The 50648-nt window shown below is 44.7% G+C and carries 46 protein-coding genes, 2 tRNA genes, 1 riboswitch and 1 other annotated feature; of the genes, 31 read left to right on the top strand and 17 right to left on the bottom strand.

Features of this window, described 5'->3' with window-relative positions:
* The first annotated feature begins 463 nt into the window (after window positions 1-463).
* The 6 genes from GX348_00685 to brnQ all read left to right on the top strand — a co-directional run bounded on the left by GX348_00685 (window position 464) and on the right by brnQ (window position 7127).
* Window positions 464-1219 (top strand): sulfite exporter TauE/SafE family protein, encoded by a 756-nt coding sequence (locus GX348_00685; GenBank protein ID NLP40713.1) that lies wholly within the window; start codon window positions 464-466, stop codon window positions 1217-1219.
* 127 nt (window positions 1220-1346) lie between these two features.
* A complete protein-coding gene (locus tag GX348_00680; protein ID NLP40712.1) occupies window positions 1347-2591 on the top strand; it encodes a TolC family protein in 1245 nt (414 codons plus the stop codon).
* A gap of 22 nt (window positions 2592-2613) precedes the next feature.
* Window positions 2614-3708 carry an efflux RND transporter periplasmic adaptor subunit gene (locus GX348_00675; GenBank protein NLP40711.1) on the top strand — a complete coding sequence of 365 codons (1095 nt, stop codon included), beginning with the start codon at window positions 2614-2616 and terminating at the stop codon, window positions 3706-3708.
* Between the two features lie 32 nt (window positions 3709-3740).
* Window positions 3741-4424 carry an ABC transporter ATP-binding protein gene (locus GX348_00670; GenBank protein ID NLP40710.1) on the top strand — a complete coding sequence of 228 codons (684 nt, stop codon included), beginning with the start codon at window positions 3741-3743 and terminating at the stop codon, window positions 4422-4424.
* Entirely contained in the window at window positions 4425-5639 is a 1215-nt protein-coding gene (locus tag GX348_00665; GenBank protein NLP40709.1) for an FtsX-like permease family protein, read from the top strand.
* Window positions 5640-5771: 132 nt separating this feature from the next.
* Complete coding sequence (brnQ, locus tag GX348_00660; GenBank protein ID NLP40708.1) at window positions 5772-7127, top strand: branched-chain amino acid transport system II carrier protein; 1356 nt, start codon at window positions 5772-5774, stop codon at window positions 7125-7127.
* A 52-nt stretch (window positions 7128-7179) separates the two neighbouring features.
* Here the strand turns inward: brnQ and GX348_00655 are convergent, their stop codons facing one another.
* Window positions 7180-7614 carry a hypothetical protein gene (locus GX348_00655; GenBank protein ID NLP40707.1) on the bottom strand — a complete coding sequence of 145 codons (435 nt, stop codon included), beginning with the start codon at window positions 7612-7614 and terminating at the stop codon, window positions 7180-7182.
* 64 nt (window positions 7615-7678) lie between these two features.
* Window positions 7679-8977, bottom strand: a complete 1299-nt coding sequence (gene thiC, locus GX348_00650; GenBank protein ID NLP40706.1) for a phosphomethylpyrimidine synthase ThiC — start codon at window positions 8975-8977, stop codon at window positions 7679-7681.
* Window positions 8978-9051: 74 nt separating this feature from the next.
* Window positions 9052-9148, bottom strand: a riboswitch (TPP riboswitch).
* Window positions 9149-9309: 161 nt separating this feature from the next.
* On the opposite strand from thiC, the gene GX348_00645 reads away from it, so the two are divergent.
* The 3 genes from GX348_00645 to rarD all read left to right on the top strand — a co-directional run bounded on the left by GX348_00645 (window position 9310) and on the right by rarD (window position 12906).
* Window positions 9310-10563, top strand: coding sequence for a metallophosphoesterase family protein (locus GX348_00645; GenBank protein ID NLP40705.1), 1254 nt, complete (start codon window positions 9310-9312; stop codon window positions 10561-10563).
* Window positions 10564-10687: 124 nt separating this feature from the next.
* On the top strand, window positions 10688-11842 hold the full coding sequence (locus GX348_00640) for a GGDEF domain-containing protein (GenBank protein ID NLP40704.1): 1155 nt from the start codon (window positions 10688-10690) through the stop codon (window positions 11840-11842).
* 107 nt (window positions 11843-11949) lie between these two features.
* The gene (gene rarD / locus GX348_00635; GenBank protein ID NLP40703.1) at window positions 11950-12906 is read left to right on the top strand and encodes an EamA family transporter RarD; all 957 of its coding nucleotides are present in this window, start codon (window positions 11950-11952) and stop codon (window positions 12904-12906) included.
* 447 nt (window positions 12907-13353) lie between these two features.
* Here the strand turns inward: rarD and GX348_00630 are convergent, their stop codons facing one another.
* The gene (locus GX348_00630) at window positions 13354-13953 is read right to left on the bottom strand and encodes a DUF3794 domain-containing protein (GenBank protein ID NLP40702.1); all 600 of its coding nucleotides are present in this window, start codon (window positions 13951-13953) and stop codon (window positions 13354-13356) included.
* Window positions 13954-14099: 146 nt separating this feature from the next.
* Between GX348_00630 and GX348_00625 the strand changes: the two genes are divergently transcribed.
* From GX348_00625 to GX348_00595, 7 genes are all read left to right on the top strand, one after another.
* Window positions 14100-14175 (top strand) — tRNA-Gln (locus GX348_00625).
* A 5-nt stretch (window positions 14176-14180) separates the two neighbouring features.
* Window positions 14181-14256 (top strand) — tRNA-Lys (locus GX348_00620).
* Window positions 14257-14521: 265 nt separating this feature from the next.
* Window positions 14522-16012 (top strand): DUF1538 domain-containing protein, encoded by a 1491-nt coding sequence (locus GX348_00615; GenBank protein ID NLP40701.1) that lies wholly within the window; start codon window positions 14522-14524, stop codon window positions 16010-16012.
* On the top strand, window positions 16002-16670 hold the full coding sequence (locus GX348_00610) for a P-II family nitrogen regulator (GenBank protein NLP40700.1): 669 nt from the start codon (window positions 16002-16004) through the stop codon (window positions 16668-16670). Before GX348_00615 ends, GX348_00610 begins: the two co-directional genes overlap by 11 nt.
* A 1099-nt stretch (window positions 16671-17769) precedes the next feature.
* A complete protein-coding gene (locus tag GX348_00605; protein NLP40699.1) occupies window positions 17770-18666 on the top strand; it encodes an HD domain-containing protein in 897 nt (298 codons plus the stop codon).
* A 93-nt stretch (window positions 18667-18759) separates the two neighbouring features.
* A complete protein-coding gene (locus GX348_00600) occupies window positions 18760-19500 on the top strand; it encodes a transposase (GenBank protein NLP40698.1) in 741 nt (246 codons plus the stop codon).
* 202 nt (window positions 19501-19702) lie between these two features.
* Window positions 19703-20053: a hypothetical protein gene (locus GX348_00595; GenBank protein ID NLP40697.1), complete on the top strand. Its 351-nt coding sequence runs from the start codon at window positions 19703-19705 to the stop codon at window positions 20051-20053.
* A gap of 253 nt (window positions 20054-20306) precedes the next feature.
* Here GX348_00595 and GX348_00590 read toward each other — a convergent pair whose 3' ends face one another.
* From GX348_00590 to GX348_00570, 5 genes are all read right to left on the bottom strand, one after another.
* A complete protein-coding gene (locus GX348_00590; protein ID NLP40696.1) occupies window positions 20307-20975 on the bottom strand; it encodes an energy-coupling factor transporter transmembrane protein EcfT in 669 nt (222 codons plus the stop codon).
* On the bottom strand, window positions 20950-21792 hold the full coding sequence (locus GX348_00585) for an ABC transporter ATP-binding protein (GenBank protein NLP40695.1): 843 nt from the start codon (window positions 21790-21792) through the stop codon (window positions 20950-20952). The genes GX348_00590 and GX348_00585 overlap by 26 nt, the downstream gene beginning before the upstream one ends.
* Window positions 21785-22648, bottom strand: coding sequence for an ABC transporter ATP-binding protein (locus GX348_00580; GenBank protein ID NLP40694.1), 864 nt, complete (start codon window positions 22646-22648; stop codon window positions 21785-21787). Before GX348_00580 ends, GX348_00585 begins: the two co-directional genes overlap by 8 nt.
* Window positions 22629-23216, bottom strand: a complete 588-nt coding sequence (locus tag GX348_00575) for an ABC transporter (protein NLP40693.1) — start codon at window positions 23214-23216, stop codon at window positions 22629-22631. Before GX348_00575 ends, GX348_00580 begins: the two co-directional genes overlap by 20 nt.
* Before the next feature lie 57 nt (window positions 23217-23273).
* Window positions 23274-23529: a binding site (T-box leader), on the bottom strand.
* A 62-nt stretch (window positions 23530-23591) separates the two neighbouring features.
* On the bottom strand, window positions 23592-24569 hold the full coding sequence (locus tag GX348_00570) for a diaminopimelate dehydrogenase (GenBank protein ID NLP40692.1): 978 nt from the start codon (window positions 24567-24569) through the stop codon (window positions 23592-23594).
* A 227-nt stretch (window positions 24570-24796) separates the two neighbouring features.
* Here GX348_00570 and GX348_00565 point away from each other — a divergent pair, with 227 nt between their 5' ends.
* The 13 genes from GX348_00565 (at window position 24797) to nuoB (ending at window position 41515) form a co-directional block, all read left to right on the top strand.
* On the top strand, window positions 24797-24946 hold the full coding sequence (locus tag GX348_00565; GenBank protein ID NLP40691.1) for a hypothetical protein: 150 nt from the start codon (window positions 24797-24799) through the stop codon (window positions 24944-24946).
* A gap of 115 nt (window positions 24947-25061) precedes the next feature.
* On the top strand, window positions 25062-26963 hold the full coding sequence (locus GX348_00560) for an ABC-F family ATP-binding cassette domain-containing protein (GenBank protein ID NLP40690.1): 1902 nt from the start codon (window positions 25062-25064) through the stop codon (window positions 26961-26963).
* Window positions 26964-26993: 30 nt separating this feature from the next.
* Entirely contained in the window at window positions 26994-27389 is a 396-nt protein-coding gene (locus GX348_00555) for a rhodanese-like domain-containing protein (protein ID NLP40689.1), read from the top strand.
* A 26-nt stretch (window positions 27390-27415) separates the two neighbouring features.
* Window positions 27416-29188 carry a DNA helicase RecQ gene (recQ, locus tag GX348_00550; GenBank protein ID NLP40688.1) on the top strand — a complete coding sequence of 591 codons (1773 nt, stop codon included), beginning with the start codon at window positions 27416-27418 and terminating at the stop codon, window positions 29186-29188.
* A 52-nt stretch (window positions 29189-29240) separates the two neighbouring features.
* Window positions 29241-29465, top strand: a complete 225-nt coding sequence (locus GX348_00545) for an alpha/beta-type small acid-soluble spore protein (protein ID NLP40687.1) — start codon at window positions 29241-29243, stop codon at window positions 29463-29465.
* A gap of 244 nt (window positions 29466-29709) precedes the next feature.
* A complete protein-coding gene (locus tag GX348_00540; protein ID NLP40686.1) occupies window positions 29710-32436 on the top strand; it encodes a response regulator in 2727 nt (908 codons plus the stop codon).
* A gap of 40 nt (window positions 32437-32476) precedes the next feature.
* Window positions 32477-34099 carry a response regulator gene (locus GX348_00535; GenBank protein NLP40685.1) on the top strand — a complete coding sequence of 541 codons (1623 nt, stop codon included), beginning with the start codon at window positions 32477-32479 and terminating at the stop codon, window positions 34097-34099.
* A gap of 142 nt (window positions 34100-34241) precedes the next feature.
* A complete protein-coding gene (locus tag GX348_00530) occupies window positions 34242-36260 on the top strand; it encodes a hydrogenase 4 subunit B (GenBank protein ID NLP40684.1) in 2019 nt (672 codons plus the stop codon).
* Between the two features lie 6 nt (window positions 36261-36266).
* Entirely contained in the window at window positions 36267-37160 is an 894-nt protein-coding gene (locus GX348_00525) for a formate hydrogenlyase (GenBank protein ID NLP40683.1), read from the top strand.
* Between the two features lie 12 nt (window positions 37161-37172).
* On the top strand, window positions 37173-37799 hold the full coding sequence (locus GX348_00520; GenBank protein ID NLP40682.1) for a hydrogenase: 627 nt from the start codon (window positions 37173-37175) through the stop codon (window positions 37797-37799).
* 4 nt (window positions 37800-37803) lie between these two features.
* Complete coding sequence (locus GX348_00515) at window positions 37804-39267, top strand: hydrogenase 4 subunit F (protein ID NLP40681.1); 1464 nt, start codon at window positions 37804-37806, stop codon at window positions 39265-39267.
* Window position 39268: 1 nt separating this feature from the next.
* Complete coding sequence (locus GX348_00510) at window positions 39269-40780, top strand: NADH-quinone oxidoreductase subunit F (GenBank protein ID NLP40680.1); 1512 nt, start codon at window positions 39269-39271, stop codon at window positions 40778-40780.
* Between the two features lie 12 nt (window positions 40781-40792).
* Window positions 40793-41515, top strand: a complete 723-nt coding sequence (nuoB, locus tag GX348_00505) for an NADH-quinone oxidoreductase subunit NuoB (protein NLP40679.1) — start codon at window positions 40793-40795, stop codon at window positions 41513-41515.
* Window positions 41516-41570: 55 nt separating this feature from the next.
* Here nuoB and GX348_00500 read toward each other — a convergent pair whose 3' ends face one another.
* Window positions 41571-42671 (bottom strand): hypothetical protein, encoded by a 1101-nt coding sequence (locus GX348_00500; protein ID NLP40678.1) that lies wholly within the window; start codon window positions 42669-42671, stop codon window positions 41571-41573.
* A gap of 201 nt (window positions 42672-42872) precedes the next feature.
* Between GX348_00500 and GX348_00495 the strand changes: the two genes are divergently transcribed.
* Window positions 42873-43328 (top strand): acyl-CoA thioesterase, encoded by a 456-nt coding sequence (locus GX348_00495; protein NLP40677.1) that lies wholly within the window; start codon window positions 42873-42875, stop codon window positions 43326-43328.
* Between the two features lie 52 nt (window positions 43329-43380).
* Window positions 43381-43746 carry a lactoylglutathione lyase gene (locus GX348_00490; GenBank protein NLP40676.1) on the top strand — a complete coding sequence of 122 codons (366 nt, stop codon included), beginning with the start codon at window positions 43381-43383 and terminating at the stop codon, window positions 43744-43746.
* 70 nt (window positions 43747-43816) lie between these two features.
* On the opposite strand, the gene GX348_00485 is transcribed toward GX348_00490, so the two are convergent.
* The 8 genes from GX348_00485 to GX348_00450 form a co-directional block, all read right to left on the bottom strand.
* Window positions 43817-44485 (bottom strand): energy transducer TonB, encoded by a 669-nt coding sequence (locus GX348_00485; protein ID NLP40675.1) that lies wholly within the window; start codon window positions 44483-44485, stop codon window positions 43817-43819.
* A 2-nt stretch (window positions 44486-44487) separates the two neighbouring features.
* Window positions 44488-44898, bottom strand: a complete 411-nt coding sequence (locus GX348_00480) for a biopolymer transporter ExbD (protein NLP40674.1) — start codon at window positions 44896-44898, stop codon at window positions 44488-44490.
* Entirely contained in the window at window positions 44895-45518 is a 624-nt protein-coding gene (locus GX348_00475) for a MotA/TolQ/ExbB proton channel family protein (protein NLP40673.1), read from the bottom strand. The genes GX348_00480 and GX348_00475 overlap by 4 nt, the downstream gene beginning before the upstream one ends.
* 1 nt (window position 45519) lies before the next feature.
* Window positions 45520-46503 carry an adenosylcobinamide amidohydrolase gene (locus GX348_00470; protein ID NLP40672.1) on the bottom strand — a complete coding sequence of 328 codons (984 nt, stop codon included), beginning with the start codon at window positions 46501-46503 and terminating at the stop codon, window positions 45520-45522.
* A gap of 15 nt (window positions 46504-46518) precedes the next feature.
* Window positions 46519-48345: a TonB-dependent receptor gene (locus tag GX348_00465; protein ID NLP40671.1), complete on the bottom strand. Its 1827-nt coding sequence runs from the start codon at window positions 48343-48345 to the stop codon at window positions 46519-46521.
* Between the two features lie 31 nt (window positions 48346-48376).
* Complete coding sequence (locus GX348_00460; protein ID NLP40670.1) at window positions 48377-49147, bottom strand: ABC transporter ATP-binding protein; 771 nt, start codon at window positions 49145-49147, stop codon at window positions 48377-48379.
* Window positions 49147-50163 carry an iron ABC transporter permease gene (locus GX348_00455; protein NLP40669.1) on the bottom strand — a complete coding sequence of 339 codons (1017 nt, stop codon included), beginning with the start codon at window positions 50161-50163 and terminating at the stop codon, window positions 49147-49149. The genes GX348_00460 and GX348_00455 overlap by 1 nt, the downstream gene beginning before the upstream one ends.
* A partial coding sequence (locus GX348_00450; GenBank protein NLP40668.1) for an ABC transporter substrate-binding protein occupies window positions 50160-50648 on the bottom strand: 489 nt, incomplete at its 5' end. The genes GX348_00455 and GX348_00450, both read right to left, overlap by 4 nt.

The following is a 50648-nucleotide window of genomic DNA, read 5'->3' as shown; positions in this document are numbered from 1 at the left end:
TTAAGATCCAAAAGTTTATTTACCCGGTATAAGAAAAACACGTATCCTGCGGCAAGTAATAAACAAATTGCCTTAAGACCGATATCAAGGATCTCTGTCATTGCTATCGCCTCCTTGTTTTCTAAATTATAATTTATATGTTTTTGAATTTAATTAGAATATCTTGATATTTTAACCACTTTTCACATAATTTTGCATGCCAAATAGGAAATATTTAACTGTATATTTACACCTTGAATAAATGATAAACTGTACTTGAGGTGAAAAATGTGAGAGCTCTAATGGGAATCTTAGTTGCAGCTGTCATAGTATCAAAAGTTGGCAATCGCGTAGTTTGTTATTTTTAAAATGTTATTACATATTAACTAAGCCCTTAGAGGGCTATTTTTTTTAGCAAAGAAGGTTTTGAAGCGAGTTTCGTAAATATATTAGTGAAATAATTTGCGTTTATAGGAGTGTATTCATGCAGGAAGGAATGCTGGCCGGTATTATCGTATTTTTTGCCTCGATGCTGCAGGCGATGACAGGTTTTGGCTTTGCAATTGTGGCAACGCCTTTATTGTTGATGGTTTACAACTCTCGGGATTGTATCCAAATCAGCATTCTAGTTTCACTTTTTATTGCCGCCTTGTTGGTGCCTAAAATAATTAAGCATTGTGACTATGACATGCTTCGCAGGTTTGCAGCAGGGAGCTTGCTAGGTGTGCCGGCGGGGCTGGTCTTTTTCTCGATGATAAGCATGACACTTCTTAAGACTACAGTAAGTATTGTGATTCTGGGGCTGGCGCTATTTTCATGTCTATGTTTATATCAAAACCGCCATTCTACAGGTTCATCAGTTGAAGACGCCAATAGGCCTCCCCGCAAGTTAACTGAATTGTTGGTAGGATTAGGGGCTGGTGCGCTTACAGCGGGCATCGGAATGCCCGGAGTGCCGTTAGCTGTGTATTTTAGCGTAGCTAATACGGCTAAAGCGGTAGTCAGGAGTACAACGCTGACTTTTTTTATCTTTGTATATATCGCCAGCATTCTGGCTCAACTGGCGACAGTGGGGATTGAGAGTAAGGTTGTGCTAAACTCGCTGCTATTGCTGCCATGCGCAGCAGCCGGAGTTGCCTTGGGGCATCGGCTGTTTTTTTGGATAAATCAGCAGCGGTTTGTGCTACTGACAAACGGAATTCTTATATATACGGCGCTGCACATGTTATTGCGTAATTGAACTGTAAAAACATAGTGCTTTGATAGAAACTGGGCGAAAATTGCTCAGTTTTAATTGTTCTAAAAAGAATCTAAAACTTTTCTCTCATAATTAAGCTATCAAAAGAAACTAGGGAGGCGGCTAAATAATGAAAAAGTTACGGGTTACAGCGGCTGCAATCAGCGCCGGGCTAATTCTGTTACAAAATACACTCTCCTTTGCAGCGCCGATGAGTTTATCTTTGCAGGAAAGCATTAACCTGGCTTTACAAAACAATCCGTCAATTCAAATAGTAGGCAAAGATAAAGAACAGTCAGAGTGGGGTGTTAGTGAGGCTAAGGCCGGCCGAATGCCGACAGTATCGCTGGGCAGCAACTACAATTTCCAAAATGGCGGCCAGAACAGCAATAGCCTGCGCATGAACTGGCAGGTTTATAGTGGGGGCCGAACGGACGCTAAGATTAACCAGGCTGAACTGGGGGTAGTCGGGGCTGATCTCGATCTTGAAAAAACTAAACAGCAGGTCATCCTTGATACAACAACTGATTACTATAACGTTCTAGAGGCTAAGAATATGGTGGAGGTTAATGAACAGACGGTTAACAATCTAACGGCTCATTTGAACATTGTTCAAGCAAAATATGATGCCGGGGTTGTTGCCAAGGTTGACCTCTTACGTTCGGAAGTAGAATTGGCTAACGCCAAGCAGAATCTAATAAAAGCCCAGAACCAATATGAACTAGCAGTAACTGAGCTGCTTAATACCATAAATATTGATGCTGATACAGAACTTAATCTGGATGGAGAACTGGCATATCAGGCCGATCAGAGAACGTTGGCCGACGCAATTGATCAAGCCAAGCAAAACCGGCCGGAAATTGCCAAGGCTAAAATTAGTATCGAAAGCGCTGAACAAGGAATCAAAGCTGCCAAAAGCGGCAAACTCCCGTCAATTTCGATGTCGGCCTCGACCGGATGGAACGACAGCTTGCTGCCCGATAGCAGCAATGACTGGTCAGTTGGATTATCGGCCAGCTGGAATGTGTTTGATGCTGGGGTGACAAAGGCGCAGACTAATCAAGCGAAGGCTTCGCTGGATAAAGTTAAACTTCAGGCGGAACAGACTCAAGACGTTGTTGAGCAGGAAGTCCGGGAAAGTTATCTCGGTATGAAGGAAGCTGAAAAACGCCTGGAGACAACAGAAGTTACAGTCAATAAGGCCAACGAAGATCTCTATATTGCCCAAGAAAGATATAAAGCCGGTGTCGGTACCAATTTAGACTTGATTGACGCGCAGCTTGCCTTAACGCAAGCCAAAACCAATCATATTCAGGCCCTATATGACTACAACGTAAATAAAGCTAAGCTTGATAAAGCGACCGGGGTAAAATAGTGAACGGCGGGAGGTTATTTCAATGAAAAGTTTATTGCTTAAACTAAATAGCAATAAAAAATTGCTGTTTGGGTTAGTTGGCTTGGTAGTGGTTGTTGGTGGCTTTTTCTACTATCAGAGTACTGGCAAAACCTCGTCAGAAGCGCCGCGGCAGGTGATTGCGGCAGAACGTCGCGATATTTCAGCAGTAGTTTCAGCGACCGGTACCATTGAGCCGGTAAATAATGTTGATATAAGCTCTAAGATAACGGCACAGATTAAAGAGGTTAAGGTTAAGGAGAATGAGCAGGTCGCAGCTGGCCAGGTATTGGTTATTTTAGAAGACAGTGGTTTACAGGCTCAAGTTACCCAAGCGAAAGAACGCCTGCAAAACGCGGCTGTAAAAAAAGAACGGACTGTTAGACTGAATAGAATTGGCGGGGCATCTGATGAGGAACTCGATAATGCCCGCATGGACTATAACATCGCTCAGGCAAACTACGATGAAGTGATGTCTAAATTGAATGAGACAGTTATTATTTCACCGATTGATGGCACTGTAATTGGCAAACCGCTCTCAGCGGGTGAGATGGTTGCCCAGGGCGTAAATAATCCTACAGTCATTTTGACAGTGGCCGACATGTCCAAAATGCAGATTAGTGCCAAAGTTGACCAAACTGATATTGGTAAAATTGCACTCGGACAACAAGTGAAATTTACTGTCGATGCATACCCTGGTAAGGAATTTACCGGTAAGGTAACAATTATTTCACGGAAACCGGTTGTTGAACAGAATGTTACTTATTATGAGGTAACAATAGATGTTGACAACGCTGAGAATAAGCTTAATCCCGGCATGGTTGCCCGGGTATCTATTACTATCAGTGAGCGTAAAGGTGCTTTAACAGTGCCGCTTGCGGCAGTACGAACCGATAAGACCGGTAAGTATGTCGTTGTGGAGGGTCAGAACGGCCAGACTAGAAATGTTCCGATTACTACCGGCATCACCGGAGAACAACGGGTCGAAATCACTAGCGGCCTAAATGACGGTGATAAGGTAGTTATAGCCCAAGTAAAGACCCAGACCCCAACAAGTAATCAGAGAGGCGGCGGTATGAGAACGCGCGGAATGTTCTAAACCGACAGTCATGGTTGAAAGGAGGTTATTAAATGACAATCGCATTATCTGACATAAAAAAAATCTATCAAATGGGAGATACGTCGGTTGCTGCTTTGGCCGGCGTCAGTCTTGATATTCGCGCCGGTGAATTTACTGCGATTATGGGTCCTTCCGGTTCGGGCAAATCAACCTTAATGAATATCCTAGGCTGCCTGGACCGCCCGACAAGCGGTTCCTATAAGCTTAATGGTCGTGAAGTGTCGGCGCTTACTGATGACGAATTGGCTATTACCCGCAATAAGCAGATTGGCTTTGTTTTTCAGAATTTTAATTTACTGCCGCGGCTTAGCGCCCTTGACAATGTAGCGCTGCCGCTTGTTTATGCCGGGGTTGATGCAAAGGAACGGAAAATACGGGCAGCCGAGGCATTAACGGCTGTTGGCCTGGCTAAACGGATGGAACATTTACCTAATGAATTGTCTGGCGGTCAGCGCCAAAGAGTAGCCATTGCCAGGGCACTAGTCAATGAGCCGACTATTTTGATGGCTGACGAACCTACCGGTGCGCTTGATACCAAGTCGGGTGATGAGGTTATGGAGATATTCGGTACTCTAAACTCCTATGGCCGGACAATCATTCTGGTTACCCACGAACCTGATATTGCCGCCCATGCAAAAAGAGTTATTCATGTCCGGGACGGACTTATTGTTCGGGATACAGAAGGGGATGATTAAGTGTTCTGGGAAAGTGTAAAAATAGCCTTGAATGCCTTAGTCTCCAACAAACTGCGGTCAATTCTTACCATGCTGGGGATCATTATCGGCGTTGCCGCTGTTATAGCTATGGTTTCAATTGGTATGGGGGTTCGGGACAAGGTCCAGACTTCAATTGCCAGTCTGGGCAGCAACTTGATTATCGTAACGCCGGGAGCAGCGTCTTCGTCTGGAGTACGACAGGCAGCTGGTACCAACACTACCTTGACGCTCAAGGATGCGCAAGCCATTGCTCGGGAAGTTTCCGGCGTCAGTGCTGTAGCGCCCAGTGTTGGTAAACAGTATCAAATTGTGGCCGGGAATATGAACTGGACCTCAAGTGTTCAAGGTACGACGCCTGAATATATGGAGGTCCGCAATCTAAGCGTTCAAAGCGGCGGTTTTATCAGTAATGAAGATGTGGACAGCAGAAACAGAGTAGCCGTAATTGGCGCAACCGTTGCCGCCAATTTATTTACTGATGAGAATCCGATAGGGAGAAGTGTGCGAATTAATAATGCCCCCTTTACGATTATTGGTGTGCTCGAGAGTAAGGGCCAATCGGCCGGAGGGCAGGATCAGGATGATATTATAATAGTTCCGCTCACCACGGCTCAAGAGCGAATGATGGGTATTACCCATGTGCAAACAATCAGCATACAAGCTGCAGATTCCGAGGTCATCAATCAAGTCCAAAATGATATAACCAACTTGCTGCGTTCCCGGCATCGCATTACTGCTGACAAGGAGGATGATTTTACCGTTAGAAATCTTGCCAGCGTAATGGAGACTGCGCAGGAAGCAACAGCCAGTATTACCATGCTGCTAGGCGCTATCGCAGGCATTTCGTTGCTTGTTGGCGGTATTGGCATAATGAATATTATGCTTGTGTCTGTAACCGAGCGAACGCGTGAGATTGGTATCCGTAAAGCATTAGGGGCGCGCTATGCTGATATTTTACTGCAATTTCTCATCGAGGCTGTTGTAATTGGGGTCATCGGCGGCGTTATGGGCATTGCTCTAGGCGTGGGCATTTCATTCGCAATTTCATCCTTCGCCGGCCTAAATACGGTGATTACTGCGATGCCAATTATTGTAGCGTTTGGATTTTCAGTCGGTATCGGCCTATTCTTCGGGCTCTATCCGGCGCGGAAAGCTGCGCTTTTAAACCCGATTGACGCCTTGCGGTATGAATAATCCGGAATAAATAACCTTGTGTAAAGCTGTAAATGCCTATTGCATTTTGGTGGACAACCATCTAAAATAAAAGGACAAGATATTTATATGAATGTAAATATGTAAATTTTGCACTACTAGGAGGGTTATCTAATGAGCTCAAAGCAAATATCTTTTAGAGATACTTTAGCAATAGGCTTAATGTTGTTCTCATTGTTCTTTGGAGCCGGCAACTTGATATTTCCGCCGGCATTAGGTCAAGATGCTGGTACAAATTTATGGCCGGCAATAACCGGCTTTTTGCTGACCGGAGTCGGCTTGCCGTTACTGGGTGTATTGGCAATCGGTTTTTCGGGCAGCAATGATTCTCAGGTATTGGCGAAAAAGGTGCATCCGTTATTTGCAGCCATTCTGACCATCAGCACTTACCTGACAATCGGCCCGTTGTTTGCGATTCCCCGTACAGGTGCAGTTTCTTACGAGGTAGGTATCAGACCGTTTCTTAGCGGTGATGTCGCTACTGGCGGTCTGGGTTTGTTTATCTACACAGCACTCTTTTTTGTGGCAACTTGCTGGTTAGCGCTCAATCCAAGCAAAATCGTTGACAGGGTTGGTAAGATTCTTACTCCGGCTCTGCTGATAGTACTGTTTCTGTTGGTAATAAAAGCCTTCACTAACCCGCTCGGCATGCTGCAGGCGCCGACTGGTGAATATGCTAACAGTGCGCTGTTAAAGGGCTTCCGTGAGGGATATCTTACAATGGATACTCTGGCCTCAATGGTTTTTGGCATTATCGTTATTAACTCAATAAAGGACAAGGGTGTAACCGACCCTAAGCGGATTACTAAAGTTTGCACTGTCGCTGGTCTGATTGCAGTCAGCTGTCTGGCTTTAATATATGTTTCGCTGGCGTATCTTGGCGCTACCGGCGTAGCGGCAATCGGTCAAGCTTCTAACGGCGGCGTGATATTATCTAAAGTAGCCAATGTTTATTACGGTTCGCTTGGCAATGTGGTGTTAGGCCTGTCGATTGTATTTGCCTGCCTTACTACCAGTATCGGTTTAGTTTCTTCTTGTGCAGCCTTCTTCAGTCAGTACTTTCCGCGTTTGTCATATAAGAAGCTAGTCTTTATTTTCTCCTTCTTCAGTTTTGTAGTTTCAAATGTTGGCTTAACCCAGCTAATTTCTTTCTCGGTACCAGTCTTAGTAACCATCTATCCGATGGTAATTGTCCTGATCTTGCTGTCCTTCCTTGAGCCTTTGTTTGGCGGACGTTCGGCGGTATATCGCGGCAGTATGTTCTTTACCGTTATCTTGAGCGTTGTTGACGGTCTGAACGCGGCGGGTATTTCAATAAGCGCCGTTAACTCGCTGCTAAGCAAGTATCTGCCGTTCTTTGATGCTAGCATGGGTTGGGTTGTTCCGGCCATCGTTGGCGCTGTGCTTGGTTATATTATATCGCTAGTCACCACTGGATCGAGCCCGGCAGAAGAGCCTGAATCTGTCTAATGAAGTACAATAAAGAGCCATTACCTATTTAACGGTAATGGCTCTTTTGAATTTAATGTATAAATAAATAGTCTAGCGGCTGGCCGAAATACTTCACTGCTCCAAACTCGGGGTAGACAGAAATAAAGTGGACAAAGATGGGTGCGTAATCTAATTCAGCATGGTTATTAAAAAACTTGCTGTCGCCATAACGAATTGCCTCGAGTACCAAGGGAAGCTGTCGGTTTAAATCATCATAACGCTGCTGCACTTCTGTCTTTCGGTCATGGATACTGTCTACGCGGGCGCGAACAATAAGTGAGTAGGTTCCCCCGCTGTCATCCCACGCAGCTGAAACTTCCGCCAGCAGTGGGTTTGAATCTATCGTCAGAAATAAATCATCTTGAGTCTCAGAGCGGGTCAGAGTGTAATGTCTGGGGCAAATTGGCCCGTCGTCAGTGACTCCTTTATAGGTTATCGTAAGCTTCGCCGGATTAAATTTTACCATCTCCCTTCCACTTAACGTATTTTCATAATATGTTGAGTAGTCGGGAGAGGTGCAAGGCTTGAATTTAGATTATACTTAAATCCTCACCGTTTAAGATTTTCTTCATATTTTTCATCGGGCACATTTTACCACACATGGTACAGGTGTCATCGCATTCCGGACGGGAGGATTCCCGATATCTTCTGGCCTTCTCTGGGTCGATTGCTAATTCGATCATCCGCGGGAAATTGACGTCAGCCCGGGCTTGGCTCATTTGATTATCCCATTCCCGTGCTCCCGGGATGCCTTTGGCAATATCGGCGGCATGGGCGGCGATTCGCGCTGCGATTATACCTTCCTTCATATCATCCAAGTCCGGCAGCCGGAGGTGTTCAGCCGGTGTTACATAGCAAAGGAAGTCAGCTCCGCTTGCTGCGGCTATCGCCCCGCCGATTGCACTGGTTATATGATCGTAGCCTGGCGCGACATCGGTAACAATTGGCCCTAAAACATAAAATGGTGCGCCGTGGCAGAGTTTTTTCTCTAAGAGCATGTTTGCGGCTATTTCATTTAATGCCATGTGGCCGGGACCCTCGATCATAACTTGGACATTTCGGGCCCAAGCTCTTTTGGTCAGCTCGCCAAGGGTAATCAGTTCTTCGATTTGGGCGGCATCAGTAGAGTCATTAATCGAGCCGGGACGGCAGGCGTCGCCCAGACTTAAAGTTACATCGTATTTCTCGCAAATATCAAGCAGTCTGTCGAAGTGTTCGTAGAACGGATTCTCCTGATTATTAAGTTCCATCCAGGCAAAAAGCAATGAACCGCCCCGTGAAACAATGTTAGTAAGGCGCTTATTTCGTTTAACCCGTTCGGCAGTTGCACGATTCATGCCGCAGTGAATTGTCATAAAGTCTACGCCGTCTTGAGCATGTTTTTCAACAACCGAGAAGAACTCATCCACGGTAATGTCTTTCAAATCCTTATCAAGCATTCCTACAGCGTCATACATCGGAACAGTTCCAATCATAGCAGGGGAAAAAGCAACCAGCTTGCGCCGGAAATCCTCAGTCTTACCGAAGCAGCTAAGATCCATAATGGCCTCAGCTTTTAGTTCGATTGCCTTTGCAGCCTTTTTCATCTCTAATTCGACATCATTGCAGTCTTTTGAAACACCGAGATTAACATTGATTTTGGTGCGAAGTCCTTGCCCGATGCCTTCAGGGCTAAGGTTGGTGTGATTTATATTTGCCGGTATGGCAACTTTACCTTCAGCGACTAGGTTACGCAAAGTTTCAGGTTCGATTTTTTCCTTTTCGGCTACGACGCGCATTTGATTTGTGATTATGCCCTTCTTTGCAGCATCCATTTGAGTTGTGTACATAGGTCCATCCTCACTTTCGATAACTAGGCAGCAGCAGAAAGTTCCAAAACAAAAAAGCCTACCCGTAAGTAAGCTTAAGTTAAGCGAAGCTTTCCTACGGTGGTTCTAACCACTTCAGGTTCGAGGGTTGGAGTAATCTCCTCTCAGCCATTGGCACCCCTAGCTATCCCAATATTATTATTCTATCCTAATTTTACATCTACTCAAGTAATGTGTAAAGTCAAAAATGGGCAAGTAAAGTTATTCATGGTAAAATACTAACTATATAGCCAATATCAGTCTTATAAAAATATTTCCGAATTGCTGAAAAAGCTTATAAATGAGGTGTAAAGTTGATTGCTTTTCCAAAATCCTCTAAGTTAATTTTGACGGTTTTCGTATTTATTGTCGTACTGGCTGCAGTTTTTCTGACCCCGTTAGAAGTGAGCGCTGAGCCTGATCATGTTACCTTAACTTGGACAGATAATCCGCAGAATACCCAGACTATTACTTGGCGAACCGAGTGCTCACCAACACCGGGATTAGTTCAATATGATGAAGCCATTAATGATAGGGTTTTTCCGCAAGGAGCGCTAGTAGTTACCGCACATGTCCAAGGTTTAGCAACTGATGCGGGAAAAATGAGCATTCACTCGGCTACATTGAAAGGCCTTAAGGCGGGAACTCGCTATGTATATCGCGTCGGCGACGGTCAATACTGGAGTAGGCAATATTATTTTACTACTGCTGCTAATAAGGCTCAATCCTTTAAGTTTCTTGTCTTCGGTGATTCCCAAAGTATCAGCTATTCAAAGTGGCGCAGCACACTTCACAGTGCATATCAGGCCAACCGCGATGCGGCATTTTTTATTAATGTAGGTGATTTAGTTGATGTTGGGCAGAAATATAGTGAATGGAATGCATGGTTAAACGCCAGTCGGGGTGTAATCGATACTATCCCAGTCGTACCGGTCGTAGGTAATCACGAAACTTATACGCCGGAGAGAATTTTTTCAATGCCGACGTTCTTTACGGCTCAGTTGAAAGTACCGGCAAATGGTCCGGAGGGTCTTGAGGGTCAGGTATATTCATTTGAGTACGGGAATATTCACTTTAGCGTGCTTGACAGTCAAATTGGCGAAGAACGGGAATTTGCGCCGGATATGTTAGAAAAGCAAAAGAATTGGCTTGATAATGATTTAAAAGCTTCCGACAAGTTGTGGAAAATTCTACTTATTCACCGGCCTTTATATCATAACCGGCCGCAGGACAGTGATACGGATTTAAGGGAAGCCTTTATCCCGCTAATTGATAAGTATAAAGTCGATATCGTGTTTTCCGGTCATGATCATGTCTATGCCCGTAGTTATCCGCTCCGGGGCGGGGTAATGTTCGGAGATCCAAGTATGGGAACAATTTATATCGCAAGCGGCCGCAGCGGGACTAAAACGTATAAGAGTGCCATCGCGAAAGAGTATAATAAGGTTTTTCATAATCCAGTAGATGAGCCTAATTATATTACGGTTGAGGTCAACGGCAGCACCTTACAGGCTAAGGTATTTAAGCAAAGTGGTGTTCTGATTGATGAATGGGTTATAAGTAAGTAAAATTTCGAAAATATTTTGCTGTCTTGCAAAATATTTTTTATTTTATACTTCTTTTTTGTGGAACATTTTGGTAGTATATATAGTATATACCATTTACAAGTTATCAGTTATATGGGGTGACATAGTGCTGTCAGATGCGCATACAATGTACATGATGTTATGCTTAGGCAATTTCATAATGTTTGTGATGCTTATGGTCTTCGGCAGGGTTACCCAAAGTGACGGTATATTTAAGCGATATTCCTACGGTAAGCTCCTGCAAGGCTTGGGTATTTCCTTAGTCCTAATGCAGGGAGTTATGCCTGAGATTATCTCGGTTATTGCTGGAAACGGGTTTATAATTGTAGGTATCATGCTAGAGACCTTCTGTCTTATATATGTAGGAATACGCCCGCGTTACAGTGCCGCCAGGGGTTGGATAAGAATTTCACTGGCTTTAGTTGCCGGTTTTACCCTGATTTATTTTGCCGGGGCTGATATAGCTGTCAGAAGTGCCGTCATATCCATGATAGCCGCTCTTGTAATGTTGGCTGTTGCCGTTGGCCTGATATTCTACAATAATGAGACCAAACTGCGGCGGATAACCGGTGGTTTCTTTATCGCCTTTTCAATAATGTGCGGCTTAAGTGCTATGGATGCGTTAGCTAATAAAGCGGGTTACCCGATTTTTAACGAAAATCCGGGGGAGACTTTGACTTATCTCATGGCATATGGATATATGTTAGTGAGTACAATGGCCTTTTTGTTAATGAGCCGGGAGGCACTTGAATTAAAACTCCAACAGGCAGCGACACGTGATTTTTTAACTGGCATATATAACCGTGGACATGCTATGCATCTGGCTAAAAAGCTGTTTTCGTTGATGATTCGTCAACGCAAGCCGATTTCAGTACTAATGATTGATTTAGATCATTTTAAAGCTGTCAATGATAAATATGGTCATTTCGTAGGTGATGAAGTATTGGTAAACTTCAGCCAAAAAACTGCTGCGCTGCTGCGTAGCGAGGCTGTTTTCGGGAGGTATGGCGGCGAGGAGTTTATTGTTTTTTGTCCCAATACAAATGATCAAGAGGCTGCAACGGTTGCTAAAAGGATTAAGGGAGGTTTGGTGCCGGAGTTTACGAATAAACAAACGCTGCCGCATTATACTGTCAGTATTGGTGCAGCTACTATCATTCCCGCTGATATAACTGATATGGCAAAATTAATGAGAATGGCTGATGAAGCCTTGTTCCAGGCGAAAAGAACCGGCAGAAACAAAGTAATTCAATATGGATAGATATCGGCGCTGCTATCGGCAGCGCTTGATTTTTTGGATAGATTTGGTTATTGCGCATATTTGTAAAAGCACTTATAATGAGGTTATTTACTTACTGAGGTGATCTTGTGCACAACTCGCAAGCTAGTGACCATTTAAAAGGTGTTGCGGCAGCTGCTTTAGCATATATCCTTTGGGGTATTTTACCGCTTTATTGGAAGTTGCTAGATGTACCCGCCCATGAAATTTTGGCGCATCGGATACTATGGTCATTTATCTTAATGGCGGCTATCGTAGGATTGACAAAGAAGTTTAATTTATTGCGCGATGACTGGCGGATTTTGATGGCTAACCCCAAAAGACGGGCTGGAATGATAGCAGCCTCACTCATAATAAGCATCAACTGGCTGACCTATATTTGGGCAGTTAACGATAACCGAATAGTCGAAACAAGCTTTGGCTATTATATTAATCCCTTAATAAGTGTTTTGTTGGGCATCATATTTCTAAAAGAAAAGCTATCCTTCTGGCAAGCATTATCGTGCATCATTGCCGGCGCCGGTGTGCTCAATATGGGACTTAACTTCGGCTCTGTCCCGTGGGTAGCATTAGTCCTTGCTATTACTTTTGGTCTATATGGCTTATGCAAAAAGGTAGTGAATATTGGCGCAATAACCAGCATCACGATAGAAACGCTCTTGGTTACTCCCATCGCGATTATCTATATCTGTTTCCTAGAGCAGCAGGGACATGGTTCCTTCACTGCCGACTGGACGACTGCCGGACTATTAGCAGGTGCCGGCGTTGTCACAGCAGTACCGCTTATCCTCTTTGCCAGCGGTGCAAGGAGGCTCTCGTTGACCATCCTTGGCTTTACCCAGTATCTATCGCCTACTATTGTGCTCCTAATTGGCGTATTCGCTTATCATGAGCCCTTTACTAAAGTGCATATGGTGTCGTTTGGTTTAATATGGGTAGCGCTGACGATATTTTCACTATCGCGAACTTGTCCCTTTATTGCGGCCGAGACTTATATCAGAAAGCTGCTTAAAAAGGGAGCGATTGCTGCAAAAAATGAAATCTGAATTATTACTAAATAAAAAATATAGTCCGTATCACACAGGTGGTACGGACTATATTTTTTTTGCCAGGATTAATAAATCCTGGTGAAGTTATATATAAGCATGCCTAAGCGGGGCTGTGGTAACTATGAATCTGAGTTTAACCACAGCCCCGGTTAAAGGGCGGGCAGCCTTAAACCGGAGTAAAATCCGCCAGGCAGTCATGTACGCAGCTTAAGTACTAGCAGCTTTCGGAACAATCGTTTCCACAGAAACAGAACAGCAGAATAATAATGATGATAATCCAAATCCAGCCATTATTTCCGTGACCGCAACCACCAAAACCCATATAAATTACCTCCTTCCAGCAGATGATCTTTTGAGTTATTGGATAGTATAGACTATGCTATAAGTGGGAATGTTGCTACTGCATGGTGCTTATTAATGAGTGAGAAATGAAAAAAGTAATTACTATCCTTTCGGTTTATAGGGGAGTTTTGGAGCATAAGAACCGACGAGAATCTCCCGGCAAGTCATAACTTTGGCGCGGACGCAAAGAACTATTGAAACATTAAAACAGCGAGTGCATCTTTTGGGTTTTTTGTATTTCACCGTTTCGTCATAGTCGCAGTCGTCATAATGCTTATGCCAGTAAGCGCGAGTCCGTTTGTCGCAATCATAGTCTACAAACTCTACGTTGACAGTAGCATCAGCGTCCATGCCGCAGCGAGCGCCAGGAATACAAATGCTTGCTGAAAATGGCACGCGTCGCATTTCAACGGCGTGGACGGGCTGAGTGGGAACACAGGCAACATAAAGGGCTTTAATTTCATAGCTGCCACGAACGATTACTTTATCAGTAACAACATGAACTGAATGTATTTTGACCTTCTTAACAAAAACATCAACGATTTGTTCTATCGATGGCTTTCTCCGCGGCACGCACATTCGGTGGTTGCATGATTCCTGTTCCTCCCCGTGACCGATGATCTGATGAACAATCATGGGGGTCGGGCCGGGAGGGTGGCAATTCCCTTTGTATACCCAAGGGCGGGTTTGATCTTGATCCATGTTACTCCCTCCTATGCGGTTTGCTCCATAATATGCCGCAGGTCATAACAAAGGTGCAAATTATTGGTCATGTACTTGCATGTTTAGAAAGATAGAGTTATAATATAAAAGTCATCTATGAAAGTGCAAGATGATATGTAAATTATTGGGGCGTCGCCAAGTTGGTAAGGCACGGGACTCTGACTCCCGCATTCCTAGGTTCGAGTCCTAGCGCCCCAGCCATATATGACTCACTAGCTCAATTGGCAGAGCAACTGACTCTTAATCAGTAGGTTGTAGGTTCGATTCCTACGTGGGTCACCAGAAGAAAAAAGGCTTCCGAGAAATCGGAAGCCTTTTTGTTATATCACAAGGAGTTGCCCGAAATATAAGAGGGAGTATAAGGACTAGGAGTACTCTTGCTCGATTTGTTTTTATTGACTCAGGAAATAATATACGTTTACAATTAAGTAGCAACATGCTTTATAACGCAGTAAATGTGAGGAGTGAATAAATGTGGATATAAGTGATTTACTGAAAGAAGCTATAAAAATCAAACAGTAGCTTGGTTATGAAAGGATGGTAATATTTGAGTGAAGCTATATTAAAATTTAAAGAGGTTTTATATTCGGTTCTCCCGATTACGGTAATAGTATTGATACTAAATTTTACACTAATGACAATTGAAACTCCATTAATTATTAGATTTCTTATTGGGGCAGTGCTGATTATTATTGGATTAACAACTTTTTTAATTGGTGTAGACATTGGAATTACACCGATTGGCAATACCCTGGGTTCGGCAATTGCAAGAACCAATAAATTGTGGATAGTTGCTGTCGCTGGGCTATTTCTCGGTTTTTTCATATCAGTTGCTGAACCGGACCTTCATATTTTGGCCGGGCAGGTAGACGCTGTTACATCGGGCATGATTACAAAGGGGAGCATTGTTGTTATAGTATCAATTGGTATTGCGATAATGCTTGCTATAGGTCTTATTAGGATCGTTTATAATTTCCCGCTATACAAATTACTAGCGATTCTATATATTATAATTTTTTTAATTGCGCTATTAGCATCTCCAGAGTTCTTGGCAATATCTTTTGATGCCTCAGGAGCGACTACCGGGGCGTTGACTGTTCCGTTTATTCTTGCTCTTGCAACGGGCGTTTCTAAGTTAAAAAAGGATAGTAAATCTTCCGAAAAAGATAGCTTTGGATTAGTTGCTATTGCTTCTACAGGACCAATTATTTCGGTTATGCTTATGAGTATAATTTCTAAAACTGATAAAATTACAGGAAGTCTTCCTCAAGAAATAAAATCAACCTCATTATTGGGACCATTTATTAATAAACTTCCAATAATATCAGGTGAAGTGTTTATGGCACTGCTGCCTATTGTAATTATATTTCTGGTGTTTCAGAAGATTACTTTTAAATTGTCGAAAAGAACAGTCCGAAAGATTTTAATCGGTATACTATTCACCTTTGTAGGACTTGTGATGTTTTTAGTAGGTGTCAATGCAGGTTTTATGGAGGTAGGAAGTGCTGTTGGATATAATATAGCTTCGTTAGATAACAAGATGTATGTTATCCTTTTAGGTTTTATACTAGGCTTAGTTACGATCCTTGCTGAACCTGCCGTTAATGTATTAACACATCAGATAGAGGACGTTACTAGCGGTTACGTAAGAAGAAAAGCTGTTTTGATTACCCTCTGTATAGGAGTAGGAGCTGCTGTCGCATTATCCATGATTAGAATCCTTATTCCAGAACTTCAATTATGGCAACTTCTGCTTCCGGGCTACTTTATTTCTATAGCAATGTCTTTTTTTGTGCCGAAGCTATTTGTTGGCGTTGGATTTGACTCAGGAGGGGTCGCGTCGGGACCGATGACGGCTACTTTTATATTAGCGTACGCTCAAGGAGTTGCTGAGGCAATAGAAGGCGCAAACGTTTTAGCTGACGGATTTGGAATGATCGCAATGGTTGCAATGACACCGATAATTGCTATACAAGTCTTAGGTTTTATTTTTAAACTAAAATCTAAAAAAGGAGGTATAGAAAGCAATGCTGGATAAGTCTCAAACGTCAGATATAGAGTTGATTTGTACAATTGTAAACTTTGGTTTGGGCAGCAAGTTAATAAAAGCGGCTAAGCGATGCGGTATTTCCGGTGGAACAGTATCCTTAGGAAAGGGTACTGTTAACAACCGGATTTTGGATTTCTTAGGCCTATCCGATGTAAAAAAAGAGATTGTCTTTATGGTTGCAGCAAAAGAAACAGCATATCAAGCACTTGAAAAACTAAACGATCAGTTTGAATTTAATAAACCCAATCATGGTATAGCATTTACTACTTCTATTTGTTCTGTAATTGGAACGAGGAGCTATAAGTCTGATAGTATTAAAAATGAAAGAGGAGTAGGTAACAACATGTATCATGTTATAACAACAATTGTCGATAAAGGTAAAGCTGAAGACGTGATTGATGCTGCGACCAAAGCAGGTTCAAAAGGCGGCACTATCATTAATGGCAGAGGTTCGGGGATTCATGAAACCAGCAAAGTGTTCTCAATGGAAATTGAACCAGAGAAAGAAATTGTCATTATTCTCTCAGAAGTAGATAGGACTGAGGCAATTGTATCTTCAATAAGAAAAGAATTGAGAATTGAAGAGCCAGGTAATGGTATCATTTATATTCAGGACGTAAATAAAACTTACGGCATATATAAGTAGGTCTGATCTGTTTTTAGATGACGTTTGTGACAAAGCTTGCTAATCAATATCTTTTATCAATCGCCAATCCACAGCTTGTTTATAAGGCCCCGCGAAAGCGGGGCTATTTCATTTGCTTACCAAATTTGACGCTATGACAGTGACAATGTTATAATAATAGCTTATGCTGCTCGAAACGGACCGACTCAAAATTTGTTCTAAGCCACGAATAGCAATCAAGATTTAACTATCTAAAACAGCAAGTTTGGTAATTAATGTCACAGTTTCATTACTAAACGTTTGGTAAAATATAGCATGAGAAACAGCGAGGAAGGTGAGAGATATGTTTACTAAAAAGGATAAATTTGGGGCCATGTGATGGGCGACAATAGTGACAATGGTGACAATGGGGACGTTCCTTTTTGGTGACAATGGGGACGTTCCTTTTTGGTGACAATGGGGACGTTCCTTTTTTGTCACTAGCATAAAAGGGTATTCCTTTATGGCTTTTAATATGGTCCCACTATGGCATAAGCGTATATTAAAAGCTGAATCACAGTACTACGCTAGCCATAATTTAAGTGCAGTACCATTCTACTTGAGTCGCTTCATCTGGATCAAAATCGGGAGGGCTAAATCTTTCGACTTTTTAATTGGCGTACATATAGCCATACGGTAGAGTAACAAACTGTGAAAGCCCATCTATTGCGTAAGCATGCCCCAATAAACTGATATTTACCTACCTCGATCACCTCTGAAGCATCATGTTGCTTTTGTCTCGTAAACAAAGCATAACAGGATTTGATGGGGTCGGGGTGGCTTATTTGGCATGTCATTTTGAGCCCATACGGCTCATTTCTACAATATCATTAAAACCGACTGGCTAACATTGCAACTGAAATTATTCAAGGCATAGAGATGACCATTGTGGCAAGTGTAGCAATTACTGAAATTTGTGAATGTGCGAGCAATCAGTTTTTATCTAGAGTTAGTAGAACTGATTGCTCGGATGGTGGATAGGCAGGTCGGGACAATAGGCTTCGAAAAACACCTAAAAAAACAAGGCAAGCAGGGCCTAAAACAATTTTGAGGTTATTGCCTAACTTATAGGAGGAAGATTATGTTTATAAATAAAAAAAGTCAGGGAGATATTCTCGGGTATGTTACCCATGATATAACGGATAAATTTGGAAGATTATTATTGGCGGAAGGTACACCTTTAACAACGAATCTTATTTTGAAACTTAGGAATAGAAATATTTGTTTCCGTATGGCAGCAGATCCTCTAGGTACTGCACAATCTTCGGAAGAGAATTTAAATGATTCTCCGTTTGAGCTCCCGAAAAAGTTAGATGAAAAATTGGAGAGACTTGATATAGAAAGTGTAGAAAGTGCGTCTAAGTATTTGAACTATGTTTTACGTGAGATGCAAAACGATTTCTCTCTAAGTAATATTATAAAAGCATTTTCACAAGGACAAAGAGCAACATATGCTCATTCCATAAATGTTGCCATAATATCTGTTGCAATAGCAGAGAAAATGCAATTTAGCAATAAAGCATTACAAGAGATTGCTATAGGCGCGTTGCTTCACGATGTAGGAAAGATGCTATTTCCGCCATCTGTATTAGCAGCTACTTCCACAATTAACGACAGTCAGGATATTATTTATCAGCAGCATACTAGAATTGGCGCAGACGTATTAGTTTCGGACAAACTGCCCCCAGGGATATATTTAATAGCTCAACAACACCATGAAAGGTATGTCGGTGGCGGGTATCCTAACGGGATTAAGGAGAACGAAATTCACATTAATTCATGTATTGTTAGTGTAGCAAACGTATTTGACAGATTGACATGTGCTATTTTTCAAAGGAATCCGCTTTCGCCTGATGAAGCTATTGAACGAATATTGCTTGATAAGGGCATTAGCTTTCATCCTAGTGTAGTAGAATTCTTTGAAGAACTTTTTAAAAAAGAAACGGATTTTGGAGAATGTGACGTAAACTATTGTTAATTGACAGAGGGGCGTTACTTTTTTGTCACTGGAAAAAAGGGAATTACTTTATCATCACAACATTTGGTATACTAATGGCAGAGGTGAGATATAATGGGTAGGCAAGCACGGCAAATAAGCAGCACAGGTTTCTATCATGTAGTGTTCCGGGGTATTAATCATCAGCATATTTTCGAAGAAGAAGACGACTATAGGTATTTGCTGCAAGCCTTGCGTCACTTAAAAGCAGAGCTTGCCTTTGAACTCCATGCCTACTGTTTACTGAGTAACCATGTCCACCTCCTATTGCGAGAACAGCAATCGGGGGATATATCGCTAATCATGAAGCGATTGCTGACTAAATATGCCATGTATTTTAACCGAAAATATCAGCGGAGCGGAGCGTTGATAGCCAGCCGGTATAAGAGCGTCCCAGTTGAAATAGACGAGTACTTTATTCCGTTGCAACGATATATTCATCAAAATCCGCTCAAAGCCGGACTGGTAGCAAAGCTGGAAGACTATCCCTTCTGCAGTTATCGGGAATATCTTTTTGGTGGCGAATTAGTCGATACCATGTTTTCGTTAGGCATGTTAGGGCGAGAGGAATGGGTGCGTTTGCATCAGGTAATTACGGACGAGGTTTTTGAAATCTCAGATAAAATCAGTTTAACCAATGAAGAAATACGCCGTAGAATCATGAAGTATACTCAGGGGCGCGAACCTCACGAAATCGGTTCTTGGGTAAAATCTGAACGGGATCAATTGTTGCGGAAACTGAAAGAAGAAGGATTATCTATTCGTCAAATTGAGCGAGTAACGGGGATATCCCGAGGAGTTGTAGCAAAAAGTTGACAAATAAGGAACGTCCCCGGTGTCAATCCCCGGTGTCAACGTCCCCGGTGTCATAAAGTGGGCCAATGGCCCATTATTAAATTATGTAAACTAAATTCATATATTATGTAAATTATTCTAAAATAAATCTAAAATTTGCCACCTATAATTGCATTGTAAGGTTACCAGACCCACCGTAATAGCAAAAGGGGGCAAATTAGAAATGAATAGCTTTGTTAAAAAATTAGTGGTTTTTTCATTAATCGGAGTTATGCAGGTTGGGATAGGGGCATCGATAACTGAGGCATCGTCTAAACATGATAATAAGCACAAAGGCAAACATCATGGAAAACACTATGAACAGCGCTATGATCGACACAGGGATCATGATGATGATCGCGAACGCCGTATAAAAGCAGAAAGAGAACGGCATGCGCGTGAGATGAAACGGCATTCCCATGAAAGTGATTGGCAATATCATGAGCGAATGAAGCGCGAGAAAGAGCATCACGAGGAAGTTATGCGTAGTCTGGGAGCATTAGCAATCCTGGCTCTTGTATTAGATAATAATTAATAGCAATGTTTTGCCGCTTGTCCTACTATGTGAGACTGAGCGGCTTTGTTTTTACTAAGCTGTGGCACTTATCTAGTGTTAGAATGAGATATTTACTCATGTGGTATCCTAAAATAGCTACCATCAATTGATGCGGATAAATTGTTACGCTAGATTCATTATCTATCCGCTTGGCTTTTTAAGTCACTAAAAAAGCAAGCCGGCACCTGTCAGTGCCGCTTGCTTTTTTTTGACGGTTTTTTTTCACAACTGCTTATATTATTACAAGGCCGACTGTAACTGCTACCATTGCAGCCAGCATAGCATAATCGATTGTAGCTAGCGCAACATTGGTGCTAAAACTACGGGTTCGTTTGCTGCCGAAACCGCGCAGTTCAAGGCTTAAAGCCATTGTTTCGGAGCGGCCGACAGCTTTTAAAACAAGTGGTTTAATTATTGCCATATAGGAGGTCAGGCGGGTTATGGGATTACCGCCGGCTGAAAAACCGCGGCAGGCCTGAGCCTCTTGGATTGATTTGCTTTCTGCCAAAAAGTCCGGGATAAACCGCAGTGCGGCTGTCAGCATAAAGGCATATTCATAAGGGACACGGCACTGGGTAACTAAGGCTGCTGACAAATCCTGCATTCTGGTTGTAGTCAGTAAGATTACGAAAATTAGCGTCATGGCCGTCATTTTAAGAGCAGTTAAAGCTGCAAGCGTGATATCACTATTAAATACATACTGCAGGATGCCGAGCATAACTGCAAAAAGGAGTAAACTAGCTACGCCTTTGTAGATGCTAGCGTTGACTCTGGACAGTATGAGAATAAGCAATTGTGCTCCGATTAAGATTGCGAGGGCGGGAATTGATTCGAGCATAATTGCCCATATGGTAACAAAGACGGTGAGAATCAATTTAGTAAGCGGAGCTGTCTTTTGCATGGGTGTTCCTCCCCAGAATATCAATTAATTTATTGCTTAATTCACTGATCGAGGTTGTCGTTGTAATGCCGTAATTGGCTAAAGCTTGTGATATGTTTATAACGGTAGGTTCGGTTAGACCCCACTTTTTAAGCCGGCAGGCATCAGCGAAAAGCTCTGCTATGCTTCCGTCAAACGCTTTAGAGCCGTTATCCATGACAACAACCCGTTTGGCATAGGCCGCTAACAGGTCCATATCATGCGTTATCAATAATATGGCAAGCCCCTGCTGATTTAATTTAGTTAATAGCTTCATCAACTGGTCCCGTTCGCGGCCATCCTGACCGCTGGTAGGCTCATCTAGGATGAGCATTCTAGGCTTCATCGCCAAGGCGGAGGCTATTGCCAGACGCTGCTTTTGCCCGCGCGACAGTGAAGGCGGATAAGCGGACGCCAGCTCGGTTAAATCGGTAGCTGCTAGAGCCTGGCTGACAAGCTCCGCGGTTAGAGTCGGAGCATATCCTAACTGCTCTGGCCCGTAAGAAACTTCGCTAGCTACTGTATCCCGAAAAATCTGGCGGTCAGGATTTTGAAAAACATATCCGATACTCCGCGCCATTTCGGCCGGACCAAACTTTTTAGTAGAACAGCCATCTAAGGTAATTTCACCTGAAGACGGCTTTCTGAGCGCCATAATCAGGCGGGTTAGGGTAGTTTTGCCACTGCCGTTGCGTCCGGCGATTGCTAAAAATTCGCCGGGTTTTATGGTCAGAGAAACATCATTAATTACTGGAGCCTGTTTTTTATAGGCGAAGCAGACATTTTTCAATTCAAGCACTTATACAGGCCTCCTTTTTCAAGGCCTTGCGCAGTTCATCTACGGCGTCCTGTTCATTGCGCCAAGCACTAAACCGGACTCCGGTTTGGTCCTGCAGGGTTAGCTTAAGCTCCCACAGCGGTGGAATAGCTTCGGTATATATTTGATGTTTCCACATATAGGTAAGAACTTGGTCTGGGTCGGCGCTTTGGATACACTGACCATTTTCCATGAGGATAAACTGGTCGGCATATGGTAAAACCCTGGCTGTTTCGTGTTCGACAACGATAATGGTGATGCCGTACTCTTTATTTAGTTCAGCAAGCAATTTATATATTGATTCGGTACCTTCAGGGTCAAGGGCCGAAGTCGGCTCGTCAAGTACTAAGATTTTAGGGTTGGAAGCCAGGACACTGGCAATGACCAAACGTTGTTTTTGGCCGCCGGACAATGCAGAAACTTCCTTTTTTTCAAAGCCGGTAAGGCCGACTTTGGCCAGGGTTTCCGATACACAAGCCGCGATTTCATTCCTGCCAAGGCCGCGGTTTTCTAAACTAAAGGCAACCTCTTCTTCAACAGTCATGGTGACTAGTTGGGTCTCATAATCTTGGAGCACCGTGCCGACTGATTGGGCTAAATCATGCATGGCGGTAGTCTGGGTCGACATGTTATCAACGGTAACACTTCCCGCAAGACTGCCACCAAAATAGTGGGGTACGGCACCGGCGACAGCTAGGCAAAGCGTTGTCTTGCCGGCACCGCTTCGGCCGATTACGGCTGTAAAGGAGCCTTGCTCAACAGTGATACTGATATTATCAAGCGCTTTTTGCGTATGTTTGTAGGCGTAACTGAAATTGTTAAAGGTTATTGCTGCCATTGCTGTCTCCTTTTAGGTTGAAAAGTTTTTGGGCTGGGAAGAAGAGGATTTGGGTAATAGCGCCGTTTAGCGCTGCAACTGTAAAGACAACTGGAATCATGGCGTAAAGATAAACTTCCATGGGGAGTGACAGGACAACTTTTAAAAGCGTTACAAAGGCCATGCCGCTGGCCACTGTGCTTAAAAAGCCGCTCACACCAGGTTTTAAGTTGAAGTTCCCGATTGTCATGCTTACCGAAAGACTGACAATGATAGCGCAGACTAAAGCTCCAATTGGTTCGCTTAAAAGGTTGCCATAAGGAAAAGCTGATTTTGAGGTCGGTATGTTAATGGCCGCTGCTACAAGGCCAATACCGAGAGATTGGCCGAGTGTCGGTCTGGTCAGATTAATAGCAATGCAGTACATAGCAATAGTCCAGTTTGGTGTTACCCCGCCGATGCTGGGGCTGATTAGATGCAGTATAGCGCCGATCGCCAGGAGTAAAGTGGTGATTGTAACCCAACGATAGTTGCCACCTTTATTAGTTTCGAAAGCAGTCATTTCTTGATTTTGGTTTTTGAGTTCCATTACACATCATTCCTCCTTTATTTGAATACCAAAAAACCCCTCATCCCTATCTTAATAGATAGGGACGAGGGGTTAACCCGCGGTGCCACCCTAATTGGCTGTATGTACAGCCCGGCTTACTAAGTACGGGACCATTGGTCCGATACCCGCTTCTTGTTAACGGTAGAAGATTCCGACAGCGCCTACCCCACAAAGTGGATCGGACTGTATCTCCCAGGCCCATTCAACATATCGAGTAGTGCCAACCTCTCACCGCCGTTGGCTCGCTGAAACCCTCTGAGTAATGTTTACTCTTCCTGGTCATCGATGATTCATGTGTTTATTTAACACCAAGTATAACTATAAAGACAGGCGGCTGTCAATAGTTATTTATTTCTAAAGAAGCTGGCGGCGTAATTCTTCACCGGATTTTGGTGAAAGCCATGCGTATGGGATATCAAATACCGTTGCTGCCCCGGCAAAACCATGAGCGGCCAAACGGAAGGTTGCCCGAGCATAAGCCGTTAAGACGCAGGAAGTGAATTCGGGGTTGCTGCCAAGTTTAAGCGCAAATTCATAGATATGGTTAGTGCCTTGACTGGTTTGGCCGATACGGAATACGAAACCACCGTGCGGGATTGCGGAATGGTTCTGCCGAAACTCTTCCGCTGAGAGAAAATGCACATGAGTTTCATAGCCGGCGAAGTAGTTGGGCATTGTTTTGATGGCGGTTTCAATCGTTTTAAGGTCGGCACCCTCCTCGGCAACGACGTAGCAGTCCCGAAGATGTGACTCCTTAGCTGTAACAGTTGGAGACTGACCTGCCCGTACCGCATTAATGATTTCGTCTTTCGGGATCGTGTACTGTTTAGCGTCTTTAACCCCGGGGATACGGCGAATTGCGTCCGAATGGCCTTGGCTGACGCCTTTGCCCCAGAAAGTATAATCGGTGCCTTGCGGCAGAATAGCGCCGGCCAGCAGTCGGTTAAGCGAAAAAAGCCCAGGGTCCCATCCAACTGAGATTGTAGCAGCTTTACCGGCGGCTTTGGCGGCCGAATCGATAGCGGCAAAGTATTCGGGAATTTTAGCATGGGTATCGAAACTGTCGACTGTATTGAACAAAGCTGCGAAGTGCGGCCCTTGCTCTACAAGGTCGGTTGCCGAGCCGCCGCATAGCAGCATAACGTCGATTTTATCTTTATATTGAGCAGCGTCATCAACTGATACTGCGGGAACGCCGCTTAATGTCCTGTCAAGTTTGCGGCGCGAGAATATAGCAACAAGTTCCATGTCGGGCTGGTTGCCGATAGCCAGTTCAGCGCCTTTACCAAGGTTTCCATAGCCTACAATGCCTATGCGGATTTTCTGTTTCATAATTATAACTCCTTTTAATTACTGCTTAAAAAATCTATGAAATCATACATTTAGACATAAAGCTACAATATCCTCCCAGAAATATGTATACATGGTTATCCTTTTTGGTGGTGCTGTGGCCTAGTTTTACCGCGAAAACGCTAAGATATACTTTAACGAGTGCATAGTTTTACAATTTTAAGCCAACTTATATGCATAGAGATTATTCGGACGAGGAGGTGAGCAGGTTGACCAAAGAAGTAAGTGTCTATGATACCCCGATAATGAACTCTACCCCAACATATCAGTCCGATTTTGCGCCTGAGCTGACAGATCCGCAAATAAGCTCGGAGCAGGCGCTTCGGCGTAGTAAAATCGACAGTATAAGCTACAGCTAGGAATAGTTGTTTTAAGTCCTCTTGTACAGCAGTGATACAAGAGGGCTTTTTTTGTGATAAAATAGAAGTTAGACTAAAATGCTTTAAAAACCTTAAGAAAAGGATTGCAAAATATATGAATTTATTATCGATAGAAAACTTAGCGAAGAGTTATGGCGAACGGGTTTTATTTTCCGATGTAGCTTTTGGTATCGACGAGGGCGATAAAATCGGCCTGATTGGCGTTAACGGCACTGGCAAGTCCACCTTTTTAAAAGTTATTGCCGGGCTTGAGGCGGCCGATGCCGGCGAGGTTATCAAAGGCAATAGTGTGAAAGTTGAATATTTAGCTCAAAACCCGGAGTTTGATGCTGGGGCGACAGTTTTGGCGCAGGTATTTCGGGGCAACTCGCCGGTTATGCAAGCGCTGTGTAATTACGAAACTGCTTTGGATCAGCTAGAAAAAAATCCGGGCGATAAAGTTTGGGAACAGAGGCTGATTTCATCTAGCCAGCAAATTGATACATTGGGGGCTTGGCAGCTAGAAAGCGAAGCCAAGAGTATTCTGACAAAACTGGGGATTGCTGATTTTTCAGCTGTGGTTGGGAATTTGTCAGGGGGGCAGCGGAAACGGGTGGCCTTGGCGGCGGCGCTAATCAATCCTGCTGACTTGTTGATATTGGACGAACCTACCAACCATATAGATAATGACACTGTAGCGTGGCTGGAAGAATATCTGGCCAAACGCAAAGGCGCTTTGCTGATGATTACGCATGATCGTTATTTTCTGGACAGAGTATCAACCCGCATAATTGAGTTGGATAAAGGCAAGCTTTATACTTACTCCGGCAATTATAGCAGTTTTCTAGAACTAAAAGCGGAGCGCGAAGAAATGCAAGAGGCTAATGAACGCAAGCGCCAAAATTTGCTGCGTAACGAACTTGCCTGGATCAAACGGGGAGCAAGAGCGCGAAGCACAAAGCAAAAGGCGCGGATTGAGCGGTTTGAGAAATTAAGCGCTGAACAGACGGTTGCAGCAGATGCCAAAATGGAAATTTCAGTAGGCGCTAGCCGGCTTGGTAAAAAAATAATTGAACTTGAGCATGTCAGTCAATCTTTTGACGGGACCGAAATAATTTGTGATTTTAGCTATATTGTTCTTAAACACGACCGGGTGGGGGTTGTTGGGCCTAACGGCAGTGGCAAGTCTACACTGCTTAATACAATTGCCGGCCTGATACCGCCTGACAAAGGCACTGTTGATATCGGTCAGACGGTGAAAATTGGCTATTTTACTCAGGAAAATACTGAGCTTGACGATAATATGAGAGTAATAGATTATATTAAGGAAGAAGCTAATTTTCTGCCCACAGCCGATGGCGGGACAATCAGTGCTTCACAGATGTTGGAAAAGTTTCTGTTCCCGCCGCAGCTTCAGTGGACGCCTATTGCCAAATTATCTGGTGGCGAAAAACGCCGTTTGTATCTGCTAAGGGTGCTGATGGGGGCACCTAACGTACTGTTGTTGGACGAACCCACTAATGACCTAGATGTCCAGACACTTACCGTTCTGGAAGATTATCTCGATGATTTCCCGGGCGCTGTTATAGCAGTTTCCCACGATCGGTATTTTCTTGACCGGCTCGCCGAGAAAATTTTTGCCTTCGAAGGGAACGGCATTATTAAGCAGTATAATGGCGGTTACAGTGATTACTATGACAGTCGCCAGAATCTGGAATCTAGTGCGGCGAAAACTAAGAAAACCGAGGAGAAAAAACCAAGTGCGGCCAATAATAGCAAAGACCGGCCCCGTAAGATGACCTATAAAGAGCAGCGAGAGTTCGAACAAATCGATGATGTTATCGCCGGAGTTGAACAAGAATTAAGTCAGTTGGCAGCGGAAATTAATAATGCCGGAAGCAATTTTGAACTGCTGCAGCAGCTTACAGCAACTCACCAGCAGCTTGAGAAAAAGTTGGACGAGCTTTTAGAGCGCTGGACTTATCTAAATGAGCTGGCTGAAGAACTAAGCCGCTGAGAAGTAACTCAGTGATAAGGAGGGTGACCAATGACCCTGTTAGAAAAGGGTTTATTGTTAGGTGTGCTTGTTATCGCGGTATTTTTCATATTCGGCTGCAGCCGCAGCGGTAACACCGGCAATATCAGCATTGATGTATCGGTTGATGAGGCGTTTAAATTGTGGAAGCTAAAGGAAGCCTTAATTATTGATATCCGCACGCCCGAAGAATACCAAGCCGGACATATTCCCGGCGTTCCGCTTATTCCGCTAGATCAGCTCGAAAAGAGAGCGGGGGAAGTACCAAAAGACCAGAAGGTGCTTCTTATCTGCCGCAGTGGCAACCGAAGCAGTCAAGGAACAAAGCTGCTGCGGAGCAAGGGTTTTGACAATGTGTACAATGTAACGGGCGGAATGCTGGCTTGGCGCGGCCCCGTCGAAAGATAAAGCGCCTTGAGAGAGCAGGGATTGCAATGATTCAGCAAGCTGAAAAGCTGTTAAAAAAGGTTTACGGTTATGACCGATTCCGGCCGGGGCAGGAGAGTGTTATCGCCAGTTTGCTGGCGGGGCGTGATACTATCGCCATAATGCCGACCGGCGCCGGAAAATCGCTGTGTTTTCAAGTTCCGGCGATGCTATTGCCTGGGGTTACGCTTGTTGTATCGCCCCTTATTTCACTAATGAAAGATCAGGTAGACGCTTTGAATAATCAAGGTCTGCCAGCTACCTATATTAATAGTTCACTGTCAAGCGCTGAACTGCGTCAACGGCTAAGCTATATTGCGGCTGGACGCTATAAGCTTATATACATAGCGCCGGAGCGTTTAACAACAGATATCTTTCAGAGTGTCTTGCGGCAGCTTGATATCAGTATGTTGGCTATCGACGAGGCTCATTGCATTTCGCAATGGGGCCATGATTTCAGGCCCAGCTATCAAGCGGTGGGGCCGTTTATTGCCAATCTTAAAACCCGTCCTATCGTAGGGGCTTTTACAGCAACGGCGACGCCTGAAGTTAAAAATGATGTTGTTAATTTATTAGGCCTAAAGCGGCCTGATGTTCATGTAACGGGATTTGACCGCCCCAATTTGTTCTTTCAAGTGCTGCGGGGCGAGAACAAACAGAAATTTGTTATGAATTATTTAAAAGCAAATGCCGCTGATTCGGGTATAATCTATGCGGCAACCCGTAAAGAAGTTGACAGCCTGTATGAACTGCTGAGCCGGAAAGGCTATGCGGCAGGCCGGTATCACGCCGGTCTCAGCGATTCCGAACGGGCAGCCCAGCAAGAGTCTTTTATCTATGATGATATTCGTGTAATGGTAGCAACTAACGCTTTTGGGATGGGAATTGACAAGTCAAATGTACGGTATGTCCTACACTACAATATGCCCAAGAATATGGAGGCCTACTACCAAGAAGCCGGCCGCGGCGGGCGAGATGGAGAACCAGCTGAGTGTATCCTGCTCTTTAGTTCGCAGGATACTTTGCTGCAAAAGTTTTTAATTGATAAATCGGTTGAGCATCCGCTCCGCAAACAGCATGAATTGCACAAGCTGCAAGAGATGGTTGATTACTGTCATACTCCCGAGTGTCTGCGCACCTATATTCTGCGCTATTTCGGCGAGTCAGATGCTATGAACGACTGCGGCCATTGCGGTAATTGCAATGACGATAGTGAAATGATGGATATAACGATAGACGCGCAGAAGGTATTTTCCTGCATCTACCGCATGAAAGAGCGGTTTGGTTTAACAATGGTGGCCGATGTCCTAAAGGGCGCCAATAATAAAAAGGTTCGCCAGTTTGGCTTTGGGGATTTAAGTACTTATGGATTAATGGCAGAGCGCCCGCTTGTTGATATCAAGACACTTATCCAGCAACTGGCTGCCACCGGCTATCTTCAGCTTACCGACAGCAACTACCCGGTAGTCAGGCTTACGCCGGCGGCTTTAGCTGTTTTGCGTAATCAGGCAAAGGTTTATCAAAAGGTATTTAAAGAGCGCCAGGCTAAGCCTGATGATTCGCTGTTCGAGCTGCTGCGCCAACTGCGAAAAGAACTTGCGCTTCGCGACCAAGTTCCGCCATATGTTGTTTTTGCCGACAGTACGCTCAAGGAAATGAGTCAGTATTGCCCGGTCACTGAGGAGGCACTTCGCAAAATCAAGGGAGTAGGCGAGGTCAAGCTTGAACGGTATGGTCGTGAATTTCTAGCAGTAATTAAGGAATATACTGTTAAGAGTTAAGGCTTATATTTTTGCGGATTTTTATCAACCTATATTTAAAGGGGGGATGATAATGACGCAAAAATACCGTTCAATGGCAGAGCTTGACGCCTCATTGCCGGATAAGCATGAGGTTGCTAAAGAGCTTGGCATTCCTCTTGACCAAGGGCATAACGAAGATCTTACAACCAGCCAAGTCGGGAAAATCGGCGGCAGGATCGGGGGCGCCAAAGTAAAAAAACTCATTGAATTGGCTGAGGAAAACCTGGTAAGTGAAGAGACCGGCAAGATTGATTAGAAAACATAAAAAGTAGACAGGATTTAACCGAGATGAGCCTAGTTTTTTAGTCTGCCTGTAATGACAGTAGGGATTGGCAATATTGCCACCTGGTCATTGATTAAGGAGATTAAGAGCGGGCAGTCTCGGTTTTTTTGTCGTCTTTGAATAACTTTATAATGACTATTTAGTAAATTTCGACAAAATTCTGCGAGGAGATACTGTATTATTAATTTGTTAATAAACTAAAGGAATGAGATAAAGTATGCGAATGAAGTCAAAGCTATCTTCCGGATTTGGCTTAATCGTAACAGTAATGGGCCTTGCCATAGGTTTGGTAGCAATCATGCTGACCCGCCAGATAGATGCTGTCGGTGATACAGTTGATAAGCGGTATCATAATGTCGATCTGGCAAATATTATAAGGAACCAAACAAGCCGTATTGCTATTGCCAGCCGCGATATAATTCTTGAGAATGACACCTTAGCAACAGAGGAAGGGTTTGACGCCATTAATTTAGCCCGCACGGAAAAAAATGAGGCAATGCTGGCCTTAGAGGCTATTGAGCATGGCTCTGATACTGAACATTATATTCAAGACATAAAAAGATTTCAGCAAGAATACCTGCAAGTCGAAAGCCGTGTAAGAAGTTTAATCAGGCAAGGAGATTATGAGGAAGCAGCAATTTTGCTAAGAGAAGGCGAGCGTATTCGAGATCAGTTAAGAATCGAGGTTGATCAACTAGTCCTTGCAGAAAAGCAAGGGCTTGAAGATGCACTATATGAGCTTGATGAGACTTACCGCTTCTCCATGAAGCTGCTGTTGTTAGCTCTTAGCGTTATCATTGCTACTGGCCTAGTATTAACGTTCTTAATGACCAAGAGTATAACAAATAGTGTTGAAAGTATGACTAAGGTTATCGCAAATGCTAATTTCGGCACTGGCGGAAAATTGCCGCGGGTTGAACATATTACTAATGATGAAATTGGCGATATCGCCCGATCCTATAATAAACTGGCAGACGCTCTTGAAGAGCAGGTAAGGCATGAAAAAGAAATGCGAACTGTTCTGGAAAATCAGACATGGATTAAAGCTGAGCTAGCCGAAATAGCTATGCACAATCAAGGTGTAAGCAGTTATGAAGAACTCGGCACTCAAGTAATAACGCGGCTAGCCAAGGCGGCCAATGCTCATTACGGTGCCTTGTACCTAATTGCGAGAGGCAGTAAAATAAGCAAACTGGTAAGATTGGCGGCCTATGCCGGTCAAAATCAGGGGGAAAGCCGTCAGGAGATGATGCTTGGCGAAGGCATTGCTGGGCAATGCGCGTTAGAGCAGCAAGCTATTTTGCTCACAGACATTCCGGAGAATTATATAAAAATATCATCCGGCCTCGGTGAGGCTCCCCCACGAAATCTAATAGCCATACCCGTTATTTTAAGCGGCCAAACCCTGGCTGTAATTGAGCTGGCATCATTTACTCCTTTCACCCAATTGCAGCGCGAATTCTTGGAACAGGCAGCTGATAATATAGCTGTTGCATTGAGCCGTATTGAAGCTAAACAGCACATTGATATGCTGCTGCAGGAAGCACAGGCACTGAACGAGGAGCTGCGAGCGCAATCGGAAGAACTACAGATGCGGCAAGAGGAACTGCATAGTATTAATGAACAGCTCGAATTGCAATGTCGGACTTCAGAGGAAAAGGCCAAAGAACTAGAAATTGTTAAGACTCAATTGGAAGAAAAGGCCCAGCAGGTTGAGATAAGCTCTAAGTATAAATCTGAGTTTCTGGCTAATATGTCGCATGAACTGCGTACTCCGCTTAACAGTATGCTTATTTTGGCGCAAATTCTGGCCGACAATAGTACGGGCAATCTTAATGATAAGCAGGTTGAGTATGCCAAAACGATTTTTTCCTCGGGCAGCGACTTGTTAGACCTCATTAATGACATTCTGGATATTTCCAAAATCGAATCAGGCAAGATAATTCTGACCAAGGCCGAAGTTGCTGTTTGCAGTTTTATTGAAGATTTGCGCAAAAAGTTTATGCCTATAGCCCAACATAAAAACTTGTTTTTTAATCTCCAGATCGAAGAAGATTTTCCGCCAGCTATTTATACCGATGAAATCCGGCTGGAACAAATTATTGTCAATCTTCTATCAAATGCCTTTAAGTTTACTGAACAGGGTGGTGTATTTCTAAAGCTTAGCACCCAGACAAAACCGAGCGGCGAAGTTGTTCTGAAATTTTCTGTTACCGACACCGGAATCGGAATAGCCCCCCATCAACAAAAGGTTATTTTTGAAGAGTTTAAGCAAGCTGACAGCACAAATACCCGGAAGTATGGCGGGACAGGCCTTGGTTTAGCCATCAGCCGCAAGCTGGCCGAACTTTTGGAAGGCCATATAGAACTTGAAAGCAGTGTGGGACAAGGCAGCAAGTTTACGCTATATCTGCCACAAGGCAAGGTAGACATTGAACAAGCCGCAGACACTATTCGGCTGTTGGCAGAGACGGCAGCAGCCGTTGATCTGAAAGCGGCTGTCCCGGCTGCTGACAGTGGGGCAATAGAAAGGGCCGAGCAGCCGTTCGAGGAACCGGCTAAACTGACGAATCGAAAAATTTTGCTTGTTGATGACGACATACGCAATATTTATGCCTTAACTACTGCGCTTGAAGATTTAAATATGGAGGTTATTTTTGCCGAGAACGGCCGGGAAGCAATCGAAAGATTGACAGCTGATGATTGTATTGATCTTGTTCTTATGGATATTATGATGCCGGAAATGGATGGTTATGAAGCTATCCGCACAATCCGTAGCAATTCAAAGTATCAGCATCTGCCAATAATAGCGCTTACTGCTAATGCTATGAAGACTGACCGGGAAAAGTGCCTTGAAGCGGGTGCCTCGGATTATATAAGCAAGCCGGTTAATTTAGAACAGCTCTATTCTTTGATTAAACTATGGCTAGCTAATGGCGGATAGAATGGGTGATTAGGCAGTAAGGAAGGAGTGATAGCCAGCAATGCACAGCGCAACCAGAAATTTAAAACACCCGCCAAGCTATACCGGAAAAAACAACAGTTTAAGTGAAATATCGGATGATAATGTTACTATGCCGGAACAATTAAAGATTCTGATAGTAGATGATCGGCCTCAGAATCTAATCGCGTTGACGGCTGTCTTGGCTTCAGCCAATTATACGCTGGTTACGGCTTCGTCGGGGGAAGAGGCGCTAAGGTATCTATTAAGAGAGGATTTTGCAGTTATCCTTCTTGATGTGCAGATGCCTGATCTTGATGGGTTTGAAACAGCCCGGCTTATAAAGGCCAGACAAAAAAGCAAGCATATTCCGATTGTCTTTATAACAGCTGCCAGTCAAGCTTCTGAACATGTTCAGAAGGGATTTGAAGTTGGAGCAGTAGATTACATATTTAAACCCTTTTCTCCGGACACCCTGCGTTTAAAGGTGGAAGCCCTGGTAAAAATGTCAGTCAACCATCAGTATGTAAGACACTTGGTAGAGGCCCGTACCGCCCAGTTGAAGTCAATAAACCAAAAGCTGCGTGATGAAATAGCAGAACTGCAAAAGCTAGCTGAATCATTTCATGCACTATTTGATGTCAGTCCCTGCCTAATGGCAATTCGTTCGCTGGACGATGGACGCTTTATAGAAGTTAATCAAAGCTGGCTTAATTATACCGGCTTTGAATATCAGGAAGTTATCGGACAGACTGATGATGTTATTAATATTACTTTTAGTTATGAGAATGAGCGAGTATATCCGGAATTTGCGACGCTGAGCAGGCGGTGCAGTAATATCCGGGTTAACTACACAACTAAGACCGGTGAAAAACGTGATGGGATCCTCTCTACCGAACTGGCTGAACTTGATCGTCGGCGCTATTTATTATTAGTTATAACTGATATAAGTCAGCAGATAAAGTTGGAACGTGAAGTAACCAGGCTCGAACGCTTCCATCTGATTGGCGAAATGGCGGCCGGCATTGCTCATGAAATCCGTAATCCCATGACTTCAATTCGTGGTTTTTTGCAGTTGTCCAAGGAAAAAGGCCGGCTATCACCGGAACACATCGATCTTATGCTTGATGAGCTTGACAGGGCTAACAGAATAATAACTGAATTCCTTACCTTAGCTAAAGACAAGCGGGTCGAGCGCCGGAGTGTGTGTATCAACGAAATAATAGATGCATTGTATCCGCTGATTCAAGCCGAAGCCTTTATGAAAAGCAAAACAATTAAATTAGCGTTGAGCGAATGTCCGCTACTTGAGTTAGATGACAAAGAAATCCGTCAGCTTATCTTGAATTTAGCGGTGAACGGACTAGAGGCAATGGACAAGGGTGGGGTACTCGAAATCTCAACAATAGCGGAAGATGGTTATGTTATTCTGGCGGTTAAAGATAGTGGTTATGGTATTGATGAGGAGCTGCTCGATAAAATTTGCGTTCCGTTTTTTACAACTAAAGACTGTGGCACGGGTCTGGGATTACCCATCTGTTATAGTATCGCCGCCCGTCATGATGCCATAATGGATATCGATACAAGCGGCAATGGTACAACATTTAGCGTCAGGTTTCCCTGCGAATCGAAGCTGGACAAGCTTTACGAAGGAAAACGGACGTAAGAAGCGAGGGGCATGGCTAATTTGAAGCCATGCCCTTTTTAAGTGGTGAATAGCTAGCTGACAGCAATTTACTTCTTTTACAGTGAAATGGCAAATGTGATAAACTGAGGGTGATTTTTGCTTTTTAAGGAGTGCTAACATAATGAATGCAGCAAACATGTATTTAGGTGCGTTGGTAGCAATGTGTGTAGGAGCAGTGCTAGCAGTGATATTAAGGAAAAATGACAGCTTGGTAAACTATGTTGCACATGGTATGGCACTTGGAGGAAGTATAATGGCCGTACTATGTGCAATTTTTGTTTTCACCCAAGGTGGTATCAGCTTGCCATTGTTTGAGTGGGGACAGGTTGGCGTAGTAACGGCTCGGCTTGATTTCTTAGCAGCATTCTTTCTGCTTATTGTTGGCGTAATAGGCAGTCTGGCCAGTGTCTATGCTATCGGCTATTGCCGCGAGTTTTACAGACACCGCCTATGGTTAATGGCTACATGTTTCAACGGCTTTTTACTGGCCATGATTTTAGTGTTCACTGTCAGCCACGTCGCCGCCTTCCTGGTCGCTTGGGAAGTCATGACAATTTTTTCCTTCGGCTTGGTCATTCATAAATGGGAGAAGGTGGCCGTACGCCGGGCGGCCTATATTTATATGGTTATGACCCATGTCGGAACAGCCTTCATTGTTGCGGCTTTTCTTATTTTAGCAACTTCTGCCGGTAGTCTTGCTTTTGAGGATTTGCGGCACGCTAATTTGGCAGGTCCAACTGCTAGTATCGTTTTTCTGCTGGCCCTCATTGGTTTTGGAACCAAAGCCGGCATGATTCCTGTTCATGTATGGCTGCCGCTGGCTCATCCCGCAGCCCCTAGTCATGTTTCAGCCTTGATGTCAGGTGTTATGATTAAGTCAGCTGTGTACGGTCTTAGCCGGTTTTTGCTTGAGTTCTTGGGAACAGGGCCAGCTTGGTGGGGCGGACTAATTATGGTGTTGGCTATTATATCCTGTGTTCTGGGGGTTCTCTACGCCTTGATGGAAAATGACATAAAAAAACTCTTGGCTTATTCCAGTGTTGAAAACGTCGGCATCATTTTTTTAGGCATCGGGGCCGGCCTTGTTTTTATGGCTAAAGGTATGCCGCTGCCGGCTGGACTGGCGTGGGCGGCAGCTTGGTTTCATACTCTCAATCACGCCGTATTTAAGTCGCTATTATTTTTGGGTGCCGGGGCAATTGTACAGAAAAACCATACTAACGATATGGAGAAATTGGGCGGTTTAATAAAGAAAATGCCTCGGACGGCGCTTGCTTTTATTATAGGCTCGCTTGCAATATCGGCATTTCCTCCAATCAACGGTTTTGTCAGTGAATGGTTGACCTTTCAAACACTGTTCCAGCTTTCGCACGGTATTGCCGGCATCGGCGGCAAAGTAACCGGAGCAGTGTTTATTGCTTTACTGGGGTTGACCGGTGCGTTGGCGGCAGCTTGTTTTGTCAAGGCGTTCGGAATAACGTTTTTGGCCAAGCCGCGCAGCGAGCAGGCTGAAAATGCAGGTGAAGTTTCACCGCTAATGATTGTTCCAATGCTGATGCTTTCTGCATTATGCGTTGCAATCGGACTTTGGCCCCAGGTGGTATTAAATATGCTGAATGCGACGTTATCGCAATACTGGGGTACAGCAACAGCCGTTATTTTTGATTATCAGCAGCTCGGCCTTGTTTTGAATACCGGGATGACTGACAGTGTGATGGGAATTTCTACAGTTACAGGAATGGTTCTGGCGGGATTAATTGCAGCGGTTCTGTTAGCTAAATTAGGCGCAAAACCCCGCGAGCAGGTAGTTGAGACCTGGACCTGCGGTATTACCCCGACAGCCAGAATGGAATACACTGCTACCGGTTTTTCTAAGCCCGTCCGGACTGCTTTCAGTGCAATATTGCGACCGCAACGGCACAAGGTAATAAGCACCAATGCTAACTCATATTACGGCCGCAGCCTAGAATACCGCTTAAACATTAATTATGTGTTGCATGATAAGCTGTATTATCCAGTAAATAACGGGATACTCAGAGCAGCAAAGTTTTTAAGACGATTGCAGAGCGGCCACCTGCAATTATATATCGGCTATGTGCTGGCTGTTACCGTAGTAGCACTAATTTGGAGCTCGAGGTAGATAGTGATGATAAATACATTAATAAGCGCTTTTATTCTTTTGGCGATTGCTCCGTTGATTGAAGGGATTATAAAGACAGCAAAGGCTCGTCTTCAAAATAGGCGCGGTCCATCTATTTTGCAGCCGTATTATGACTTAGCCAAGTTCTTTTCTAAGGATAGCGTTGTTTCGCCGACGGTATCAGTGATGTTTCGACTGGCGCCGTATATTTATTTTGCAACTGCTTTTGCAGCAGCCGGTGTAGTGACTTTTGGCGGACCAGTTTCCCGGTTGGCTGATATGCTGATACTTGTTTATCTATTAGGATTAGGGCGGTTCTTCCTCGCTTTAGCATCACTGGATGCCGGGAGTGCCTTTGGCGGTATGGGCGGCTCGCGCGAGATGTTTGTTGCCATACTTGTAGAACCGGCTCTGCTGCTGGCTCTTGTCAGTGTTGCTTTTAAGGCTGACTCAATGGTATTGAGCGGTATGGCAGCAACAGCCAGTACTCTGCCGTTTTCAATGCCATATATTTTATCGGCTATTGCTTTTTTTATAGTATTGGTAGCTGAGACTGGGCGGATTCCGGTTGATAACCCTGATACTCATCTTGAACTTACTATGATTCATGAGGGAATGATACTGGAATACTCAGGACGCAGCCTTGGTCTCATTCATTTGGCCTCAATGGTCAAGCAAACGCTTACCCTAATGCTGTTTGTAGCCTTTTTTGTTCCTTGGCAGCTGCCTGGTTTAACGGCTATCGGGCTGGACTGGGTTTGGGTCCTTGTTAAGCTGGTGCTGGCCGCTGTTTTGTTGGCTATTATTGAGACAAGCACCAACAAAATGCGACTGTTTAAGCTGCCCGGTTTTTTAGCAGTATCCTGTTTATTATCACTGTTGGCGCTTGTGGCGCAATAGAGGAGGAAGCCAATGAACTTGCTGATAATTCTCCTAATGCTCACCGCCTTCTTCTTAACGCGAGTTACTAACCTTCGTACGGCGGTCGGTATTTTTCTGGTTCAGTCAGCCATGATTGCCCTGGCCTCAATCGTGATCGGAATCGAGACAGGCGAGATTCACTATTATATCGCCGGGCTGTTAACAGTTGTTATAAAAACAGCCATCATTCCCTATATGCTGTTTGCAATAGTCAAACGTCTAAGCAAGGAGCGGGAAACAAACTCCGTGTTAAGTCCGAACGTTTCCTCGCTGGCCGCAGCAGGCGCTACCGTTTTAGCATACGGTTTTATCGATCAGGCATTGCCGGGAGTTATCAGCCGGGATGCTTTGGCAGCGGCTGTTTCGTTGGTGCTCATTGGTCTGCAAATCATTATTATCAGACGACAGGCAGTTTTGCAAATCGTAGGGCTTAATACTATGGAAAATGGCCTGTATCTGCTTAGTCTGTCAGTTACTAATGGCCTGCCGCTAATTATTGAATTGGGGATAGTCTTTGATATGCTGGTAGCCGTTGCTGTATTGGGCATCCTGACTTACCGGATTAAAATCTCGTATTCTTCGACGGATACAACTTTATTGCGCAAGCTGAAAGGATGATATTATGTCCTCAGTGTTATATGGGGTGTTATTGGTGCCGCTCATTACTGCTGGTGCAGTGTTAATGCCGGCATCAAGCCGCGGCGTCAAAGTAGTTAATATTATTGGCAGTGCTGTTAGCAGTTTGCTGCTCGGGTTTATCATATATCTGATAAACACCTCGGGTTATCTGAGGTTGGGAGCTTTATACGCTGATCATTTAAGCAGCTTGTTCCTAACAGTCATTGCCGTGCTTAGTTTTACGGCGTCATTATTTTCGGCCTCGTATATGGAAAAAGAGCTTATTACCGAGAAACAAGATTTAAAAGCTCTAAAACGTTACTATTTCCTGTTTAATATTTTCTGCTTAACTATGATTAGTGTCTTGATCGTTGAAAACTTAGGTCTGATGTGGGTGGCTGTTGAGGCGACGACGCTGGCCTCAGCACTATTGGTTGCTTTTTATTTTAACCGGGCAGCTATCGAAGCGGCCTGGAAGTATGTAATGGTATGCACTGTTGGCATTTGTCTGGCGCTGCTTGGTACTATATTGCTCTACTATGCTCAGCTCAGCGCCGGCCTCGGCGGCGACGCGCTAAGCTGGCTGGTGCTTAAAGAGAATGGAGCGCTTTTGGATGAGCGGATGATAAAACTGGCCTTTGTCTTTATTATTATCGGTTATGGCACTAAGGTAGGTTTGGCTCCTATGCATACATGGCTGCCTGATGCCCACAGCCAAGCTCCGTCGCCGGTCAGCGGGCTCTTGTCAGGAGCGCTGCTCAGCTGCGCAATATATGTCATCATGCGGAATATTGCCATTGTCAAAGCGTCAGCAGGATTTGAATTTGTGCAGCAGTTATTAATGGCGCTGGGGCTATTCTCCATCTTGATTGCTATTCCGTTCTTACTTGTCCAGCATGACGTCAAACGGCTGTTGGCCTATTCAAGTGTTGAGCATATGGGGATAATAACCTTCGCCTTAGGAATTGGCACACCGCTGTCGGTCTACGGGGCGCTGCTGCATATTTTTAACCATGCAATAGCAAAATCAGCTTTGTTTTATATGGCCGGCGTTTTAACGCGGGAGTACCGGACTAAACAAATTCTGCGCATTAAAGGTTTGGTTAAAGCCAAGCCGGCACTGGGCGCCATATTGTTGGTACTAGTGCTTATCATAACCGGTTCGCCGCCGTTTGGGGTGTTTTTCAGCAAGTTTATCATAACTTGGGCGGCGTTTGCCGCCGGGTTTAAGCTAGCGGGCGGAGTATTCCTGATCTTGGTGGCGGCTGTGTTTGCCGGGATGCTTTACTATTGCTGCCAGATGCTGTTTGGTCAGCCTGCGGGTTCAGTCCAGCAGGTGAGCATAGGCAAACCGGCCATGGCCGCAATGGTATTATCTGTCGCGATAGTCGCTGTAACAGGCTTATATGTTCCTGACTTTTTTAATAATGCGCTGCGGTTGGCGGCGGCCATTGTAATTGGAGGTTAGTATGATCAGCTATATCGAAATAGAGAGTGCTAAACTGCGGGGGATGGCCGAGAATTTGTTAAAGACCGGACAAAGCAGATTGACAGCCATGTTTGCTAATGATGAGCGGACTTTAAACGGAGGCATGGCCATATACTGCATTTTTGCTGATAAAAGTTCGGGGAAGCATTTATGCCTAAAGACATTACTCAACGCCGAACCGTTTGAATTTCCTTCGCTGGTGCCCGTAACTCCAGCCGCGGCTTGGTTCGAACGGGAGATACACGATCTGTTCGGTCTGATACCGATCGGTCACCCTGATTTGAGGCCGCTGGTGCTGCACGAAAACTGGCCAGCAGAGCTATATCCACTGCGTAAGGACTTTGACCAAAGTCTTGTTGTGGACGAAGCGCACAAGGAATATGCCATTCCTGAAGTAAAGGGTGAAGGTGTATTTGAAGTTCCTGTTGGTCCCATTCATGCCGGGATTATTGAACCGGGGCATTTTCGGTTTAGTCAGGCGGGGGAAAATATTATCAACCTCGAGGCCAAGTTATTCTACACTCACCGGGGTATCGAGAAAGCTGTCGAAGGACTGCCCATTGAGACTGCCTTTTATCAGGCAGAGCGTATTTGCGGTGTCTGTACGGTTTCGCACGCTCTAGCCTTTGCTCAAGCGGTGGAGAGCATCGCCAAGGTGACTATTCCCGAGCGGGCTGAGCATATACGCGTTCTGATGGCTGAATTGGAACGGTTATATAACCATATCGGCGATATCGGTAATTTATGCGCTGGCGTAGGATTTGCGGTGGGTATAAGTCATGGCAGCCGGATAAAAGAAATGCTTGTGCGGCTGAACGAAATCCTTACAGGCAACAGATTCTTACGCGGTATGGTAACATTGGGCGGGGTAAATATGGATATTACCGATGATATGGCCGCCAAAATCCAAAGCACCCTGCGGTTAGTAGAGGCTGACTTCAAAGAATTAGTCAGTATCTTAAAACAAAGTGGTGCGTTTCTGGACCGGATTAACACTACTGGAATTTTACCGCGGCAGGCAGCCGTTGACCTGGCCGTTGTCGGCGTAGCCGCCCGCGCTTCGGGAGTGGATGCCGATGTGCGGCGGGATTTTCCCTATAGTCTATATAGCGAACTTGATTTTAAAGTGCCGATCCAGGCTAGCGGCGATGTTGCCGCCCGGTTATGGGTACGGGTCGATGAAGTTACGCAGACGATTAGTATTATCCGTCAAGTATTAAGCAGCAGGCCGCCAAAAGGCGGCCCCCTAACAACAGTCATCCCTGAACTGCCGCCGCATAAGACTGCGCTTGGTTGGAGCGAGTCGGCGCGGGGTAGTAATATTCACTGGTTAATGACTGGAAAGGATAATACCGTTTACCGCCTGTTTGTGCGGTCGGCATCATACGCAAATTGGCCGTCTTTGACGGTTGCTGTACCGGGCAATATCATTCCAGATTTCCCCTTGATAAATAAAAGTTTTGAACTTTGCTATGCGTGCACAGACCGATAGGGAGGAAATATTATGCTTGAAACATTGCGTAAGATAGTGCAGACAGGAATTGTTACCGAGAAGTGGGATAAAGGTAATACTCCGGCCAGGTTTAGAGGCGGGGTAACTGTCAAGGCCGAAAGTTGCCGGAAGTGCGGCATATGCGCCAAAGTTTGTCCGGCCGGTGCTATTGACGAAGCGGATGGATTACCGTTCGTTGATTCTGATAAGTGTATTTTTTGCGGGCGCTGTCAGCAGTTTTGCGAGACCGGTGCAATCTATCATACAGCCGACTATAAATTAGCTCATAAAGCTGAGGTTGAGCAATTGGGCACTGCCTTGAGCAAAAAAATAACCCGAATTCTCGGGCGGTCGCTGGCCATTCGCCATGTCGATGTTGGATCTTGCAATGCCTGTGATTGGGAGATGGTTGCGCTAGGCAATCCATTGTACGATTTATCGCAATACGGGATTAATTTCGTGGCTTCGCCTCGCCATGCCGACCTGCTGATGGTCACCGGCATGGTAACGCGCAATCTTACTAAGGCTCTGTTGGAAACCTATAAAGCTACCCCTAATCCCAAACTGGTAGTAGCTGTCGGCAGCTGCGCAGCTGGCGGCCAGACGTTCGGTAAAAGCTATGCCATCCGCGGTGGTGCAGATGCCCTGGTACCCGTTGATGTCTATATACCGGGCTGTCCGCCAAGGCCGCAGGCCCTTATTCATGGACTGCTATTGGCTGTTGACAGACTGTAATTAACAAAGCCGCTCTTGGCTCAAGAGCGGCTTTGTTAATTTTAAAATCAGGATGTCATTTTACGGCAATGGTATAGTTGTTTAGGATGGTCCCATTTTGGTCAATAAAGGCAATATGGATTCGGTTAGTATTCTGCAGAACCGCACGGTCGACGGCGATATAATCGCTATACTTGGTTGGCGGCAGGTCGGCGGCGTTGTTAGGACTCTTAGTATGAACATTGACAGTGATGACATTGCCGGTTTGGGTAATTTTTTCAATGCCGATGCCATAGCCGCGGGGTGCAATACTCCCAAGATGGGCAAACACAACAAATCTAGTATTATAATGTACATTAGCTATTTGCTTGCGAATATCTTCAGGAATGGTTGCTTTAGCCAGCTCTGGATTTTCCAGAACAATGCCGAACGTCATATCCTTGGGATACACTGTTTCATTCCATTTCCAGTTTTCATAGATGTTTGTCCGGTAGAGGATATTTTGGGCTGGTGAGATAGTCCCTGCTGTTTTATAAAGGAAAGAAGATGCTGGAATATAGGTGGCCGGGTGATTCATATCGCCGATGCCACGAATGGTAGTTATATCCCAGCCTGCTCCTTTTTTAACTAAGTCAACCTTGAATGTTTGACCGTTCGAGCGGACTTGGACGATTGCTTTGGAACCGACCAGTGATAATAGGGTAAAGCGGTCATGGCGGGCATCAAAGCCAAACACCGCTGCATTATCTTTTACGACATCAACTGGATCGCGCATATTATTAACTTGTTGGTCAACCTTATTCATGCTGACAACTCGCCAAGTGTTGTCTTTGTTTTTTACTAGCTTTATACGATAAGTACTGCCGTTGTCCTGACGGAGCAGTACCGAGGCATCATAATTACTGCTCCATTGCAGTGACAAATTCTGGCGGCTGATATCATAGCCATGGGTTTTGGCATACTGGCGGGCCGCATACAGCGGGGAGTGAGCGCTTGAACGTCCTTCAGTAGTTTTATCGACTGTTTGAGGCGCGGCGCTCTGTACTTCCTGAGTTTTGGCTTGAGCTGCCGGTAGTCCGGGAAGCATGGCTGAGGAAATCACCGCGGCACCCGCCATTGCGGCAACAACGCGTTTATAGTTTTTCCTAAAAGGCTTGCGGTGATTATTATATTTCATCCCCATCTCTCCCTTGTTGCAGTTTTTGTTAGTATTTCCGATAAAGTAATTACAATTCCAAGTATTATTTGGCTGTTTGAGTGGATAAAAGAATGGAATAGGTTTCAAGAAATATGGTAAGATAAGGAGAGAATTTTTATATTTGGGAGGGGCGTTTGAGTGGAAGGAAAACATGTTCAGGAATCAGCCGTAGTAATGTCAATGGTTATGCTGCCGCACCAAGCCAATGTCGCGGGTAATGTTCATGGTGGCGAAATTATGAAGCTTATGGATAACGCTGCTTATGTTGTTGCTCATCGTCATGCCAGAGCTAATGTTGTAACAGCGCGAGTGGATGAACTGACTTTTCATCACCCGATTATGGTGGGCAATCTTGTTATTTGCCACGCCTATTTGACTTTTGTAGGCAATTCTTCGATGGAAGTTGCCGTAGTTGTGGAAGTTGAAGACTTGTATAAAGAATCTTCAAGAATTTGTGCACTGACAGCCTATTTCACAATGGTTGCCCTTAATGCCGGCGGCCATCCCATGCGGGTACCTCCATTGCATTTAGATAATGAGGAAGAGCACATCGAGTTTGAAGAAGGTCAAAAACGTTATGAGGCCAATAAAAACCGCGAGAAAAAATGCTTTGTGCCCAGGTATTACCGGATATAGAATGGCTTTTGGCAAGTGTATTGCCTTACATATAAAATAAGGAGGCATTATGATGGATTTTAAGTTTGCGCATAATAATTTAAATGTACTGGATTTAGAAAAAAGTATGGCTTTTTATAAAGAAGCCCTCAATCTTGTAGAAACGCGCCGGGTTGAAAAACCGGGCTTTACCTTAGTCTATCTAGGTGACGGCACAACGCCGCATAAGCTTGAACTTACCTGGCTAAAGGACCGGAAAGAACCATATAACCTTGGCGAAAACGAGATTCACTTAGCCTTTACTACCAGCGATTTTGACAAAGCCTATGAATACCATAAAAAAATGGGCTGTATCTGTTACGAAAATAAAGAGATGGGCATCTACTTCATTTCTGACCCAGACGGGTATTGGCTGGAGATTGTGCCCGAAAAACGGTAGAATAAAAGACTTGGCGGCTGCCAAGTCTTTTGCATATATATTATAAAAATACTCCTAAGCAAGGCCCACTTTATCGCTTGTTTAATGAAAAGGAAACAGATAATGCCACATAGGATTTAATCGGCTGCCTAGTTGCCCGGTCAATCGCCGGTGAAAACTGCCCTGCTTGCACTGCGTTTAGAGCAGCTTCATCAAGTTCCGGATATCCCGAGGACGCGATAACAGAGCAGTCACCTACTGACCCGTCTTTCAAGATAAGCGCCTTGACCTTAACAGTACCCGATGCACCATTTCTGCGGGCAATTTCAGGATACACCGGCTGTATCCGTTTGAGTAATTTAGGCGGAGTAATTCCCATACTGCCAGCCTGCGGAGCACTTGATTTGGTTGGAGCTGCTGCTGAAGTTGGCGCCTCGGTCATATTGGCATTGCCAGAAGTACTGGGAAATTCTTGCTGTGACTGAATAACAGCCGAAGAAGCAGAAGTGAGACTTTCAGCTGCTGATAACGGGTTCGTTTCAGCCGGTTCAAATTCAGAGGGCTCAATATTGTCAGGTGAAAAGAGTCCGTTGCTTTGCTGAGCAGTTTCATCCATCGGTATTGATAAGTCAACAATAATTTCAGTAAGCGGCTGTTGCTGTTGTGCAGCAAATTGCGACCAGACGCCTGTTATTCCAAAGACACTTATATTTAGAACTAACGAGAAAATCATCGCTTTATGCCACAAAGTTAGCTTCATGGTTACTGTCTCCCGGCAGCTGACGTACCAAAACTGACTTTGCCGGCCCCGGCTTCCTGCAATTTATCAAGAACTTGAATAACAGTACCATGGCGGGCATTCTTATCAGCATTTACGGTAATTTTTATTTGCTTAATATCAGGATACTGTCTAAGGCGATTTACTAAGTTATCCAGACCTATCTTTTCCTCGTTTATATAAATTTCATCGTTTTCTGATATGGTTATGACAGTATTCTCAACCTTTTGCACTGCTGCATGCTGGGCTTGCGGCAGCTGGACATGGAGATTTCGTTGTTCAGACATATATAGCGTGCTCATCATATAAAAGACCAATAAGAAAAAAATTATATCGATCATCGGTATGATCATAATTTGGGGCTGCGGTTTTTGCCGGTAAGCTGATAGTTTCATCGATTTATCAACTCCAGAACTTCAAGAAAGTTATTGGTTATAATCTCAAGGCTGGTAATAATATCTTCCAGACGTTCAGAAAAGTAGCTGTGAAATAATGCGGCGATAATAGCTACGCATAATCCGGCGGCTGTTGCAATAAGGGCTTCACCGACACCGCCCGTTATTATGCTAGGTTGGCCTGAAGACAAGGACAGAACATTAAAGGTTTTGATCATTCCCAGTACCGTTCCCAGCAGTCCCAGCAAGGGGGCTAAGGTAATAATGGTAGATAAATATGACAGGCGCAAGCGGAGCTTGGAGATTTGCGCTGCCGCTTCACCCTCCATAGCATCACGGATACCTTCGCTGCGTTGCTTGGAAATACAGCTTGCTGCCTTATACAAAATAGGAGCTGCTGCGTTTGTGCTGGCCTCACATAGTGCTAATGCCTGCTGAGGTTGATTATTTACCAAATACTGTTTAACTTGCTGCCACAGCAGCATAATATCTTTGCTGGCCCGCCGGTAAACAACGAGCCGCTCAACGCCAATCGCTAAGGTGATGACCGAGGCGATAAAGATGGGGTACATCATAGCCCCGCCTTTACTAAATAAAAAAACACTTTGCTCAAAACTCATATTACCTACTCCTTGCAGTATTACTTATTTTTCTTTGTAGTTCAGCTGCTATCATTGTTCCGCAGGGCTGATTGGATTCAGCCTTCATCATTTGGATAAAGTGGCATACATCGCTTGCGTCCAACAGGCCCCAACAGTATTCCTGCCAAATCGATTGGCTGGCTGCCAGTAATATTTTGCTGTTTTTCGATGCTGCTATTTGTTCCGGGGTTAGGGATGTAAACAGATCCGACCGGCATAGGCGTTGGGGCAATGCACCTTGGCTAGCTGAAGAAATATCACATTCTAAAGCCAATGACTGCTTAACGGCCGTTTTAACAGCAGTACAAAAGAGCTCGCCTAACTTTGATTGTGTTCCCGTATCCCGGCAAATTAACGGCGAGTCCTGATTGCAGACAAGGATGACGCCGTCAGTACCGGTGCCGGTAGCCGGCTTTTGGGTTAAAGGGCTGGCAATAGCCAACTCCTGCAAGGCAGCAGTTTTAGCTTCGGTAATGCTGAGAAGGGCTTTGGCCATTGAACCATATGGCATTTTAATATTTGTAAAAGCCAGAATGTTGATTGTGCCGCCAATTGGCTGATAGTTGCCGTTGTTTTCAAAATAACAGCCCGCATCACCGGCCCGCGCGGCATTTTTATCTACTCCAGCTGTGGCCACAACCTCGACAATCAGGTCATTGAAGGTTGAAATGCTATAAGCGCGGCAATTCATCCGGGCGCTTGTCAATAGGCCGGTGGAGCGCTCACCGTTTAAGCCGCGCTCCTTGGCCATGATTTCCAGGTAATTTTCCATACTGCCGCCAGGCAGGTCATGTTCACTGTTTACAAACATACTTAAGCGATGATTGAATACGGCATCGGCCATTAGATAACCGCCGTTGTACAAGGAAGTGCTTAAAACCAAACGGGGAGACGGGAAGGTACAGATAATAAACTGGTCATCAACCTTTAACGCCCCGCCGCTCTTGAGAAACTGGTTTTCCATGGCAGACCTCTTTCTTTACAATGACTGCTTAACACCCAGCAGAATAGTCCGGCCGTTTGCCGGGTAATCGTATACGCTTTGATAGTTCTTATCAAACAAGTTGTTAATCGTTAAGAATAAAGAAGTATCCTTATCAATCGAATAATTTGTATTGGTGTTTACGATAAACCGGCCGTCGACTTTCGCGCCGGACGAACCGCTTTTAGCTTGATATATGCCGTTAACAGTTTGTGATAGTTTGCCGTCATGGATGTTGATGCCAATGTTAAAGCTATGGCGGGGATCGCCAAGGTCTTTATTGTTTTGGTCATGACTGTCGAGATAGGTATAGCCGATTTCGGTAGTTGTAATAGCATTCAGCTTGCTTGTCAGGCTGACGTTTACACCGGTTGCCCGATAGTTATCAATATTGTTCGGTCTATACTTGCCGCTGCCAATATACTCCCAGTCAATCGCATTATTAAGATTGCGCTTAAATAGTGACAAGATAGCTTCGTGATTAGGTGTTAATTTTGTTTTTACTCCAACCTCAGCCGTCCAGCCGGTCTCCGGTTTTAGATCAGGATTACCGGTATTGCCCCAGCCGTCATCACCGTATAAATCGTCAAATTTAGGAGCTTTGAAGACTTTGCCCCAATTAGCAAAATAGCTGGTGGTAGGACTTGCTTGATATAGATAAGCAGCTTTGGGCAGCCAGTGTGCGCCATAAATACTGTTATCATCCCGCCGCAGTCCCACTGTTAACGTTGCCGCAGGATTTAGGCTGTACTTGTCTTGGATAAACAGTGCTTTGGTAATGCCTTTGCGCAAAATGTTGCCTTCGGCAGTGCTTGTTACTTCATCCTTGCGCCATTCGCCGCCCCAGGTAATCAGGTTGTCTTGGTCGAGGCTGGTACTATCCTGATACTCAAGCGCTTTCACAGTATTGTGATGTCGGAAGTAGCCATAGTTCTCGCCGGAATACACTTGATCGTTATTATAATAGCGGAAAGTACGAGTGCCGTCTTGATGCTGTTTGGTATAGCCAGCACTCCAATTGCGCCGCAGAATGTCCTGAAAATCGGTTAGAGACGGGTATGTTAGGGAGCCGGGAATTCCGGCATGACTGTCATAATAGTCATATGTAAAAGTGAGGTTTTCTTGTGCAGTTAAGTCATGGTCAATCCTAAACGAGGCATTTTTCCCTTTGTAATTGCTATTGGCACGTTGCCCGTCATTTGAGTCCTGTATACCGGAAAAATACCAACGCGTATTTTTTTCTTGGCCGCCGGTTGTCAAAGCATAGTATCGGGCACCGTCATTGCCGCCGGCTATGCTTGTCGTCGTTTTGGTCGAGGTATCACCTTTTTTGGTAATGATATTGATTACTCCGCCGACTGCGTCGGCGCCATATAGGACAGACGCACCGCCGTGAACAACCTCGATGCGGTCAATGTTATCACCAAGTATGAAAGTATTTAAGTCTACACCACCGCTGCCGGTCCCGATACCTTGCGGCAGATTCATCCGTTTACCGTCGATTAGCACGACAACCCGGTCAGTTCCTAACATATAGGGAATGGCTTTTTGACCGGTACCGCCATAATTGCGAATGGTGACCCCGGTGACACCCTGTAAGGCATCAGCCAGTGTATGGGCGCCTTTGTTCTGTAAATCGGCGCCGCTTATTACCGTGGTGTTGGCCGGAGTAGTACCTACCGTTTGGACGATACGGTCGGCCGTAACGGTTATTTGATCAAGTTGAAAAATTGAGTCTTCACTGGCCCAGGCTTGGGTTGTACACAATAAAGTACCGGCTGCCAAGGCTGCGGCAATTTTTTTGGTTAAGTTTCTGTTTCTCAAAATTTACCCCCCTATATTTAAACCTTTTTTATCAAAATAGGTTTGGTCTTACATATGTGGCTGCTGCCTCATGATATAAGGCGAAATCCATATCGTAGAGCTGGTTTAATGTTTCAGCAGTTATGACTTCCGCCGGTCGGCCATATGACAACAACCGGCCGTTTTTTAATAATAAAAGATGAGTGCTGAATTGAATTGCCAAATTAATATCGTGAATAACGGCGATAACCGCGATGTCTTTTTGCAGAGCCAATTTTTTTATGAGGTGGAGAATGCTGTACTGGTTGCAGATGTCAAGATGAGCGGTAGGTTCGTCAAGTAATAATAGTTTAGGTTGTTGGGCCAGGGCGCGGGCAATAATGACTTTTTGCCGTTCACCTTGACTTAACTCACTGCACCGGCATGCTTGTTTTTTCCAAATATCCACATCTTTCATTGAAGTCCGGACAACAAAATGGTCTTGGTCTGTTAAGCCGGCGAAGCGTGAGACATGAGGAAACCGCCCCATCAAGACCATCTGGTAGGCTGTGTAATCCGGTGCGGCAACATCCGAGCTTACGACAGCGATTTGTTTAGCCAGCTCGCGGCGGCTGTAATCTGCCACCGTTTGGCCGTTGAGCAAAATTGATCCGTTAAGCGGCGGCAATAATCCGGCAATTGTTTTTAACAGGGTGGATTTGCCGGTGCCGTTTGGGGCGGCTACGCTGACAAATTCTCCTGCCTTGACGGTTAGGTTGATATTTCGCAGTACCGTATTGGAACTATAGCCCACATCTAGGGCTTGTATTTGCAGAATGTCCATCAATGTGACCCCCTTCGCAAGGTACACAGCACATACAAGAAAAATGGGCTGCCAAACAGCGCGGTGACTACTCCGACCGGAATGCCTGACATTAATGGGAGGAGGCGGGTTAAGCCATCGGCTAAAAGAAGAAAGGCTGCGCCGAAAATTGCGCTAAGCGGGAGGAGGAGCAAATGCTCCGGTCCGGCCAATTTGCGGACGAGATGCGGTACTATCAGACCGATAAAGCCGATAATACCGCTCACCGAGACACAGGCCCCTGTCACTAAGGTGGTTGATATAAGCAAAGTGAACTTTACTTTTTTGACATCAACCCCGAGAAACTGGGCATCTTCATCGCCAAGGGCCATTACATCTAAATCACGCGCATAAATCATAGCAATTATCAGGCCGCAGACGACAATTGCGAGTACCGGTTTGAGGCTTGAACTATAATTTGAAAGACTGCCCATCAGCCAGAACATAATTGTCTGCATTTGCTGAGAGTTTAAAGCCATCAGGCAGCTTAACATGGCATTCAGCATGGCGCCGCAGGCAATCCCAGCCAGCAGCAGCTGCTGATCAGATTGAATATGCATGCCTTTCAGACCTAAAAGGTATACCAGCGACAGACTGAGCATAGCACCGCTGAAGGCAAAAACAATCGTCATATTAGGTGAGTGGGTAATAATAGCTACTGCTGCCCCCAGGGCCGCACCGGATGAAACACCCAAAACAAAGGGGTCGGCCAATGGATTTTTAAACATAGTCTGAAAGCAGGCCCCCGATACTGCCAAGCCGCTGCCGACAATCATTGCCAGAGCGATGCGCTGCCAGCGGATATTCCAGACAATTGTTTGTTGGGTAGAGGAAATATCAATATTATCCAGACCTAACAGTTGTTTAGCCATAACATGAGCTACTGTGTTAAAGGGAACATTGGCAGTGCCGATGGTGAGCATTCCAAGGGCGATAACTGCCAGAAAAAGTGCAGAGATACTGACAAGGATTAATTTTTTGTGTGTTAGTTGTCTCATTTATTCTCCCAATCTTTCATTGCTGCAGGATGAAGAATTTTTGCCAGCTCTACCAAGCCGATAAAACTGCGGGGCCCCGGCCTGGCCAGTAAATCGTCGGCAATCTGGTAAACCTCGCCGTTTTTAACGGCCATAATATCTGACAGCTCAGGTCTTATTATCAAAGAGCGAGTATCATTTCGATAGTGACTAAGGACGACATAAATTTCGGGATTATAAAAATATAGTGTTTCTATGTCACAGGACAGGTAATCAACGTTTTTGCCGGCTGCCACATTAATGCCGCCGGCGCGAATGATAATATCGTTGATAAAGGAGTCCCTGCCAACCGTTAAAAGCGGTTTATCCCATACTTCCAAAAACATGCGTTTGGGAGGTGCCTGAGTAATGAGGCGCTGTACTTCGTTAAGCTGGCGGGCCAAAGAAGTATGTAAAGCGGCACCGCGTTCTTCTTCACCAATAGCCTTGCTGATAATATCAATGGC

The organism is Veillonellaceae bacterium, from assembly GCA_012523975.1.
Taxonomy (GTDB): Bacteria; Bacillota; Negativicutes; order JAAYSF01; family JAAYSF01; genus JAAYSF01.
This window is presented reverse-complemented; position numbering and strand designations above follow the sequence as displayed.

Bases quoted from the DNA above. Each gene is read 5' to 3' on its own strand.
- GX348_00685 (NLP40713.1), top strand. From the start codon at position 464: ATGCAGGAAGGAATGCTGGCCGGTATTATCGTATTTTTTGCCTCGATG.
- GX348_00680 (NLP40712.1), top strand. From the start codon at position 1,347: ATGAAAAAGTTACGGGTTACAGCGGCTGCAATCAGCGCCGGGCTAATT.
- GX348_00675 (NLP40711.1), top strand. From the start codon at position 2,614: ATGAAAAGTTTATTGCTTAAACTAAATAGCAATAAAAAATTGCTGTTT.
- GX348_00670 (NLP40710.1), top strand. From the start codon at position 3,741: ATGACAATCGCATTATCTGACATAAAAAAAATCTATCAAATGGGAGAT.
- brnQ (NLP40708.1), top strand. From the start codon at position 5,772: ATGAGCTCAAAGCAAATATCTTTTAGAGATACTTTAGCAATAGGCTTA.
- GX348_00655 (NLP40707.1), bottom strand. From the start codon at position 7,614: ATGGTAAAATTTAATCCGGCGAAGCTTACGATAACCTATAAAGGAGTC.
- thiC (NLP40706.1), bottom strand. From the start codon at position 8,977: ATGTACACAACTCAAATGGATGCTGCAAAGAAGGGCATAATCACAAAT.
- GX348_00630 (NLP40702.1), bottom strand. From the start codon at position 13,953: ATGGATCAAGATCAAACCCGCCCTTGGGTATACAAAGGGAATTGCCAC.
- GX348_00610 (NLP40700.1), top strand. From the start codon at position 16,002: ATGCTGGATAAGTCTCAAACGTCAGATATAGAGTTGATTTGTACAATT.
- GX348_00605 (NLP40699.1), top strand. From the start codon at position 17,770: ATGTTTATAAATAAAAAAAGTCAGGGAGATATTCTCGGGTATGTTACC.
- GX348_00600 (NLP40698.1), top strand. From the start codon at position 18,760: ATGGGTAGGCAAGCACGGCAAATAAGCAGCACAGGTTTCTATCATGTA.
- GX348_00595 (NLP40697.1), top strand. From the start codon at position 19,703: ATGAATAGCTTTGTTAAAAAATTAGTGGTTTTTTCATTAATCGGAGTT.
- GX348_00590 (NLP40696.1), bottom strand. From the start codon at position 20,975: ATGCAAAAGACAGCTCCGCTTACTAAATTGATTCTCACCGTCTTTGTT.
- GX348_00580 (NLP40694.1), bottom strand. From the start codon at position 22,648: ATGGCAGCAATAACCTTTAACAATTTCAGTTACGCCTACAAACATACG.
- GX348_00575 (NLP40693.1), bottom strand. From the start codon at position 23,216: ATGGAACTCAAAAACCAAAATCAAGAAATGACTGCTTTCGAAACTAAT.
- GX348_00570 (NLP40692.1), bottom strand. From the start codon at position 24,569: ATGAAACAGAAAATCCGCATAGGCATTGTAGGCTATGGAAACCTTGGT.
- GX348_00560 (NLP40690.1), top strand. From the start codon at position 25,062: ATGAATTTATTATCGATAGAAAACTTAGCGAAGAGTTATGGCGAACGG.
- GX348_00555 (NLP40689.1), top strand. From the start codon at position 26,994: ATGACCCTGTTAGAAAAGGGTTTATTGTTAGGTGTGCTTGTTATCGCG.
- recQ (NLP40688.1), top strand. From the start codon at position 27,416: ATGATTCAGCAAGCTGAAAAGCTGTTAAAAAAGGTTTACGGTTATGAC.
- GX348_00545 (NLP40687.1), top strand. From the start codon at position 29,241: ATGACGCAAAAATACCGTTCAATGGCAGAGCTTGACGCCTCATTGCCG.
- GX348_00540 (NLP40686.1), top strand. From the start codon at position 29,710: ATGCGAATGAAGTCAAAGCTATCTTCCGGATTTGGCTTAATCGTAACA.
- GX348_00535 (NLP40685.1), top strand. From the start codon at position 32,477: ATGCACAGCGCAACCAGAAATTTAAAACACCCGCCAAGCTATACCGGA.
- GX348_00530 (NLP40684.1), top strand. From the start codon at position 34,242: ATGAATGCAGCAAACATGTATTTAGGTGCGTTGGTAGCAATGTGTGTA.
- GX348_00525 (NLP40683.1), top strand. From the start codon at position 36,267: ATGATAAATACATTAATAAGCGCTTTTATTCTTTTGGCGATTGCTCCG.
- GX348_00520 (NLP40682.1), top strand. From the start codon at position 37,173: ATGAACTTGCTGATAATTCTCCTAATGCTCACCGCCTTCTTCTTAACG.
- GX348_00515 (NLP40681.1), top strand. From the start codon at position 37,804: ATGTCCTCAGTGTTATATGGGGTGTTATTGGTGCCGCTCATTACTGCT.
- GX348_00510 (NLP40680.1), top strand. From the start codon at position 39,269: ATGATCAGCTATATCGAAATAGAGAGTGCTAAACTGCGGGGGATGGCC.
- nuoB (NLP40679.1), top strand. From the start codon at position 40,793: ATGCTTGAAACATTGCGTAAGATAGTGCAGACAGGAATTGTTACCGAG.
- GX348_00500 (NLP40678.1), bottom strand. From the start codon at position 42,671: ATGAAATATAATAATCACCGCAAGCCTTTTAGGAAAAACTATAAACGC.
- GX348_00495 (NLP40677.1), top strand. From the start codon at position 42,873: ATGGTTATGCTGCCGCACCAAGCCAATGTCGCGGGTAATGTTCATGGT.
- GX348_00490 (NLP40676.1), top strand. From the start codon at position 43,381: ATGGATTTTAAGTTTGCGCATAATAATTTAAATGTACTGGATTTAGAA.
- GX348_00485 (NLP40675.1), bottom strand. From the start codon at position 44,485: ATGAAGCTAACTTTGTGGCATAAAGCGATGATTTTCTCGTTAGTTCTA.
- GX348_00480 (NLP40674.1), bottom strand. From the start codon at position 44,898: ATGAAACTATCAGCTTACCGGCAAAAACCGCAGCCCCAAATTATGATC.
- GX348_00475 (NLP40673.1), bottom strand. From the start codon at position 45,518: ATGAGTTTTGAGCAAAGTGTTTTTTTATTTAGTAAAGGCGGGGCTATG.
- GX348_00470 (NLP40672.1), bottom strand. From the start codon at position 46,503: ATGGAAAACCAGTTTCTCAAGAGCGGCGGGGCGTTAAAGGTTGATGAC.
- GX348_00460 (NLP40670.1), bottom strand. From the start codon at position 49,147: ATGGACATTCTGCAAATACAAGCCCTAGATGTGGGCTATAGTTCCAAT.
- GX348_00455 (NLP40669.1), bottom strand. From the start codon at position 50,163: ATGAGACAACTAACACACAAAAAATTAATCCTTGTCAGTATCTCTGCA.